The 57,057-nt window shown below is 70.1% G+C and carries 50 protein-coding genes and 1 pseudogene (1 of these 51 only partly in view); 31 read left to right on the top strand and 20 right to left on the bottom strand.

The features are described from left to right. Nucleotides 1-102, top strand: partial view of a hypothetical protein gene (locus tag WU80_RS05920; protein WP_055401153.1) — the end only. It extends 597 nt beyond the left edge of the window; only the last 102 of its 699 coding nucleotides appear in the window; its start codon lies off the left edge, out of view; it ends in the stop codon at nucleotides 100-102. A gap of 18 nt (nucleotides 103-120) precedes the next feature. Continuing rightward, a complete protein-coding gene (locus WU80_RS05915; RefSeq protein ID WP_055401151.1) occupies nucleotides 121-795 on the top strand; it encodes a YoaK family protein in 675 nt (224 codons plus the stop codon). Here the strand turns inward: WU80_RS05915 and WU80_RS05910 are convergent. The 4 genes from WU80_RS05910 to WU80_RS05895 all read right to left on the bottom strand — a co-directional run bounded on the left by WU80_RS05910 (nucleotide 788) and on the right by WU80_RS05895 (nucleotide 4,968). Next, nucleotides 788-1,897, bottom strand: coding sequence for a phosphodiester glycosidase family protein (locus WU80_RS05910; RefSeq protein WP_156349469.1), 1,110 nt, complete (start codon nucleotides 1,895-1,897; stop codon nucleotides 788-790). The two genes, WU80_RS05915 and WU80_RS05910, sit on opposite strands and share 8 nt — an antisense overlap. A gap of 79 nt (nucleotides 1,898-1,976) precedes the next feature. Beyond that, on the bottom strand, nucleotides 1,977-3,362 hold the full coding sequence (locus tag WU80_RS05905; RefSeq protein WP_055401146.1) for a YhgE/Pip domain-containing protein: 1,386 nt from the start codon (nucleotides 3,360-3,362) through the stop codon (nucleotides 1,977-1,979). A 26-nt stretch (nucleotides 3,363-3,388) separates the two neighbouring features. Then, nucleotides 3,389-4,123, bottom strand: coding sequence for a pirin-like bicupin family protein (locus tag WU80_RS05900; RefSeq protein WP_055401144.1), 735 nt, complete (start codon nucleotides 4,121-4,123; stop codon nucleotides 3,389-3,391). Nucleotides 4,124-4,143: 20 nt separating this feature from the next. Then, complete coding sequence (locus WU80_RS05895) at nucleotides 4,144-4,968, bottom strand: MarR family transcriptional regulator (RefSeq protein ID WP_055401175.1); 825 nt, start codon at nucleotides 4,966-4,968, stop codon at nucleotides 4,144-4,146. A gap of 108 nt (nucleotides 4,969-5,076) precedes the next feature. Here WU80_RS05895 and WU80_RS05890 point away from each other — a divergent pair, with 108 nt between their 5' ends. Next, nucleotides 5,077-6,219, top strand: a complete 1,143-nt coding sequence (locus tag WU80_RS05890) for a dihydrodipicolinate reductase (RefSeq protein WP_082459765.1) — start codon at nucleotides 5,077-5,079, stop codon at nucleotides 6,217-6,219. Here the strand turns inward: WU80_RS05890 and WU80_RS05885 are convergent. Next, a complete protein-coding gene (locus WU80_RS05885; RefSeq protein WP_055401140.1) occupies nucleotides 6,216-7,628 on the bottom strand; it encodes an alpha/beta hydrolase domain-containing protein in 1,413 nt (470 codons plus the stop codon). The two genes, WU80_RS05890 and WU80_RS05885, sit on opposite strands and share 4 nt — an antisense overlap. Beyond that, entirely contained in the window at nucleotides 7,625-8,623 is a 999-nt protein-coding gene (locus tag WU80_RS05880; protein ID WP_055401137.1) for a sigma-70 family RNA polymerase sigma factor, read from the bottom strand. The genes WU80_RS05885 and WU80_RS05880 overlap by 4 nt, the downstream gene beginning before the upstream one ends. A gap of 82 nt (nucleotides 8,624-8,705) precedes the next feature. On the opposite strand from WU80_RS05880, the gene WU80_RS05875 reads away from it, so the two are divergent. From WU80_RS05875 to WU80_RS05860, 5 genes and pseudogenes are all read left to right on the top strand, one after another. After that, on the top strand, nucleotides 8,706-9,539 hold the full coding sequence (locus tag WU80_RS05875; RefSeq protein WP_055401135.1) for an alpha/beta hydrolase: 834 nt from the start codon (nucleotides 8,706-8,708) through the stop codon (nucleotides 9,537-9,539). Nucleotides 9,540-9,578: 39 nt separating this feature from the next. After that, nucleotides 9,579-9,707, top strand: a pseudogene (locus WU80_RS26610) (hypothetical protein); the annotation flags it as partial. Continuing rightward, complete coding sequence (locus WU80_RS05870; RefSeq protein ID WP_055401133.1) at nucleotides 9,700-10,449, top strand: DUF2786 domain-containing protein; 750 nt, start codon at nucleotides 9,700-9,702, stop codon at nucleotides 10,447-10,449. The pseudogene WU80_RS26610 and the gene WU80_RS05870, both read left to right, overlap by 8 nt. After that, on the top strand, nucleotides 10,446-10,943 hold the full coding sequence (locus WU80_RS05865; protein ID WP_055401132.1) for a TIGR04338 family metallohydrolase: 498 nt from the start codon (nucleotides 10,446-10,448) through the stop codon (nucleotides 10,941-10,943). Before WU80_RS05870 ends, WU80_RS05865 begins: the two co-directional genes overlap by 4 nt. Beyond that, nucleotides 10,940-13,066, top strand: a complete 2,127-nt coding sequence (locus WU80_RS05860) for a glycoside hydrolase family 3 protein (protein WP_055401130.1) — start codon at nucleotides 10,940-10,942, stop codon at nucleotides 13,064-13,066. Before WU80_RS05865 ends, WU80_RS05860 begins: the two co-directional genes overlap by 4 nt. A gap of 127 nt (nucleotides 13,067-13,193) precedes the next feature. Here the strand turns inward: WU80_RS05860 and mymT are convergent, their stop codons facing one another. Further along, entirely contained in the window at nucleotides 13,194-13,340 is a 147-nt protein-coding gene (gene mymT, locus WU80_RS05855; RefSeq protein WP_055401173.1) for a metallothionein MymT, read from the bottom strand. A 129-nt stretch (nucleotides 13,341-13,469) separates the two neighbouring features. Here mymT and WU80_RS05850 point away from each other — a divergent pair, with 129 nt between their 5' ends. After that, nucleotides 13,470-14,126, top strand: coding sequence for an O-methyltransferase (locus tag WU80_RS05850; protein WP_055401128.1), 657 nt, complete (start codon nucleotides 13,470-13,472; stop codon nucleotides 14,124-14,126). Here WU80_RS05850 and WU80_RS05845 read toward each other — a convergent pair. Continuing rightward, nucleotides 14,123-15,106, bottom strand: coding sequence for a nitronate monooxygenase (locus tag WU80_RS05845; protein ID WP_055401125.1), 984 nt, complete (start codon nucleotides 15,104-15,106; stop codon nucleotides 14,123-14,125). The genes WU80_RS05850 and WU80_RS05845 overlap by 4 nt on opposite strands. Nucleotides 15,107-15,264: 158 nt before the next feature. Between WU80_RS05845 and WU80_RS05840 the strand changes: the two genes are divergently transcribed. Next, nucleotides 15,265-15,705 carry an SPW repeat protein gene (locus WU80_RS05840; RefSeq protein ID WP_055401123.1) on the top strand — a complete coding sequence of 147 codons (441 nt, stop codon included), beginning with the start codon at nucleotides 15,265-15,267 and terminating at the stop codon, nucleotides 15,703-15,705. 37 nt (nucleotides 15,706-15,742) lie between these two features. Here the strand turns inward: WU80_RS05840 and ilvD are convergent, their stop codons facing one another. Then, on the bottom strand, nucleotides 15,743-17,458 hold the full coding sequence (gene ilvD, locus WU80_RS05835) for a dihydroxy-acid dehydratase (protein WP_055401121.1): 1,716 nt from the start codon (nucleotides 17,456-17,458) through the stop codon (nucleotides 15,743-15,745). A 69-nt stretch (nucleotides 17,459-17,527) separates the two neighbouring features. Between ilvD and WU80_RS05830 the strand changes: the two genes are divergently transcribed. From WU80_RS05830 to WU80_RS05810, 5 genes are all read left to right on the top strand, one after another. Next, a complete protein-coding gene (locus tag WU80_RS05830) occupies nucleotides 17,528-17,818 on the top strand; it encodes a metal-sensitive transcriptional regulator (protein ID WP_055401119.1) in 291 nt (96 codons plus the stop codon). 134 nt (nucleotides 17,819-17,952) lie between these two features. Next, on the top strand, nucleotides 17,953-19,185 hold the full coding sequence (locus WU80_RS05825) for an MFS transporter (RefSeq protein WP_055401117.1): 1,233 nt from the start codon (nucleotides 17,953-17,955) through the stop codon (nucleotides 19,183-19,185). Between the two features lie 119 nt (nucleotides 19,186-19,304). After that, nucleotides 19,305-20,315, top strand: coding sequence for a L,D-transpeptidase family protein (locus WU80_RS05820; RefSeq protein WP_055401115.1), 1,011 nt, complete (start codon nucleotides 19,305-19,307; stop codon nucleotides 20,313-20,315). Nucleotides 20,316-20,483: 168 nt separating this feature from the next. After that, on the top strand, nucleotides 20,484-21,059 hold the full coding sequence (locus tag WU80_RS05815; RefSeq protein WP_156349468.1) for a TetR/AcrR family transcriptional regulator: 576 nt from the start codon (nucleotides 20,484-20,486) through the stop codon (nucleotides 21,057-21,059). A 2-nt stretch (nucleotides 21,060-21,061) separates the two neighbouring features. Continuing rightward, on the top strand, nucleotides 21,062-23,308 hold the full coding sequence (locus WU80_RS05810; protein WP_055401111.1) for a molybdopterin-dependent oxidoreductase: 2,247 nt from the start codon (nucleotides 21,062-21,064) through the stop codon (nucleotides 23,306-23,308). On the opposite strand, the gene WU80_RS05805 is transcribed toward WU80_RS05810, so the two are convergent. Then, complete coding sequence (locus tag WU80_RS05805; RefSeq protein ID WP_055401109.1) at nucleotides 23,292-25,277, bottom strand: M13 family metallopeptidase; 1,986 nt, start codon at nucleotides 25,275-25,277, stop codon at nucleotides 23,292-23,294. The genes WU80_RS05810 and WU80_RS05805 overlap by 17 nt on opposite strands. Before the next feature lie 41 nt (nucleotides 25,278-25,318). Between WU80_RS05805 and WU80_RS05800 the strand changes: the two genes are divergently transcribed. Next, entirely contained in the window at nucleotides 25,319-25,960 is a 642-nt protein-coding gene (locus tag WU80_RS05800; RefSeq protein ID WP_055401107.1) for a hypothetical protein, read from the top strand. After that, the gene (locus WU80_RS05795) at nucleotides 25,957-26,640 is read left to right on the top strand and encodes a hypothetical protein (protein ID WP_055401105.1); all 684 of its coding nucleotides are present in this window, start codon (nucleotides 25,957-25,959) and stop codon (nucleotides 26,638-26,640) included. Before WU80_RS05800 ends, WU80_RS05795 begins: the two co-directional genes overlap by 4 nt. On the opposite strand, the gene WU80_RS05790 is transcribed toward WU80_RS05795, so the two are convergent. Together WU80_RS05790 and WU80_RS05785 are read right to left on the bottom strand one after the other, a co-directional pair. Next, nucleotides 26,641-27,165, bottom strand: coding sequence for a hypothetical protein (locus tag WU80_RS05790; RefSeq protein WP_055401102.1), 525 nt, complete (start codon nucleotides 27,163-27,165; stop codon nucleotides 26,641-26,643). Then, nucleotides 27,162-30,209, bottom strand: coding sequence for an efflux RND transporter permease subunit (locus WU80_RS05785; RefSeq protein ID WP_055401171.1), 3,048 nt, complete (start codon nucleotides 30,207-30,209; stop codon nucleotides 27,162-27,164). The genes WU80_RS05790 and WU80_RS05785 overlap by 4 nt, the downstream gene beginning before the upstream one ends. Before the next feature lie 323 nt (nucleotides 30,210-30,532). Between WU80_RS05785 and WU80_RS05780 the strand changes: the two genes are divergently transcribed. Further along, nucleotides 30,533-31,060, top strand: a complete 528-nt coding sequence (locus tag WU80_RS05780) for a hemophore (protein WP_055401100.1) — start codon at nucleotides 30,533-30,535, stop codon at nucleotides 31,058-31,060. On the opposite strand, the gene WU80_RS05775 is transcribed toward WU80_RS05780, so the two are convergent. Then, nucleotides 31,057-32,226 (bottom strand): TIGR00374 family protein, encoded by a 1,170-nt coding sequence (locus WU80_RS05775; RefSeq protein WP_055401098.1) that lies wholly within the window; start codon nucleotides 32,224-32,226, stop codon nucleotides 31,057-31,059. The two genes, WU80_RS05780 and WU80_RS05775, sit on opposite strands and share 4 nt — an antisense overlap. Before the next feature lie 168 nt (nucleotides 32,227-32,394). Here WU80_RS05775 and WU80_RS05770 point away from each other — a divergent pair, with 168 nt between their 5' ends. Next, complete coding sequence (locus tag WU80_RS05770) at nucleotides 32,395-33,531, top strand: AI-2E family transporter (protein ID WP_055401095.1); 1,137 nt, start codon at nucleotides 32,395-32,397, stop codon at nucleotides 33,529-33,531. A 12-nt stretch (nucleotides 33,532-33,543) separates the two neighbouring features. Here WU80_RS05770 and WU80_RS05765 read toward each other — a convergent pair whose 3' ends face one another. The 3 genes from WU80_RS05765 to trmB all read right to left on the bottom strand — a co-directional run bounded on the left by WU80_RS05765 (nucleotide 33,544) and on the right by trmB (nucleotide 37,975). Further along, on the bottom strand, nucleotides 33,544-36,420 hold the full coding sequence (locus WU80_RS05765) for an MMPL family transporter (protein WP_055401093.1): 2,877 nt from the start codon (nucleotides 36,418-36,420) through the stop codon (nucleotides 33,544-33,546). A 61-nt stretch (nucleotides 36,421-36,481) separates the two neighbouring features. Continuing rightward, a complete protein-coding gene (locus WU80_RS05760) occupies nucleotides 36,482-37,186 on the bottom strand; it encodes an NYN domain-containing protein (protein WP_055401169.1) in 705 nt (234 codons plus the stop codon). A 9-nt stretch (nucleotides 37,187-37,195) separates the two neighbouring features. Further along, nucleotides 37,196-37,975, bottom strand: coding sequence for a tRNA (guanosine(46)-N7)-methyltransferase TrmB (gene trmB, locus WU80_RS05755; RefSeq protein WP_197281142.1), 780 nt, complete (start codon nucleotides 37,973-37,975; stop codon nucleotides 37,196-37,198). 171 nt (nucleotides 37,976-38,146) lie between these two features. Between trmB and WU80_RS05750 the strand changes: the two genes are divergently transcribed. From WU80_RS05750 to WU80_RS05740, 3 genes are all read left to right on the top strand, one after another. After that, nucleotides 38,147-39,211 (top strand): hypothetical protein, encoded by a 1,065-nt coding sequence (locus WU80_RS05750; protein WP_055401088.1) that lies wholly within the window; start codon nucleotides 38,147-38,149, stop codon nucleotides 39,209-39,211. Then, nucleotides 39,208-40,785 (top strand): hypothetical protein, encoded by a 1,578-nt coding sequence (locus tag WU80_RS05745; RefSeq protein ID WP_055401167.1) that lies wholly within the window; start codon nucleotides 39,208-39,210, stop codon nucleotides 40,783-40,785. The genes WU80_RS05750 and WU80_RS05745 overlap by 4 nt, the downstream gene beginning before the upstream one ends. Before the next feature lie 147 nt (nucleotides 40,786-40,932). After that, the gene (locus tag WU80_RS05740) at nucleotides 40,933-42,762 is read left to right on the top strand and encodes a phosphoenolpyruvate carboxykinase (GTP) (protein WP_055401086.1); all 1,830 of its coding nucleotides are present in this window, start codon (nucleotides 40,933-40,935) and stop codon (nucleotides 42,760-42,762) included. 13 nt (nucleotides 42,763-42,775) lie between these two features. Here WU80_RS05740 and WU80_RS05735 read toward each other — a convergent pair whose 3' ends face one another. Then, entirely contained in the window at nucleotides 42,776-43,864 is a 1,089-nt protein-coding gene (locus tag WU80_RS05735; RefSeq protein ID WP_055401084.1) for a sensor domain-containing diguanylate cyclase, read from the bottom strand. 151 nt (nucleotides 43,865-44,015) lie between these two features. On the opposite strand from WU80_RS05735, the gene fadD4 reads away from it, so the two are divergent. Then, complete coding sequence (fadD4, locus tag WU80_RS05730; RefSeq protein WP_055401081.1) at nucleotides 44,016-45,533, top strand: fatty-acid--CoA ligase FadD4; 1,518 nt, start codon at nucleotides 44,016-44,018, stop codon at nucleotides 45,531-45,533. A gap of 47 nt (nucleotides 45,534-45,580) precedes the next feature. Then, on the top strand, nucleotides 45,581-46,477 hold the full coding sequence (locus WU80_RS05725) for an enoyl-CoA hydratase/isomerase family protein (RefSeq protein WP_055401165.1): 897 nt from the start codon (nucleotides 45,581-45,583) through the stop codon (nucleotides 46,475-46,477). Between the two features lie 7 nt (nucleotides 46,478-46,484). On the opposite strand, the gene WU80_RS05720 is transcribed toward WU80_RS05725, so the two are convergent. Both WU80_RS05720 and WU80_RS05715 read right to left on the bottom strand, forming a co-directional pair. Then, nucleotides 46,485-46,928 carry a CD225/dispanin family protein gene (locus tag WU80_RS05720; RefSeq protein WP_055401079.1) on the bottom strand — a complete coding sequence of 148 codons (444 nt, stop codon included), beginning with the start codon at nucleotides 46,926-46,928 and terminating at the stop codon, nucleotides 46,485-46,487. A 116-nt stretch (nucleotides 46,929-47,044) separates the two neighbouring features. Beyond that, nucleotides 47,045-48,190, bottom strand: a complete 1,146-nt coding sequence (locus tag WU80_RS05715; RefSeq protein WP_055401162.1) for an acyl-CoA dehydrogenase family protein — start codon at nucleotides 48,188-48,190, stop codon at nucleotides 47,045-47,047. A gap of 30 nt (nucleotides 48,191-48,220) precedes the next feature. Between WU80_RS05715 and WU80_RS05710 the strand changes: the two genes are divergently transcribed. From WU80_RS05710 to WU80_RS05700, 3 genes are read left to right on the top strand one after another with little or no spacing between them, the layout of a single operon-like run. After that, on the top strand, nucleotides 48,221-49,222 hold the full coding sequence (locus WU80_RS05710) for a MaoC family dehydratase (RefSeq protein WP_231633755.1): 1,002 nt from the start codon (nucleotides 48,221-48,223) through the stop codon (nucleotides 49,220-49,222). Nucleotides 49,223-49,239: 17 nt separating this feature from the next. Further along, nucleotides 49,240-50,430, top strand: coding sequence for a CoA transferase (locus tag WU80_RS05705; RefSeq protein WP_055401076.1), 1,191 nt, complete (start codon nucleotides 49,240-49,242; stop codon nucleotides 50,428-50,430). After that, nucleotides 50,424-51,728 (top strand): amidohydrolase family protein, encoded by a 1,305-nt coding sequence (locus tag WU80_RS05700; RefSeq protein ID WP_055401074.1) that lies wholly within the window; start codon nucleotides 50,424-50,426, stop codon nucleotides 51,726-51,728. Before WU80_RS05705 ends, WU80_RS05700 begins: the two co-directional genes overlap by 7 nt. Before the next feature lie 7 nt (nucleotides 51,729-51,735). Here the strand turns inward: WU80_RS05700 and WU80_RS05695 are convergent, their stop codons facing one another. Next, nucleotides 51,736-52,635 (bottom strand): alpha/beta hydrolase, encoded by a 900-nt coding sequence (locus WU80_RS05695; RefSeq protein WP_055401072.1) that lies wholly within the window; start codon nucleotides 52,633-52,635, stop codon nucleotides 51,736-51,738. A gap of 106 nt (nucleotides 52,636-52,741) precedes the next feature. Here WU80_RS05695 and WU80_RS05690 point away from each other — a divergent pair, with 106 nt between their 5' ends. The 4 genes from WU80_RS05690 to WU80_RS05675 all read left to right on the top strand — a co-directional run. Then, the gene (locus WU80_RS05690; RefSeq protein WP_369808498.1) at nucleotides 52,742-53,527 is read left to right on the top strand and encodes an alpha/beta fold hydrolase; all 786 of its coding nucleotides are present in this window, start codon (nucleotides 52,742-52,744) and stop codon (nucleotides 53,525-53,527) included. 158 nt (nucleotides 53,528-53,685) lie between these two features. Further along, entirely contained in the window at nucleotides 53,686-54,354 is a 669-nt protein-coding gene (locus WU80_RS05685; protein WP_055401070.1) for a hypothetical protein, read from the top strand. Between the two features lie 179 nt (nucleotides 54,355-54,533). Continuing rightward, complete coding sequence (locus WU80_RS05680) at nucleotides 54,534-55,712, top strand: alpha/beta hydrolase (protein WP_055401069.1); 1,179 nt, start codon at nucleotides 54,534-54,536, stop codon at nucleotides 55,710-55,712. A gap of 44 nt (nucleotides 55,713-55,756) precedes the next feature. Next, on the top strand, nucleotides 55,757-57,057 hold a 1,301-nt coding region (locus tag WU80_RS05675), incomplete at its 3' end, for a wax ester/triacylglycerol synthase family O-acyltransferase (protein ID WP_055405736.1).

Genomic DNA, 57,057 nt, shown 5'->3' with positions numbered 1-57,057 from the left:
AAGTACCTGTCCTACCGGCTGTTCCTGAAGCGCGCGCAGAACCGCTGGCTGGTGACCAGGATGACGACCATCACGTCGCTGGATTTGACGCCGCACGTCTAGCACGGTCTGCTGCGACCCATGGCGGTTACCTCCCCGGTGTCGGAGCGATCGACGGTCGCGGCGCTGTTGTTGTTGACCTTCGCGACCGGGCTGGCGGACTCGATCAGCATCCTGGTGCTCGGCCACGTGTTCGTCGCCAACATGACCGGCAACGTGATCTTCCTGGGCTTTTGGCTGGCGCCGCGGACCAGCATCGACATGACCGCGGTCGTGGTGGCCCTGCCGACCTTCGTGTGCACCACGATCGTCAGCGGCCGCGTATCGCGGCATTTCGCCGACCGGACGCGGGACTGGATCACCACCGTATTGGCAACGGAGATCACCCTTTTGGTGACGCTGGCGATCCTGGGCGGCACGGGAGCCCTGCAGTACCACAGCAACACCAAGCTGATCATGATCGGCATCCTCGCGGTCACGTTCGGCCTGCAGCATTCGAGCGCCCGCCAGTTCGGCATCCAGGAACTGTCCACCACGGTGCTGACGTCGACGATCGTCAGCCTCGGCCTGGACAGCCGGCTCGCCGGCGGCTCGGGCGACCGTCAGGCGTTGCGCATCGGCGTCGTGTTGACGATGTGCGCCGGCGCCTTCCTGGGGGCGACGATGTCACGGTTCGTCGTCGCGCCGGTGTTCGCGGTGACGGCGGCCGTGGTGGCGGCCAGCCTGCTGATCTTCCGCTTCGGGCCGGCTAGTTGAAGGCCAGCCAGCTCGGCAGCGCCCGTTCGTGCGAATCGCAGAGCACCTGCCGGGTGTCGCAGGATCCCCGCGGCGAGCCGGCGCCGGCCCACATGCCGCCGGTGTCGCGGCGCAGCACGATGGCCGACGACCCACCGCCGTCGAGCAGGATCGCGTTGTCGCTGCCCAGGCCGCGGAACAGGTCCTGCATGTTGTCCGGCGTGTAGCTGCCGCCCTCGAAGACGTACATCTCGTCTTTCTGCCTCGAGTACGCCAAGGCCGTTCGCGCGGCGCTGGGTCCGCCGTCGCGCAGCTGCCCGGTGTTGCCGGGTGCCAGCAGCCCGATGCCGGAGACCGCGACGAAGCGTTCGTTCTTGTTCAGCAGGTCCTCGACCACCGGAGTGGCGGAGTCGTAGTCGCTCTTGGTCTTCGGCCACACCACATACGGCGCGCCGCCGGACGGCAGGATCATCGTCGTCAGGACGCTCCAGCTTTCACCGCCGCCCGAGAGGCCCTGCTTGCCGGGATAGGCGACGGTGCCCGTGACGGCCTGGTTGGCGCGGCCCTGGCCGTGGGTGTTGTCCACGAAGGCGCCCAGCGGTGAGCTGCAGCCGGTCTGGCGCCACGAGCCGGCCTTCTGCCCCCGAACGTCGAAGAAGTTGGCGTTGATGGCGACCGTCGGTTGGCCCATCCGCTGCCACGCCTGAAGCGGCGCATAGAGTTCCGACGCCTGCCAGAGTCCCTCACCGGTGCGGGCACCGGGGTTGTTCTCGCAGCGCGCCTGATCGCCCTGGTGGGTGTCGACCAGCAGGTGCGGCGAGAGCCGTCCCGCGGCGTTCTTGATGATCATCAGGTGGCCGCCGTTGTTCATCTCGTACCAGCTGCCACCGGCGTTGAGCATGGGTGCGGGGTGGCCGGGCCCGAAGTTGTAGACCAGGTAGGAGCCCTTGGTGGTGTTGATGGCGTTGGCCAGCAGGTCGCGGCCGTCGGCGGCGTGTGCGACCGGCTGGCCCGCCGTGCTGGCCAGGGCGACGCATGCGAGCACCGCGGTGCAGCCGGCCACCAGCCGGCGCAAGCTGGCGCGTCGGGTCAGCACGATCGCCCTTTCCGTCCTGAGCGGGATGCAACCTAAACATCATCTGTCACATCCGTCACACCGTCAATTTCTATAACGGCCTCATGACGGTCGGGCGGCGTTCGAATTACGTTTCGTCGCTTGCGCTTTCGGGCTCGGCCGCCTCGGCCTGCCCGTGCCTGCCGCCCTGGCGCGCCTTGTGCTGCGCCTGGTGTTCCATGGCGATCGCCATCTCGACCGCCCCGGGGATGCGGTGGAAACCCTTGCGGTCGTACAGGTGGGTGACGATGCCGCCCAGCAGCAGCCCGATGACCAGGCCCAGCGTCGTCATCAGGAGCGCCTGCGATATCCCGGTATCGGCGTGCGCCTTGAAGTACAGCAGCGAGCGGGTGCCCAGGAAGACCTGGTGCATGGGCTCGAATTCGGCCAGCCAGCGGAAGAAGGGCGGTGTCGCCTCCAGCGGCACGGTGGCCCCGGCCGAGGGCAACCCGAGGATCACGAAGATCAGCATGCTGACCAGCAGCCCGCCCGTGCCCAGCACCGAGAGCAACGAACTGGACGTGATCCCCACCGCGGCGATCGCGAAGGCGCCGAACGCCCAGAGTTGCCAGCCGAGGTCGATCGGCATGCCGAGCCCGTGCGCGATCGCCAGGTAGACCGCGGACGTGAGCAGCCCCAGCAGGACCATGATGGCCCACTTGAGCAGCAGCGTCTGGAAGCGCGAGATTCGCACCTGCTCGGCGAAGCGATACACCGGCCCGAATTCGGCCGGAACGTAGCCAAGCAACGCGTCGACGAGGGTGCTGACCACGATGCTGCCGGTGAACCCCGCAAGCAGGAGCAGCAGCGCGTAGTAGAAGGCCGACAGCCCGTTGCCGGTGCCGTTGGGCAGCGGGCTGTACACCGTCGACTCGATCTCGATCGGCGTGGAAAGCCCCTCCTCCGCGGCCCCGGCGAGCGGGGCGCCGCCGGTCTGCGCCTTGACCTGTGCCAGAAGCCGTTCGCCCACTTCACCATTCGCCTGGCCCATCGCCATGTTGAGCGTCTGGGCGGCGATGCTGGAGCCGAGCGTGCCGGCCCGCGGGTTGGTCGAAATGGTGATCACGGGCCGTTCGGCGGGTCCGGGCTGCACCGCGCTGGCGCCCAGATCGCGCAGCTTCGACGAGAAGCTCGGCGGTATCAGCACCGAGCCGTACACATGGCCCGTGTCGAGCTGATGCTTGGCGGCGTCGCGTGTGAGCACGCGGACGTCGAACTGGTTCTTGTCCAGGCCGTTGACCAATCGACCGGTCAGTTCCGCGCCCGCAGGCCCCGCATCCTCGTTCACCACGGCGATGGGGAAGTGCCGCAGGTTGGTCATCGGGTTCAAGATGCCGCCGAGATAGAGCGCGCACAACGCCGACATCAGGGCCAGCGTGATGATCAGGGGCGCCGCCCAGAACCGCACGGTCCGGACCGCCTTGATGTTCCGGTTCGGGTTGGGCGCCGCGTGCTGCGGCCGCGATTGAGACATGCCGGCTCCTGTCTGTCACGCACACTCTATGGGCTTGCGCCGCCCAGTTTCGCGTGCATCTCCCAGACCAACAGCTCCGACGACTCGGTCGCCGTGACCCGCGCGCCGCCGCCGTCGGCGAAGCGGACGGCATCGCCCTCGCGCAGCGCGCCGGCGCCCTCGCACTCGACCTCGCCCCGGGTGACGAATAGGTGCAGCAAGGGCGCGTCCGGCAGGCCGACCGCGTCGCCGGCTCCCAACCGCGCGGCGTGCAGCGCGGCCTTGCGGTTGTGCAGGGCGATCGCCCCGTCGCGGTCGGCGATCCCCGAGGCGATCGTCACCAGCGTGCCGTCCAGCGCCTTGGCGTCGATCTGGTGCTGTTGGTAGCCCGGGCTGATGCCGGTCTCGTCGGGCACCACCCACATCTGTACGAAATGCACTGGCTCCGTGGACGAGTCGTTCTTCTCGGAGTGCAGGATCCCGCTGCCCGCCGACATGCGCTGGGCCAGGCCCGGATAGATCACGCCGCGATTGCCGATGGAGTCCTGATGCGCCAGTTGACCGCGCAGCACCCACGTGACGATTTCCATGTCGCGGTGCGGGTGGGTGTCGAAACCGGTTCCGGGCGCCACGATGTCGTCGTTGTTCACCAGCAGCAGTCCGTGGTGGGTGTTGAGAGGATCGTAGTGGTCGCCGAACGAGAACGAGTGCCGCGACGTCAGCCACGGCGTCCTGGTGACGGCCCGCGTCGCCGCACGCCGGACTTCCGCGTGGGCAGACATGCGTTCAGCCTAATCGGGGGTCAGGCCACCGTCGCGGCGAGCAGCCCCTGCGCGTGCCGAAGCGCGGCGTCGAGCTCCGGTAGGGTCAGCGCGTCCGAGCGCCCGAGGTGGATCTCGATCTGGTACTCGGGCTGGCCGTCCGGCCCGAAGATGGGCAGCACCACGAATTCAGCTGCGGCCAAACCGGTTTCGAGCTCAGCGGTGACCGACTGCAGCGTGACCATCGTCATCAGGGTGGTGAGCTGGCGGGTGACGCGCGCCGTGGGCTCCAGGGAGGCCAGCACCTCCGCCAGCCGGTTGTGCAGCGACTGGTGCGTGTCGTCGAACCGCCACGCGCCGTACCCGCGCTCGCGGATGTCGGCGAGCACCCGCTGGTGCTCCGCGATTTCCGCCCGGGTCAGCCGCGGGATCACCCCGTGCAGCCAGGCCCGGACGAAATCGTCGTCGCGCCAGGCCATCGCGACCAATCCGAACGGCGGGTCGATGGGGAAGCGCTGACCGACGGCGCGGCCGCCGTCGGTTCCGTGGCCGACCGCGTCGACGGTGGTCAGGTGCCGGCCGCCGATCTGCGACATCGAGCACCCCGCGCCGAGCGTCTCGTGCAGGAATTGCAGCGCATCGCGCCCCCGGTCCAGCAGCGGGAACTGCACCCGCAGCCCGTGTACCAGCCCGAACAGCCCGCTGCCCAACACGTAGCGGCGATCTTCGCGGCGGGACACCCAGGCGCGCCCCTCGAGCTCGGCGAGCACCAGGGCGCAGGTGGAGGTGCTGATCGCGCAGCGCTTCGCCAGCTCGGCCGAGGTCAGTCCCGCACGGGAATCCGCAAGGGCGGCAAGCACATCCATCACGCGACCGGTGGGTGGCGATTTGCCGGTTGACGTATCGATATCCAGCTCCCTACGATCCGTCCAAATTATAACAATCTACGTCCTAATATTAGGAGACGATAAGCCGTGATCAAGGTGGGAGTGTGGGGGCCGGGTTCGATGGGGGTGATCGCCCTGCGCGGCATCATCGACCACCCGGAATTGCAGCTGGTCGATCTGGTGGTGCACAGCGACGCCAAGGCGGGGCGTGACGCGGGTGAGCTGTGCGGCATCGCGCCGGTCGGGGTGGCGGCCACCCAGGACGCGGCGGCGCTGCTCGCCGGGGACGCCGACGCGGTGGTGTACGCCGCCGGGGCCAACCTGCGGCCGCTGGAGGCCGTCGAGGACATGGCCGCCATCCTGCGGGCCGGCAAGAACGTGGTGTCGTGCTCGGTGGTGCCGCTGGTGTTTCCCGACGGCTTGGGCCCGGCGGGTGCGACGCTCACCGACCCGCTGCGCCGGGCCGCGCTCGACGGCGGTGCGTCGTTCTTCACCACGGGCATAGACTCCGGATTCGCCAATGACGTTCTGCCGCTGGCGCTTACCGGGGTATCGCGGGTCATCGACTCGGTGCGGGTGACCGAGATGTTCAACTACGCCACCTACCCGGACCGGGCCGCGGTCTACGAGATCCTCGGGTTCGGCAAGCCGCCGGAATACCAGGCGTTCGCCGCCCAGCCGGGAATGTTCACGTTCGGGTGGGGACCCGTGCTGCATCAGCTGGCCGCGGGCCTCGGCGTGGTGATCGACGACATCGAGGAAACCAACGAGCGGCTGCCCGCCGCGGAGTCGTTCGACACTCCGACCGGTCACATCGCCGCCGGGACGATCGCGGCCATGCGCTCCACACTGACCGGATACGTCGCCAGCAAGCCGACTTTCGTCCTCGACCACGTCACCCGCATGCGCGACGACATCGCGCCCGACTGGCCGCAGCCGAACATCTCGATCCCGCCCAAGGACCTGGGTTACGGGCCGGCCTCCGGCCGCGGCCTCTATCGGGTGGAGATCGAGGGATCGCCAAGCGTGCGGTGCGAATTCGAGATGGCCGAGGACCACGACCACGACCTGGGCGCGCGCATCGCGGGCGCCTCGCGAATGGTCAACGCGATCCCGGCGGTGTGCGCGGCGCCGCCGGGGCTGCTCTGCGCGCTGGACCTGCCGCTGATCCCGGGCAGGGGCCTGGTCCGCCCGGTGCCGGGTCCGCCGCCGGACAGTCGCCTGTTCTAGGGCCGGCCGTCGGGGTACGTCGCGGCGGCGAGTTCCAGGATCTCGGCCCGGTCGGCCGGCAGGATGAAGCCCGATTTGATCGACGCGTCGAGCCCGGCGGTGAAGCGCTCCAGATACTCGGCGGCGCCGCCCGGATACAGCCGGTCCAGCGTGGCGGTGTCGAAGGGTTCGCCGGACCCGAAGATCGCGGCCATGATGCTCTCGTCCGCGGTGACGCCCGACGTCCGGGCGATCGGTACGTCGACCCAGGGCGTCCGGATGCCGCCCCGGGCAAGGCCGTTGGCGTCCAGCAGCAACTGCACGGGTTCGGTCTCGCGCACGTCGATCGGCGACGCCGCCGGCGCCCGCTCGCCGGTGCGGACCCAGCCCTCGAGCGCGGCGATCGACGCCTGCACCACATAGTGGTGTTGGGGGGCGAAGTTGATGTTGTGCGAAAGTTGTTGGCCCATCAGCATCTTGGTGGGCGCGTAGGCGGCGACGATGTCGGCGATCGGCGCTGCCCCGGAGTCGATCGGCGCCACCTGGATCGTGTAGTTGTCGGCATGAGCGGCGCCGGGTATCTCCCAGACCCGTAACCGCGCGTTATCGGGTTGCCGGGCCAGGTAATAACCCAGCGGCACGTGCCCGACGAGGTCGGTCTCGGTGATGATGGTGATCAGCGGGACGCGCAGGTCCGGCCGAAACTTCACCGCCTGCTGCCAACCGCTGGACGCCTCCATGCTCTCGATCAACGACCCGCCGTCCAGCGGGGCGGCCGGCCCGAACCGTGAATGCACGAGGAAGCCGTCGTAGACCCGGGCGAGCGGGTCGACGGCGTTGACGTAGGTGGTGAGGAACATCGCCGATTGTGACTCGCCGATGCCGACGACCCGTTGGGGGCGCAGCCCGCCCAGCACGGCCCCGTCCCGGGCCAGGCCGCCGGTCTGCGAGAAGATGTCGAAGGCGAAGGCGTCGCCCGGATGCTTCAGGCTCGCGTAGCGCGCCGGGTCCTGGGTCTTGAGCGACATGTCCATCCCGAGCAGGCTCGCGCCGCCGTCGACGCCGACCTTCTGCGCCGAGACGGCGACGTAGGCGTAGCCGGAGCGGACGATTTCGCGGTGCGCCATCATCCACACGGCCGGTGCGTCGATGCCGCCGCTGACGTTGAGCCATTCGACCAGCACCGTGCCGTTGAACCGTGCCGGGTCAGTGGGCGTCAGCACCACGATGCGCGTGGTGTAATCGGCGGTGCCCGAGGGCTTTACGTCCCATCGGCCATCGGGACCCAACGGGCCTTGGGGGGCGTAGGACGAGGCCGTGCCGGTTACGAAGAACTCCTCGGCGCGGTAGCCGACGTCGCCGATGTCGAAGGCGCCCAACAGCAGCAGCGCCTTTCCCGGCACCGGCGTGACGTCGAGCGGCTCGGTCACAGCGCCTCCGGCAGCCCGAACTTCGCGAACAACCGCTCGTCGAGGAACGCCACCACGTGCGACACCCCGTCGTCGCGCACGTCGAGCACGTGCAACTGGAAGGGCACGTGCCGATCACCGGCACGCATGTACATGGCCGCGCCCGGCTGGCCGTTGGCGAGCACCGGCACCAGGCGCATGTCGCCGGCGGACTCGGCGGGGCAGTGCTGATGGATGAGGGTGACGATGTCGCGCGCACCCCGGTACCAGCCGGTGTAGGGCGGCATCTCCCAGATCGCCTCGGCGGTGAACAGCTCCACCAGCCGGTCGATGTCGTAGCTCTCGAAGGCGGCGATGTAACGGTCCAGCAGGTCCTGCACCTCCGGCGAATCCGGCGGCGTCAGGCGTTCGCTGGAGCTGGGACCGATGGCGTCCAGCTGCGAGCGGGCCCGCTGCAGCAGGCTGTTGACCGCGGTCGTGGTGGTGCCGATCGCTTCGGCCACCTCGGCGGCCTTCCACTGCAGCACGTCGCGCAGCAGCAGCACCGCCCGCTGCCGGGGTGAAAGGTGTTGCAGCGCGGCCACAAACGCCAGCCGGATCGACTCACGCGACCCGACGATGACCGACGGGTCGGCCGGGTCGTTCGTCAGGTCCGGGATGGGCTCCAGCCAGGGCACCTCGCGGAGCTCCGCCAGCTCGGCGGTCGGGTCGGAGCTGGGGGCGCCCAGGCCGGTCGGCAACGGCCGGCGCTGCCGGCCCTCCAGCGCGCTCAGGCAGGTGTTGGTGGCGATGCGGTGCAGCCACGTCCGCATCGACGACTTGCCCTCGAAGCGGTCGTAGGCCTTCCACGCCCGCAGCAACGTTTCCTGAACCAGATCCTCCGCGTCGTGCAGCGACCCGGTCATCCGGTAGCAATGGGCGAGCAATTCGCGACGGTACGGCTCGGCGTGCGCCGAGAAGTCCCCGCCGACCTCGCCAAGATCGGAGTTTGCGGTGTTTTGTGCGAGTAGCCCCACGATGACAGAGCCTACGACAGTGTCTGGCGGGGCGACCTGCGCCGGGAGCCATTACGCTGCCCGTAATGACTAGGACCGTGCAGTGAACCGATCCGAACGGAACTTCGACGGATTCGGTGGCGTGCGCATCGTTTACGACGTCTGGACGCCGGACACCGCGCCGCGGGCGGTGGTGGTGCTGTCGCACGGTCTGGGCGAATACGCCCGCCGGTACGACCACGTCGCGCAATGTTTCGGCGCGGCGGGCCTGGCCACCTACGCGCTGGACCATCGCGGGCACGGCCGTTCCGGCGGCAAGCGGGTCCTGGTGCGCGACATCTCCGAGTACACCGCCGACTTCGACAGCCTGGTCCGGATCGCGACCCGCGAGCATCCCGGCCTGAAGTGCATCGTGCTGGGGCACAGCATGGGCGGTGGCATCGTGTTCGCGTACGGCGTCGAACGCCCCGACAACTACGACCTGATGGTCCTGTCCGGGCCCGCGGTGGCGGCCCAGGAGCAGGTGTCACCGCTGATGGTGCTGGCCGCCCGGGTGCTCGGCGCCCTCGTGCCGGGCCTGCCGGTGCAGGAGCTGGACGTCGACGCCATCTCCCGGGACCCCGCGGTGGTGGCGGCCTACAAGAGCGACCCGCTCGTCTACCACGGGAAGGTTCCGGCCGGCATCGGCCGGGCCCTCCTGCAGGTCGGGGAGACCATGCCGCAACGCGCGGCGGCGCTGACCGCGCCGCTGCTGGTGGTGCACGGCTCCGAGGACCGGCTGATCCCGGTCGCGGGCAGCCGGCGCCTGGTCGAGTGCGTGGGCTCCACCGACGTCGAGTTGAAGGTCTACCCCGGGCTTTACCACGAGGTGTTCAACGAGCCGGAGCGCGACCAGGTGCTGGGCGACGTGGTCTCGTGGATCACCGCGCGGCTCTGAGGCCCGGTGTCGGATCGCTCCCGTAGGTTGGCGCATATGCGCGCCGACGACGATGCAGTGGGGGTACCGCCCGCTTGCGGGGGACGGAGCGATGAGGAGGAGTGGCGCATATGCGCGCCGACGACGATGCAGAGCGGAGCGATGAGGAGGAGTGGCGCATATGAGTGACGACAAGATGCTGGCCCGCATCGCGGCACTGTTGCGTCAGGCCGAAGGCACCGACAACCCGCACGAAGCGGACGCGTTCATGAGCGCCGCGCAGCGGTTGGCCGCGGCGGCCTCGATCGACCTGGCGGTGGCGCGGTCGCACTCTGCCAACCGTTCGGCGGCGCAGGCGCCCACCCAGCGGACCATCACGATCGGCAACGCGGGCACCAAGGGGCTGCGGACGTATGTGCAGCTGTTCGTGTTGATCGCCATGGCCAACGACGTGCGCTGTGACGTGGCGTCGAATTCGACCTTCGTCTACGCCTACGGGTTCGCCGAGGACATCGACGCCACCCACGCGCTGTACGCCGGCCTGGTGGTCCAGATGGTGCGGGCGTCGGACGCCTACCTCGCGTCGGGCGCCCACCGGCCGACGCCGACCATCACCGCGCGGCTCAACTTTCAGCTGGCCTTCGGGGCGCGGGTGGGGCAGCGGCTGGCCGAGGCCCGCGAGGAGGCCCGCCGCGAGGCGACCAAGGACCGGCGCCGTCCGCCGGGCACGGCTATTGCGTTGCGGGACAAGGACCTCGAGCTGCACGACTACTACCGCAGCGCGTCGAAGGCGCGCGGCACCTATCAGGTGAGCCGGGCGACGGCCGGCTATTCGTCGGCGGCACGGCGCGCGGGGGACAGGGCCGGCCGGCGGGCGCGGCTGGGGAACAGCCCGGAGCTGCCGGGCGCTCGTACCCCGCTGGGCCGGTGAGCAAGCGGGACTCGCAGCGAGCCAAGGTTTACGCGGCCGAGGAGTTCGTCCGCACGCTGTTCGACCGTGCCGCCGAGCACGGCTCACCCGCCGTGGACTTCTTCGGCGCCCAGCTCACCCTGCCGCCGGAGGGTCGATTCGGCTCGGTTTCGGCCGCGCAGCGCTATGTTGACGAGGTGCTTGCGTTGCCGGCGGTGCGCCGGCGTTGGCCCTCCGTCGCGCCGCTGCGGGTGCGCCCGCGCCGGGCCGCCACCGCGGCGCACTACGAATCCCGCGACGGCGCAGGCGTTATCGCCGTCCCCGATCGGGACACCGCCGACTGGGCGCTGCGCGAACTGGTGGTGCTGCACGAGGTCGCGCACCACCTGTGCCAGGCCGAGCCGCCGCATGGCCCGCAGTTCGTCGCGACGTTCTGTGAGCTGGCGGAGCTGGTGATGGGTCCCGAGCTCGGGCACGTGCTGCGGGTGGTGTATGCGAAAGAGGGTGTGCGATGACGTCTTTCGGCGACGCCGACGCCCGGGCGCGCGAGCTCGAAGCGGCGCTGACCGACGACGAACGCTTCTCGCTGCTGGTCGGCGTGATGGGCGCCGGCGAGATGTGGCCGGTACGCGACGAACGCATCCCGCCGAACGTGCCGATGAGCGCGGCCTACGTCCCGGGCGTACCCCGGCTCGGCATCCCGGCGCTGCTGATGAGCGACGCCGGCCTGGGCGTGAGCAACCCCGGCTACCGCCCGGGTGACACCGCCACCGCGCTGCCCGCGAGCCTCGCCCTGGCCGCCGGCTTCGACCCGTCGCTCGCCCGCGCCGCGGGGGAGGTGATCGGCCGGGAAGCCCGCAGCCGCGGGTTCAACGTGCAGCTCGCCGGCGCGATGAACCTCGCGCGCGACCCGCGCAACGGCCGCAACTTCGAATACCTTTCGGAAGACCCGCTTTTGACCGCGACGATCGTCGCCGAGTCCATCGACGGCATCCAGCGGCAAGGCGTCATCTCGACGGTCAAGCACTTCTCGCTGAACTGCAACGAGACCAACCGGCATTGGCTGGACGCGGTGATCGATCCCGACGCGCACCGCGAATCCGACCTACTGGCCTTCGAAATGGCCATCGAGCGCGCGCAGCCGGGCGCCGTGATGACGGCCTACAACAAGGTCAACGGCGCCTACGCCGCCGCGAACGACGTCCTGATCAACCGGGTGCTCAAGGGCGCCTGGGGATATCGCGGCTGGGTGATGTCCGACTGGGGCGCGACGCCGTCCTGGGAGTGCGCGCTGGCCGGCCTCGACCAGGAATGCGGGGCGCAGATCGACGCGCTGCTGTGGCAGTCGGAGACCTTCGGCGAGCCCCTGCGGGCCGCCCATGCCGACGGCAGGCTGACCGGCGACCGGCTCTCGGACATGGTCCGCCGGATCCTGCGGTCGATGTTCGCCGTCGGCATCGACCGGTCCGACGCCGCGCCCGCGCCGGACATGGCCGCGCACAACGACGTTGCGTTGCAAGCCGCCCGGCAAGGGATCGTGCTGCTGACCAACCGCGGCATGCTGCCGCTGGCGCCGGAGTCGACCGCCCGGATCGCCGTCATCGGCGGATACGCGCACGTCGGGGTGCCGGCCGGCTTCGGCTCGAGCGCGGTCGTCCCGCCCGGCGGCTACGCCGCCGTGATACCCATCGGCGGCTCGGGGCTGGAGGCCGGGATACGCAAGCTGCACCTGTTGCCGTCGAGCCCGCTGGACGAACTGCGGAAGCAATTCCCGCACGCGCAAATCGAATTCGACCCCGGGGTAACCCCCGCGGAGGCGGTGCTGGCCGCGCGGCGCGCCGACGTCGTCATCGTGTTCGCGATCCGCGCCGAAGGCGAAGGCTTCGACATCGCCGACCTGTCGCTGCCGTGGGGCCAGGACGACCTGATCACCGCCGTGGCAGGCGCCAACCCCGACACCATTGTGGTGCTCGAAACCGGCAATCCGGTGGGGATGCCTTGGCGGGATTCGGTGCGGGCCATTGTTCAGGCGTGGTACCCGGGACAGGCCGGCGGCCAAGCCATCGCCGAAGTCCTTGCCGGCCGGGTTAATCCGTCGGGCCGGTTGCCGATCACCTTCCCGGTCGACCTGGCCCAGACGCCGCGACCGGAGCTGCCGGGCCTGGGCGCACCATGGGGGACGCCGACCACGATCGAGTACGCCGAGGGATCCGATGTCGGCTACCGGTGGTTCGCCGCCACCGGCCAAACCCCGATGTTCGCCTTCGGACATGGGTTGTCCTACAGCGCTTTTGAATACCGCGACCTGGAAGTCGGCGGCGGGCAAACGGTGACCGCCAGTTTCGCCGTCGCCAACGTCGGCGACCGCGCCGGGGCCGACGTCCCCCAGCTGTATGTGACCGGCACCCCCGACGGCCGGTGCCTGCGATTGCTGGGATTCGAGCGGGTCGAGCTCGACCCGGGCGCCACCCGCCGCGTGAGGATCGAGGCCGACCCGCGGTTGCTCGCCCGCTACGACGGCCGCGGGGGAAATTGGCGCATCGGCGCGGGCGAATACCGGGTGGCGGTCGGGACGTCGGCGGTCACGCCGCGGCTGACGGCGACGGTCGAACTCGCCGGCCGAGCCTTCGGGCGCTGATCCCGCGGGCTGCGGCCGCCGGCCGCATCGAGTGTGCGTTCACGGTTTTGGTGTGCGCTTCAAAGGCGGGGTTCACGGCGCGTCGCCGCCCTGTACGCACACTCGACGCGGGCCTAAAGCGTGCGGACTACTTGACCGGGGTCAGCGCGTCGCCGCAGGTGCAGCGGTACGGCTCACCCGAACCGGAGCAGTGGCAGGGCACCTCGATCCGGACGCGGCACCCGCAGCCCTCGTGGCCACAGGTCAGTTCGGTGCCTGCTTCGTAATTTGCCATGTCATTCACCCATTTCTTTGTCGTGGACTCTTGCGGCTGTGATCGACCACAGCGCCCACTATATACCCCCCATGGGTATATGCAACTAGTCGTGGCCGTTCCGAGACCGCCGCGACTAGCGTTGGTGGCATGACCCGGGAACCCACCCCCCAAGACGTCGACGAGTTTCTGAACGCCACCCTGGTCGGCGACGACCCGGCCCTGAGCGCCGCGCTGGAGGCCAGCGACGCGGCCGGGCTGCCGCAGATCGCGGTGTCGGCCCAGCAGGGCAAGTTTCTGGGCCTCCTGGCCGGTGCGATTCAGGCGCGGCGGATCCTCGAGATCGGCACGCTGGGCGCCTACAGCACCATCTGGCTGGCCCGCGGTGCGGGCCCGCAGGGCCGTGTGGTGACGCTGGAATACCAGCCCAGGCATGCCGAGGTTGCGCGGGCCAACCTGGAACGGGCGGGCGTGGCCGACCGGGTGGAGGTGATCGTCGGCCCGGCGCTGGACACCTTGCCGGCTCTCGACGGGGCCCCATTCGACTTGGTGTTCATCGACGCCGACAAAGAGAACTACGTCGCGTACCTCGAGTGGGCGGTCCGCCTGGCCCGCCCGGGCGCACTCATCGTGGCGGACAACGTCGTTCGGGAGGGGCGGATCCTGGAGCCGGACGGCAACGCCCAGGCGGCGGCGGTGCGGCGGACCCTGGAGCTGATGGGCGAGCACCCGCGGCTGGACACGGCCGTCATCCAAACGGTCGGGGCCAAGCGCTGGGACGGCTTCGCGCTCGCCTCGGTGCGCTAGCGCGGGCTGAGATCGGCGATCGCCCGGGCGGCGGAGGTGAGTTCGCCGATGCGAAGCGCGGTTTCGCCGGCGTAGAGCGCCGCGTGGTCGACCCAGGCGTCCGGCGTCGCGGCGAGCGGCGCGAGCGGCGTGAGCAACGGGCGGGCCGGCGACTGCAGGCGCACCAGTTTGGCGGCGTCGAAGTAGCCCAACACGGCCAGCGGGCGGCTCGCGGCGTTGATCGCCGCCGGCAAGGCCTTGGCCCGGCCGTCGTCCCGGCACCAACGCCGCGTCGCGGCGTTGGGCAGCACCCGATGGCGCAGCGGCCAGCTCAACCCGAACAGGTTGGTCTCGATTGTCTTGTCCGCGTTGGCGACTCGCCGTTGGTACTCGCGGTTGGCGTTTGCTTCGTGCGTCATCAGGAACCGCGTCCCGGCGACGACCCCGGCGGCGCCCGCCGTCAGGGCGGCGCGGGTGTCGGTGCCGGTGGCGATCCCGCCGGCGAGGAACACGGGCCGGTGGCCGGCCGCGGCCAGTGCCTGCGGCAGAAAGTCGAGCGCCGGCATGGTTCCGACGAGGTGGCCGCCTGCCTCGCGGCCCTGGGCGATCAAACCGTCAGCGCCCCAACCGATTGCGGCGCTCGCCTGCGCCGCGGTGCCGACCATCACGAAGACGAAGATGCCGGCGTCGCGGAGGTGCTCGACCAGGCCCCGCTTTTCACCGAACGCCAGCACGGCGACATCGACTCCGGCGTCGACGCAGACCGCGACGTGCGCGCGATGCACGAAGGGCATCAACAGGTTCACCGCGACCGCGCGGCCCGGCGCGCGCTCCCGCACCTCGGCGATGCAGGCGCGCAGCTGGCGCGGCGTGGCCAGGCCGAGGGTGCCCAGGCCGCCCGCTTCGGCTACCGCGGCCGCGAGCGCCGCGCCCGCCAGGCCGCCGCCCATGCCCGCCTGCGCCACCGGGACGTCGATGCGCAGACGGTCCGCGATGTCCATGTCTTACGACGCTACGCGGCCGGTCAATCGGGCCCAGCGGGCGGTGCGGACCGCCCCGGATTTCGTTGCTGGCGCGCGCGCATCGCGCGTAATCTTGACGGCAGATGGATGGGTGCAGGTAGCCCAAAAGGCTTGCTGCATAACAGAAAGGTCACAAAATGAGTACAGTCCATTCATCAATCGATCACCACCCGGATTTGTTGGCTCTGCGCGCGAGCTATGACCGCGTGGCCGAGTCGACGAGTGCGCACGTCACCTTCGGCCTGGCCTTGTTGACGGGCCTGTACGTGGCGGCGTCACCGTGGTTGGTGGGGTTCGGCGCGACGGGATCGCTGGCCACCTCCGACCTGATCGTCGGGATCGCGGCGGCGTTCTTGGCGTACGGGTTCGCCACGGCGCTCGACCGCGCCCACGGCCTGACCTGGACGATGCCGGTGCTCGGTCTGTGGGTCGTCGTCTCGCTGTGGATCCTGCCGGGAGTTGCCCTCACCGCCGGCACGATGTGGTCGAACATCGTCGCGGGAGTGCTGATGACGGTGTTGGGCCTGCACGCCACCTACTTCGGCAGGCGCACCCGCGAGGCGGCCAGCCGCGCCTAGATCTCCCCAAATCCCTTGAGGTGGACGGTGATCGGCGCTAGCCGCACACCGCGCCGATCGCCGCCGAGCTGACCAGCTTGACGTACTTGGCCAGTACGCCGGTCTTGTAGCGCGCCGGCGGAGGCGTGAAACCCGCACGCCGGGAGTCGAATTCGGCCGGATCGACGAGCACGTCGAGGACGCGGTTCGCGACGTCCAGGCGGATCCGGTCGCCGTCGCGCAGGAAGGCGATCGGCCCGGCGTCGACGGCCTCGGGTGCGATGTGGCCGACGCACAGGCCGGTCGTCCCGCCGGAGAAGCGGCCGTCGGTCAGCAACAGCACGTCCTTGCCCAGGCCGGCGCCCTTGATCGCGCCGGTGATGGCGAGCATCTCGCGCATCCCGGGGCCGCCCTTGGGGCCCTCGTAACGGATCACCACGGCGTCGCCCGCGGCGATCGTCCCGTCCTCGAGGGCGTCCAGCGCGGCACGCTCGCCGTCGAAAACCCTTGCCGTGCCCTCGAACACCTGCGAGTCGAAGCCGGCCGACTTGACCACCGCGCCCTCGGGAGCCAGCGACCCGCGCAGGATGGTGATGCCGCCGGTCGGGTGGATGGGATTGTCCAGGGCCCGCAGCACCTTGCCGTCCGGGTCGGGCGGGTCGATCGCGGCCAGGTTCTGGGCAACCGTCTGGCCCGTCACGGTCAGGCAGTCCCCGTGCAGCAGGCCCGCGTCCAGCAGCGCCTTCATCGCCACCGGCACGCCGCCGATCTGGTCGACGTGGGACATGACGTGGCGGCCGAACGGTTTCACGTCGGCCAGGTGGGGCACCTTGGACCCGATCCGGCTGAAGTCGTCGAGCGAGAGGTCGACGTCGGCCTCGTGCGCGATCGCCAGCAGGTGCAGCACGGCGTTGGTGGAGCCGCCGAAGGCCATCACCACCGCGATCGCGTTCTCGAAGGCCTCCTTGGTGAGGATGTCGCGGGCGGTGATGCCGCGGCGCAACAGCTCGACGACGGCCTGGCCGCTGCGGCGGGCGAACCCGTCGCGGCGGTAATCGGTCGCCGGCGGCGCCGCGCTGCCGGGCAACGACATGCCGAGGGCCTCCGCGGCGCTGGCCATCGTGTTGGCGGTGTACATGCCGCCGCACGCGCCCTCGCTGGGACAGATCGCGCGCTCGATGGCGTCGACGTCCTCGCGGGACATCAACCCCCGCGCGCAGGCGCCCACCGCCTCGAACGCGTCGATGATGGTGACCTCGCGTTCGGTGCCGTCGGACAGCTTGGCCCGCCCGGGCAGGATGGATCCCGCGTAGAGGAACACCGCCGCCAGGTCCAGGCGGGCGGCGGCCATCAGCATCCCGGGCAGGGACTTGTCGCAGCCGGCCAGCAGCACCGAGCCGTCCAGGCGTTCGGCCTGCATCACGGTCTCGACGCTGTCCGCGATGACCTCGCGCGAGACCAGCGAGAAGTGCATCCCCTCGTGGCCCATCGAGATGCCGTCGGAAACCGAGATCGTCCCGAACTCCAGCGGGTAACCGCCTGCCGCGAACACGCCTTCCTTGACCGCCTTGGCGAGCCGGTCCAGCGAAAGGTTGCAGGGGGTGATCTCGTTCCACGACGATGCCACCCCGATCTGCGGCTTGGCGAAGTCCTCGTCACCCATGCCTACCGCCCGCAACATGCCGCGGGCCGCGGCCTTCTCCAGGCCGTCGGTGACGTCACGACTGCGGGGTTTGATGTCGACCGTCGAAGTCGAATCGCTGGTGGGGGCCATCGCTCAAGTATGCGGGACCGCCATGACCAACCGAACGCGGGATACCCCGATGGGGTATAAGCTGGTGGGGTGACGACGGCACACGGATATTCGCAGGACAAGGACAACTACGCCAAGCGGCTGCGGCGCATCGAGGGCCAGGTGCGCGGGATCGCGCGGATGATCGAAGACGACAAGTACTGCATCGACGTGCTCACCCAGATCAGCGCCGTCAACAGCGCGCTGCGGTCGGTCGCCCTGAATTTGCTCGACGAGCACCTCAATCACTGCGTCACCCGGGCCGTGGCCGAGGGCGGTGACGACGCCGACCAGAAGCTCGCCGAGGCGTCCGCCGCGATCGCGCGCCTGGTTCGTTCCTGATCGGTGATCAAGTTGAGACCCGGCTTCCGGCCCTGACAAGGGGGGAGCCGTAGTTGCGGTCCGTACGGTAAGGCAGTGTGATCGCATTAGGCGCGACAACCCAAGAACTGGGTAGCCCGGCCGACACCGACTCCATGACTGCCGAAACCGCAACCGCCGCGCGAACGTGGACGCCACGGATCGCGGCGCAGCTGGCTGTGCTGGCCGCGGCGGCCTTCACCTACGTCACCGCCGAGATCCTGCCCGTCGGCGCGCTGCCGGCGATCGCCCGCAACCTGCACGTCAGCCTGGTCCTGGTGGGCACGCTGCTGTCCTGGTACGCGCTGGTGGCGGCCCTGACCACGATCCCGCTGGTGCGCTGGACCGCGCACCTGCCCCGCCGGCGGGTGCTGGTGGTGAGCCTGACCTGCCTGACCGTGTCGCAGCTGATCTCGGCGCTGGCGCCCAACTTCGCGGTGCTGGCCGCCGGGCGGGTGCTCTGCGCGATCACCCACGGGCTGCTGTGGTCGGTCATCGCCCCGATCGCGACGCGGCTGGTGCCGCCGAGCCACGCCGGCCGCGCGACGATGTCGATCTACGTCGGAACCAGCCTGGCGCTGGTCCTGGGTAGCCCGCTGACTGCGGCGATGAGCCTGATGTGGGGCTGGCGGGTGGCGGTGGTCTGCGTGACCATGGCGGCCGCCCTCGTGACGGTGGCCGCCCGGGTGCTGCTGCCGGAGATGGTCCTGACCGCCGACCAGCTCATGTGCGTGGGCCCGCGGGCCCGCCACCACCGCAACCGCCGGCTGATCGTCGTCAGCGTCATCACCATGGTCGGCGTGACCGGGCATTTCGTCTCCTACACCTACATCGTGGAGATCATCCGCGAGGTCGTCGGCGTGCGCGGCCCGAACCTGGCCTGGGTGCTGGCCGCCTACGGCGCCGCGGGAGTGATCGCCGTCGGCCTGGTGGCGCGGCCGCTGGACCGCCGGCCGAAGGGGGCCATCATCGGTTGCATGGCCGGGTTGACGGCGGCGTTCGTCGTGCTGACCGCGCTGGCGGTCGGCGGCCGGCCCGCCGCGGCGGCGGCCCTGATCGGGACGGCCGCGATCGTGCTCTGGGGGGCGATGGCCACCGCCGTCTCGCCGATGATGCAGTCCGCGGCGATGCGCAGCGGGGCCGACGATCCCGACGGGGCGTCGGGCCTCTACGTGACGGCCTTCCAGGTGGGCATCATGGCGGGCGCGCTGGTGGGTGGGCTGCTGTACGAGCGCAGCGTGGTACTCATGCTGGCCGCGTCGGCCGGGTTGATGGCGGTCGCGCTGGTGGGCGCGGCGGCCAACCGTCGGGCGCTGGACGTTGCGCCGACAAGCTCACGGGATTCATAGCGGGCCAGCTCAGGCGGCGTAAATGCCCGCTTGAACGGCCGCCGCGCGGGTCCGAGTTTGTTAGCTGGCGTGCCCCCTATGCCACACTGTGTCAGGAACTCGAGCGTGGAGGGATGCATATGTCGGGCTGGACGCGCGGGCGGCTGTTGGCCGCCCTGAACGCCGCCGGATTGGCTTCTGTCGTGGGTTTGTCCCTGGTGTTGAGCGCGGCTCCGGCGCTGGCGGATCCGGACCCGGCCCCGGCTGACCCGGGCGTCGTGGCCGCCCCGCCCGGGCCGCCCGCCCCGCCGCCCGACCCCATCGCGCCGCCGCCCGCGGCCGACCCGCTGGCGCCCCCGCCGCCCCCGTGGATGCCCCCGGCGGCACAGCCGGCGGCGGCCTCGGCCGACGGGCAGAACCCCGCACCGTTCACCGGAACGGCGCCGTTCGGCGCGCCGTCGTTCGTCCCCAAGGGCGGTTCGACCGTGGGCGTGGGCCAGCCGATCATCATCAACTTCCCCGGAACGGTCGAGAACGCCGACGCGGCGATCGCCGCCGTGCACGTCTCGTCGGTGCCGCCGGTCCCGGGCAAGTTCTACTGGATGACCCCGACGCAGTTGCGCTGGCGGCCCATCAATTTCTGGCCCGCGCACACCGCGGTCACCGTCGACGCCGGTGGGACCGTGTCCACCTTCCAGACCGGTGACACGCTGATCGCCACGGCCGACGACGCGACCCATCAGCTGACCATCACCCGCAACGGCACCGTGGAGAAGACCTTCCCGATGTCGATGGGCATGACGTCGGGCAACCACCAGACCCCCAACGGCACCTATTACGTGCAGGACAAGAAGGCGTCGGTGGTGATGGACTCCTCGACCTACGGGGTGCCGGTGAATTCGACCTACGGCTACAAGGTCACGGTGGAGGACGCGGTTCGCTTCGACAACGTCGGCGACTACGTGCACAGCGCGCCGTGGTCGGTGGACGACCAGGGCAAGCGCGACGTCAGCCACGGGTGCATCAACATCAGCCCCGCCAACGCGAGGTGGTTCTTCGACAACTTCGGTCCGGGTGACCCGATCGTCGTGAAGAACTCCAGCGGTGGCTCGTACAAGAAGAACGACGGCTCCGCCGACTGGATGAACTAAGCCCTTAGCCCAGCAGTCCCCCGCAAGCGGGAGGTGCCCCCAGCAAAATCGCCCATTCCGATCCGGAATTGGGCGATTTTGCGTCTGCTCGCCGATGGAGGCGGGGGGCTTCCGCGGGCCTAGGATTATGTATAGCATCATACATAAGGTCTGACCCGAGGAGCGGCGATGCGCAGTCCACGCGAGCGGATGGTGGTCTCCGCCGCGCTGTTGATCAGGGAGCGGGGCGCGCACGCCACCGCGATCTCCGACGTCCTGGAACACAGCGGCGCGCCGCGCGGGTCGGCCTACCACTATTTCCCGGGCGGGCGAACCCAATTGCTCTGCGAGGCGGTCGATTACGCGGGCGAGCATGTCGCGGCGATCATCGCCGAAGCCGAGAACGGGCCGGCGCTGCTGGACACCCTGATCGACAAGTATCGCCGGCAGCTGCTCGACAGCGACTATCGCGCGGGCTGCCCCGTGGTCGCGGTTTCGGTGGAGGCGGGGGAGGAAGAGCGCATGGCGCCGGTCGTCGAGCGCGCCGCGTCGGTATTCGACCGCTGGACCGACCTGATCGCGCAGCGCTTCATCGCCGACGGGGTGGCACCCGAGCGGGCCGCCGACCTGGCGGTGCTGGCCACCACCGCACTCGAGGGCGCGATCGTGCTGGCCCGCGTGCGCCGCGACCTCACCCCCCTCGACGTCGTGCACCGCCAGCTACACCGCCTGCTGTCGGCCGAGGCGACCAGGAAGGACGTCTGACAATGACCGGTGAATGGAAATCCACGGCCTGCATCCTCTGCGAATGCAACTGCGGCATCGTCGTGCAGGTCGAGGACCGGCGGCTGGCCCGCATCCGGGGCGACAAGGCGCACCCCGCGTCGCAGGGCTACACCTGCAACAAGGCGCTGCGGCTGGATCACTATCAGAACAGCGGCGCTCGGCTGACCTCGCCGCTGCGCCGGCGCGCGGACGGCAGCTTCGAGGAGATCGACTGGGACACCGCGATTGTCGAGATCGCCGAGGGGTTCAAGCGGATCCGGGACAGCTACGGCGGGGACAAGATCTTCTACTACGGCGGCGGCGGCCAGGGCAATCACCTGGGCGGGGCCTACAGCGGCGCCTTCCTGAAGGCCCTGGGGTCGCGCTATCGGTCAAATGCCCTGGCGCAGGAGAAGACCGGCGAGGCCTGGATCGACGGGCAGCTGTACGGCGGTCACACGCGAGGCGAATTCGAGCACGCCGAGGTGTCGGTGTTCGTCGGTAAGAACCCGTGGATGTCGCAGAGCTTCCCCCGCGCCCGGGTGGTGCTCAACGAGATCGCCAAGGACCCGGCCCGCTCGATGATCGTCATCGACCCCGTCGTCACCGACACCGCCAAGATGTCCGACTTCCATCTGCGGGTGCGGCCCGGCACCGACGCGTGGTGCCTGGCCGCGCTGGCGGCCGTCCTGGTCCAGGAAAACCTCTGTGACGAAACGTTTCTCGCCGAGCACGTGCGCGGCGCCGACGCCGTCCGGGCCGCGCTGCGCGAGGTGCCCGTGTCCGACTACGCGCAACGGTGCGGGGTCGACGAGGAGTTGTTGCGGGCGGCGGCCCGCCGCATCGGCGCGGCGGCCAGCGTCTCGGTGTTCGAGGACCTCGGGGTGCAACAGGCGCCCAACAGCACGCTCTGCTCGTATCTGAACAAGCTGCTGTGGATCTTCACCGGCAACTTCGCGAAAAAGGGCGGCCAGCACCTGCATTCGGCGTTCGGGCCGCTGTTCGGCCAGTTCTCCGGCCGCACGCCGGTCACCGGCGCCCCGATCATCGCCGGGTTGGTGCCCAGCAACGTCGTGCCCGAGGAGATCCTCACCGACCACCCGGACCGATTCCGGGCCATGATCGTGGAGAGCAGCAATCCCGCGCACTCGCTGGCCAACTCGGCGGCCTGCCGGGAGGCCTTCAAAGCGCTCGAACTGATGGTCGTCATCGACGTCGCGATGACCGAGACCGCCCGCCTGGCGCACTATGTCCTGCCCGCGGCCTCCCAGTTCGAGAAACCGGAGGCGACGTTCTTCAATCTGGAGTTCCCGCACAACGCCTTTCAGCTGCGCCGGCCGTTGCTCGAGCCGCTGCCCGGAACGCTGCCCGAGCCGGAGATCTGGGCCCGGCTGGTGCGGGCGCTGGGCGTCGTCGAAGACGCGGACCTGCGGCCGCTGGCCGAGGCGGCCCAGCGCGGCCGGCAGGCGTACACCGAAGCGTTCCTGGCCGCCACCGCGACCAACCCGACGGTCGCTAAGCTGCTGCCCTACGTCCTCTACGAGACCCTCGGGCCCACCCTGCCGGACGGCCTGCGCGGCGCGGCCGCCCTGTGGGGGCTCGCCCAGAAGGCCGCGCTCACCTATCCCGAGGCCGTGCGCCGCGCCGGCCACGCCGACGGCAATGCCCTGTTCGACGCGATCCTCGACAGCCCGTCCGGGGTGACGTTCACCGCGCACAACTACGAGGACGACTTCGCGCTGATCAGCCATGCCGATCACAAGATCGCGCTGGAGATCCCGGAGATGCTCGACGAATTGGGTGCATTGGCCGCGGCGCCGCCGCAGCTGACCACGCCGGAATTCCCGATCGTGCTGTCGGTGGGGGAGCGCCGCGCCTACACCGCCAACGACATCTTCCGCGACCCGTCGTGGCGCAAGCGCGACGCGGACGGGGCGCTGCGCGTCAGCGTCGAGGACGCCCAAACGCTGGGCCTGGTCGACGGGTGCCGCGTCCGGATCAGCACCGCGGCCGGCAGCGCCGAGGCCACCGTCGAGATCACCGAGTCCATGCTGGCCGGGCACGCGGCCCTGCCCAACGGTTTTGGGCTGGACTACGTCGACGGCGACGGGCACACCGTGGTTCCCGGCGTCGCGCCGAACGCGCTCACCTCGACCGACTGGCGCGACCCCTACGCCGGCACGCCGTGGCACAAGCACGTGCCGGCCCGGATCGAGCCGGTGCCGGCCGCCGTCAGTTCCAGATCCTGACCCGGCGCTGCTTCTCGAGGAACAGCGCGTCGCTCTCGCCCACGTCGAACGCGTCGTAGAACGCGTCCATGTTGCGGACGACGCCGTTGCAGCGGAACTCCGGCGGTGAGTGCGGATCGGTCGCCAGCCGCCGGATCGCTTCGGCCGCACGGGATTTGGTGCGCCACACCTGCGCCCAGCCGTAGAACACGCGCTGCACTCCGGTCAGCCCGTCGATGACGGGCGCGGGCCGGCCCTGTAGCGACAGCTGGTAGGCCAGCAGGGCGATCGACAACCCACCCAGGTCGCCGATGTTCTCCCCGACGGTGAACGCGCCGTTGACGTGGTGGCCCCCGCCCAACCCGCGCGGCGTGTAGGCGTCGTATTGCTCGATGAGAGCCTTGGTGCGGGAACCGAATTCGGCGCGATCGGCGTCGGTCCACCAGTCCACCAGGTTGCCGTCGCCGTCGTACTTGGCGCCCTGGTCGTCGAAGCCGTGCCCGATCTCGTGCCCGATCACCGAGCCGATCCCGCCGTAGTTGGCGGCGTCGTCGGCGTCCGGGTCGAAGAACGGGGGCTGCAAAATTGCCGCGGGAAAGACGATTTCGTTCATCCCCGGGTTGTAGTAGGCGTTGACCGTCTGGGGCGTCATGAACCACTCGTCCCTGTCGACCGGGCCGCCCAGCTTGGCCAGCTCGCGGTCGTGGTTGACCGCGTAGCCGCGCCGGAAGTTGCCGTAGAGGTCGTCGCGGTCGATCACCAGCGCGGAGTAGTCGCGCCACTTCGCCGGGTAGCCGACCTTGGCGACGAATTTGTCCAGCTTCGCCAGGGCGCGCTCCCGGGTCTGCGGGGTCATCCAGTCCAGTTCGTGGATGGACTGCCGGTAGGCCGCCTTCAGGTTGTCCACCAGGGCGTCGATGCGGGCCTTGGCGTCCGGCGGGAAATGCCGCTGCACGTAGAGCTTTCCGACGGCGTCGCCCATCAGGCTCTCCACCAGCGACACCGCCCGCTTCCAGCGCTCGCGGATCTGCTCGGCGCCGGTGAGCAGGCGGCCGTAGAAGTCGAAGTCCGCGGCGACCAGGTCGTCGGTCAGCCAGGACGCGCGGGCGCGGATCAACCGCCAGCGGGCCCAGCTCTTCCACACCTCGAGGTCCTCGTTGCGCCACAGCTCGGCGAACGCGCGCAGGTAATCCGGTTGGCGCACAATCACTTCGGCGAGTCCCTCGGGGCCGGCGCCCAGGGCGGTGGCCCAGGCGGCCCAATCGAACCCCAGCGATTCGTCGCGCAGTTGGGCGAACGTGCGCAGGTTGTAGCTGAGGTCGGCGTCGCGGCGCTTGACCACGTCCCAGTGCGCCTCGGCCAGCCTGGCCTCCAGCGCGACGATGCGCTCCGCGTCCCGAGTGTGATCGGCCGAGTCACCGCCGAACACCAGGGCGAACATCCGCGCGATGTGACCCGGGTACGCCTCCAGCACCTCGGCGTGCCGCTCCTCGCGGTAGTAGGACTCGTCGGGCAGTCCGAGGCCGGATTGGGTGAGGTGCACCAGGTAACGGGCGGAGTTCTTGGCGTCGGTGTCGATGTAGGCCGCCACGCCGCCGCCCACCCCGGTGCGCTGCAGCGCGCCCACGGCGGTCGCCAACGCGTCCGCGTCGGCGGCGTCGTCGATGGTGGCCAGCTCGTCGCGCAGCGGTTGCAGGCCGCGCCGCTCGACGGCCTCCTCGTCGAGGAAGCTGGCGTAGAGGTCGCCGATGCGTTGCTGATCGGTGCCGGGGGCGGCGCCGGTCTGGCTCGCCTCGATGATCAGGTCGCGCACCTGCTCCTCGGCGCGGTCGTAGAGCTGACGGAACGCCCCGTCGGTGGCCCGGTCCGCCGGGATGTCGTATTCGGCCAGCCAGCGGCCGTTGACGTGACCGAACAGGTCGTCCTGGGGGCGGGTGTTGGCGTCGACGTGGCTCAGGTCGATGCCCGAGCGAATGGCCTCTACAGTCACCCCGCCATCCTTCCATCTTTCCCGGGTGCGACGATCGGGCCATGTCAGACGGCGAGCGAACCGAAGCAGCGACGAAAGAGGTGGACGTCGAAGATCCCGACGAAGCCGTCGACGAGGAATCCGCCGACGGCCCGATGTTCTCCCCGTACGGCATCGCGTCGGCCGTCCTGGGGGTGCTGTCGGTGGCGGCGGTGGTGTTCGCATTCGTCCTGTGGTCCGGGCACCGCGACGACATGGCCGAACGCCGCTACCTCACCCAGGTCATGCAGACCGCGGCCGACTGGACGGGGGTGCTGATCAACATGAACAGCGGCAACGTCGATTCCAGCCTGCAACGGCTGCACGACGGGACGGTCGGCGAACTCAACACCGACTTCGACGCGGCCATGCAGCCCTACCGGCAGGTGGTGGAAAAGCTGCAGTCCAAGAGCGCCGGGCGGATCGAGGCGGTGGCCGTCGAGACGGTCCACCGCGACCTGGACACCCAGCCCGGTACGTCCCGGCCGGTGGTGACCACGAAGCTGCCGCCGTTTGCCAGCCGCCTGGACTCGGTGATGCTGGTCGCGACGTCGGTCAGTGAGAACGCCGGCGCCAAACCGCAGACGGTGCACTGGAATCTGCGCCTCGACGTGTGCGACGTGGAGGGCAAGCTGATGATCTCGGGGCTGGAGTCGATCCGATGAGAAACGTCTGGCGCCTCGTCGCCTTCGACATCCTGGCCCCGCTGGCGGCCATTGCGGCGTTGTTGGCGATCGGGCTGGTGCTGGGCTGGCCGCTGTGGTGGGTGTCGGTGTGCTCGGTGCTCGTCCTGCTGATCGTCGAGGGCGTCGGGGTGAATTTCTGGCTGTTGCGGCGCGATTCGGTCAGCGTCGGCACCGACGACGACGCGCCGGGCCTGCGCCTGGCCGTCGTCTTCCTGTGCACGGCGGCGCTGGTGGCCGCGGTGGTCACCGGTTACACGCATTGGACGCGGTCGGACCGCGAATTCAAGGACGACTCGCGTGACGTGGTCCGCGTCGCCACGGGGATGGCGGAGGCGATGGCGTCGTTCACCCCGGGCGCCCCGGACAGCTCCATCGACCGGGCCACGGCGTTGATCGTCCCGGAGCACGCGGCCGCCTTCAAGGAGCAGTACACGAAGTCCAGCTCCGAGCTGGCCCAGCACAACGTCACCGCGCAGGCCGCCACGCTGGCGGCCGGGGTCGAGGCGCTCGGGCCGGCGGCGGCGAGCGTGGCGGTGATCCTGCGGGTCACCCAGAACGCGCCGGGGCAACCGCCCAACCAATCGGCGCCCGCGCTGCGGGTCGCGCTGACCAAGCACGGCGACGCCTGGCTGGTCTCGGACGTGCTGCCGATCAGGTGATCAGTTGGACTCCGCCGAACGCGTCGACTTCACCTTGACGAACCGGTCCGAGAGGCGGCGCATCCGGATCATCAACGCCGCCGACGGGCTGGTGCTGCCGTCCAGGTAGGTGGCGAGTTCCTCGGCGCTCGCCCCGATGCGGGAGGCGAATTCCTGTTGCGCCAGGCCGGATCGGTCGATGAGCAGCCGCACATGCCGGGCCACCTCGGCGCGCTCGTTGGCCTCCAGGTGGGTGCGGGCGCGTTCGAGCACCTCCCACAGCGCCTTGGAGATGCCGTAGGGGCGGGTGCCGTCGAGCACCTCCTCGACCTGGCGGGCGGTGCGCCCGTACGGATCGCGCTTCAGCGCGGCGGCGATGCGCTTCCAGGTGGCGATGTCGCCGCCCTGCAGGGCGGCGCGAATGGCCGAGGTCGGCCAGAACTCCACCGGCTGGTCGGGGTCGGGGGCGGGCGCGCCGTCGCGGCCGCGCGGCTCGGCGGCCGGCCGGTGGGGCGGTGCGGGGCGTCGGTCAGGTGCCAACGTCACCTCGCCTCCTCCAGCATCGCCACGGCCACCGACAGGCAGCGCTGCCTGATCTCTTCCCAGTCCGAGCGGGCGTCGTCCTCGGACCCCTGCTCGTCGTCGAAATCGCAGGGATCGGGATCAGCGAGTCGACGGACCAGCTGGCTGGCGATCCACTGCCGCCTGGGCGACTGACAACAGTAGTACCTGTCCATGCCCGCCAGCACCACGGCGGCGGTCTCGGGCTCCAACGTTTCAACCATATCCGCAAAGTCGGCGTAATCGCGGCGGCTGTTACGGCACATGATGAGGTAGCCCTTCAGGCGCAGCGTCTCGGCGCCGGTCGGGACCAGCAGCCGGTCGCCGGTGGGCAGCTGCACGTGGGTGGTTTCCACCGGGCTGCGACGCTCGTAGAGCGGCCGGTCGGCGCTGCCGTTCTCGCTCTCCAGCGCGTCGATGGCCACCGACAGCCGCCCCCGCCACAACGTGACCGGGTGCACGGGCCGGTCCGCGCCGACGATGGCCTTGGCGATGCCGTTGCGCGAGGTCAGCCCCCCGACCAGCTTCTTGGCCCCGGCGGCGCCGTTGGTGTGCCCGTTGGTGCCGGTCCTGCGGTCGGCGGTGCCCACCACGGCGCCCGCCTTCTCGTCGTCGATGTTGACCTGATGGGGGATCTGACCGGGGTCGCGGCCGCGGTCCGGATCGGCCCCGGCCGCCGCGGCGCCCTGCCGCTCCTTGCCGTTGCGCCCACACCCGGTGAACGCCAGCGGATCGGTCACGCAGATGGCGTCGGGGGCCAAGTGCTTGAGCTTGGCGGCCGACTTGAGCACCATCCGCAGGTCGGCGTTGGGCGCCGTCAGGGCCGAGATGTCGTCGGGGATGACCACGACGTCGGCCAGGTCTACCGCGGGCAACGGCCGGTCGAAGTCGACCGACGGCAGAATCCGGGACAGCCACCCGGGGATCCACCAGTTCCACTGGGCAAACATCGCCATCAACGCCGGGACCAGCACCAGCCGCACGACGGTGGCGTCCACCGCGATCGCCACCGCGCAGGCGACGCCGATCTCGGCGACCAGCGGCATGCCCGCGAACGCGAAGCCGACGAAGACCGCGATCATGATCAGGGCCGCGCTGGTGATGGTGCGGGCGCTGGTGCTCACGCCGTACGCGACCGCGTCGCGGGTGTTGCCGGAGTGCAGGAAGCGTTCCCGGATGCGGGTCAGCAGGAAGATCTCGTAGTCCATCGACAACCCGAAGGTCATCGCGAGCACCAGCGGCGGGACGGTGCTGTCGATCGAGCTGATCTGGGCGAAGCCGAGGTCCTTCAGCCAGCCCCACTGGAACACCATCACCAGGCTGCCGTACGCGGCCGCGACCGACAGCAAGGTCATCAGCACGCCCTTGAGCGCCAGGAACACCGAGTGCACGGAGACCAGCAGCATCACGAACGCGATCAGCGCGACGATGGCCAGCACCAACGGCTCGGTCTGGGAGACCTGGTCGTCGAAGTCCTTGATCAGGGCGGTCGGGCCGCCGACGTCCACTCGCGCGGTTCCCCGGTCGGGCACCTTGGGCAGCTGCGCGCGCATCCACCCGACGGTCTCGCGCGCCCGCATGTCCTCGGGGTCCACCGACAGCACCGCCGACAGCAGGGCGCTGCCGTTGTCCTCGGCGAACTGCGGCGGGGCCACCGAGACGATGTTGGGCGCCTGCGTCATCCGCTGCCGGATCGCGCCGATGGTCTGGCCGTGTTCGGGCGAGGCCGCGCCGCCGTCGGGGAACGTGATCAGCACCCGAACCGGGCCCAGGGCGCCGGGGCCGAGGGCCTCGGCCGCCGCGCCCACCCCGGCGCGGATTTCGTGCGACGAGTCGAACTGGCGCAGCAGGCTGTTGCCCAGCACCATCGACGAAGCCGGGGCGGCCATCACGAGCAGCACCAGCGAGGCCGCCAGCGCCGACATCCACGGCCGCCGCATCACCCAGCCGATCCAGCGGTTCCAGAACCGGGATTGGGCGCCGTCGGGCCGGCGGGACCAGTGCAGAAACGCCGACCTCTTGGCGGCCGACCGGCCGAACGTCGCCAGCGCCGCCGGGGTCAACGTGGTCGACGTCAGCATCGCGACCGCGACGGCCAGGATCGCCCCCGTCGCCATCGACTTCAACGCCGGGGTATTGATCACGTAGATCCCGGTGAGCGAGGCGACGACCGTCATTCCGGACAGCACCACCGCCAGCCCCGAGGTCGCCATCGCCGCGTCGACGGCGTCCTGCGGCTCGCGGCCGGACCGCAGCTCCTCGCGGAACCGCATCAGGATGAACAGCGAATAGTCGACGGCGAGCGCGATCCCGAACATCGACACCGTCGACGTCACGAACACCGACATGGTCGTGTAGGACGACAGCAGGTAGACCAGGCCCATGGTGACCACGACCGTGCAGACGCCGAGCGCGAGCGGTATCGCCGCGGCGGCCAGCGAGCCGAACACGGCCAGCAACACGATGAGGATCACCGGCAGGTTCCAGCGCTCGGCGGCGGCGATGTCGTGCTTGGTGTTCTGCGCCGCGGCCGCGGACAGGGCGCCCTGCCCGATGACGTAGAGCCGCACCCGGCCGTCCGCGGTCTGGCCGGGCTGGTCGCCGTTGACGCCGACCTTCTTGCGCAGCTGCTTGGCGACGTCGCTGGTGTTGCGGGAGTCCAGCCGCAGCGACAACACGTACGGCCGGTCGGGTTGCGGCGGCCGCTGGGTGGGGTTGGGCACCTCCGAGACGCCGGGCAGCTCGGCGGCGGTGCTCCGCAGCAGCGCGACGGCGTCGTTGATGTCGGCGTAGCTGGCATCCGGCCGCGGGGCCGCCACCAGCGCCAGCGAGGACGAGCCCTGGTCGTGGTAGAGCTCCTCGAGCTGGTCGTGGACGAGCAGCGACTGCGAACCGGCCACCTCGAAACCGCCGCCGGTCAGATTCCCCGACTGCGTCAGGGCCAGGTAGACCGCCGGAACCAAAGCCAGCAACCAGCCTGTGAAGACCAACCAGCGGTACTTACGCAGGCTGCGGCTGAGGCGCATCATCAACTGCTGGATTTCTTCACTCCCCTCGCGCAACGCGTGCAGGCGAGGATACCGCAGCGGCCTGTGGATGATGTCGGCTTCGTGGTTCCTGAGCTGCAGCGACGGGGTTGTTGTCAAGACGCCGCCAACTCGTTGTGAAGCGGTTACCGGGCGGGAGTTTCCTCACACGCGATCCCGCGGGCTGGCAGGGCCGCGACCGACGATGGCAGGATGTCGGATGGCCCGCGGGGCCATGGGGAACTCCGCGATCGATGGGCCGTCCATTGCAGCCGTTCGCACACGTCGGCGCTGCGCGCGATGCCGCGAACACCTAAGGAGTTTCCATGACGAGAGCCACCGCGACCGGGCGGCGCAGGATCCTCGCCGGGCTGATCGCCGCCGTCGTGCCGGGCGCCGCCCTGGCCGTCCTGGCGGGGGCTCCGGCGACGGGCGCCAACGATCCGTGCGCGGCCAGTGAAATCGCCCGGACGATTGGTTCCGTCTCCAAATCGATGGGCGACTACCTGGACGCGCATCCGGAGACCAACCAGACCATGACCTCGATGCTGCAGCAGCAGGCCGGCCCGCAATCGATGACCGGCCTGAAGTCCTACTTCGAGGCCAACCCGAAGGTCGCCGGCGACATGACCTCGATCGCCCAGCCGTTGACCAACCTCTCGCTGCAGTGCAAGCTGCCGATCTCGCCCACCCAGGCGATGGGCATGATGCAGCAGGCGCAGGGCGCGGCCGGTGGCCTGCCGGGTAACGCGGCGGGGGCGCTGCCGCTGGCCGGCCCGCCGGCGGCCCCGGCGCCGGTCCCCCCGGCGGCCAACCCGCTGTCGGGGCCGCCGCGGGGCAACACCGCGGGCTAGTTCCCGGCTTCGGGGCTGCGGTCCGGCGGTAACGGGCCCTGCAGGGCGGTCTCGGTCGGATCGTTGGCGGCCGGGACCTGCGGCGCCGGCGGCTCGAGTTCCGGCGCGGCCTCCTCATCGTCCGGGACGGTGACGTTCTCGGTGCGGAACACGAAGAAGAACACCACCCAGCCGATCGCCGAGATGAACAGCCAGCTGATCAGCCGGTAGATCAGCATGGCCGAGATCGCGTTGGGCAACGACATGCCGCTGGACACCAGGCCCGGCACCAGCACCGCTTCGACCACCAGCAACCCGCCCGGCATCAGCGGGATGGTGCCGACCGCACGGGCGGCCGCGTACGCCACCGTCAGCCCGGCGACCGACGCGTGGTCGCCGGCGGCGTAGGCCGCGAAGCCGAGGCAGGCCACATCGGCGATCCAGTTGAACATCGACCAACCGAAGGCGGTGCCCAGGTCGCGCCGGCTCAGGCTCACCGATTCGAGCTGCATCAGGGTCTCGCGCCACCTCGCCAGGCCGGTGTCGGCGGGCCGGCCACGCACGGAGTTCACCCACGACAGCAACCGGCAACCGATCCCGTCGATCAGCTCCGGCCGCGACGCGACCGCCTGGGCGAGGATCAGCAACGCGACGAAGCCGCCGAGGGTGAACAGCAACGAGAACGGGTTGTTCTTGGCGCCGAGGAAGAACGCGCCGCCCAGGCCCAGCAGCGCCAGCCCGACGGCCTGCAGGACACCCGCCATCACCAGCTGCCAGGACGCCACCACCGTGGAGGCGCCCCAAATCCGTTGCTGCCGAAACAAAAACGTCGCCGAGAGCACCGGCCCGCCCGGCAGCGTGGTGCTCAACGAGTTGGCCGCATAGAAGGCTGCCTCCGACCGCAGTTGCTTGACGTGCACCCCGGCCGATCGGAGCAGGGTGCGCTGGATTTGCGCGAAGCTGTGCATCGACGCGGCGGATGCGACGACGGATGCCAGCAGCCACCACCAGTTCGCCTCGTACAGGCTCGTCCACGCCTTGGCCAGCTGACGCCAGCCCAGGGCGACCTCCACGGCAAGCACGATCGCGACGATCCCGAGGATCACCCAGCGCACCCACCAGTACTTCCCGCGCGGGGTCTCTTCGCGCGGGAAGTCGAGATTGCGGGCCGGTGCGTCGTGCGGCACGTGATTTAGGGTAACGGTGCAGGTGGCGCGGGGATCGTCGCGCGGGGCCGACCGTGTCTGGGAAGTTCCGGGGTCGTAACCGGATCGTGGCGGCATGGCCGCGCCCGGGCGGCGCGCGGTGGAGTCCGCGCACGTTTGGCGCCGCCGCCCGCCGGATAGGCTCACGCCATGCCAGCAAACACCGACGACGCTTCGGTCGAACCCATTGTCCGCAAGACCGCAGCCTGGGCCTGGCGTTTGCTGGTGATCCTCGCCGCGTTGGTCGCCCTGCTGTGGGTGGTGAAGAAGCTCGAGGTCATCGTCGTCCCGGTACTGGTGGCGCTGCTGCTCAGCGCGTTGCTGCTGCCGGTGGTCGACTGGCTGGATCGACGCGGCCTGCCCCGCGGCGGCGCGGTGACGCTGGTGCTGTTCGGCGGCTTCGCGCTCCTTGGCGGCATTCTGGCGTTCGTCGTCAACCAGTTCGTCGACGGTTTGCCGGGCCTGACCGAACAGGTGACCCACAGCATCGAATCCACCCGGCGCTGGCTCATCCACGGGCCGGCGCACCTGCGCCGCGAACAGATCGACAACGCGGGCAACGCCGCGATCGAGGCGCTGCGCAACAACCAGGCGAAGCTGGAAAGCGGCGCCCTGTCCACGGCGGCCACCATCACCGAACTGGTCACCGCGGCGGTGCTGGTGCTGTTCACGCTGATCTTCTTCCTCTATGGCGGGCGCAACATCTGGGCCTACGTCTCGAGGATCGTTCCGGCCGACGTCCGCGACCGGGTGAGCGAGGCGGGCCGCGCCGGCTACGGGTCGCTGACCGGCTACGTGCGGGCCACCTTCCTGGTGGCGCTCACCGACGCGGCCGGCGTAGGCACGGGCCTGGCGATCATGGGCATACCCCTGGCGCTGCCGCTGGCCTCGCTGGTGTTCCTGGGCGCCTTCATCCCGTTGATCGGTGCGTTGGTGTCCGGCCTGCTCGCCGTGGTGGTCGCCCTGCTGGCCAAAGGCGTTGTCTACGCGCTGATCACGCTCGGTCTGCTGATCGCCGTGAACCAGCTCGAGGCCCACGTGCTGCAACCGCTGGTGATGGGCCGCGCGGTGTCGATTCACCCGCTCGCGGTGGTGCTGGCGATCTCCACCGGCGGCGTGCTCGCCGGCATCGTCGGCGCGCTGCTCGCCGTCCCGACAGTGGCGTTCCTCAACAACGCGATCCAGGTGCTGACCGCCCCGGACCCGGCCGCCGAATCCGAGAAGCAGGCCGAGGAGGCCGACGAGGGCACGATCTTGCAGGCGGAACCGGACAAACCGGAAACCTAGCCGGACCGGGATCTACAGCCGTCCCTCGCGCCGCAGCAGGTCCTGGGCGGACACGCCGCCGCCGGAGCGCCGGCGCTGGCGCGCGTCGCCGTTGTCGCCCTGTGGGTGCGAGGTGAGCTTCTCGGTGGCCGGTTCGGAGTCGTTGCCCTCCGACCGTGCGGACGGGAACGCGGTGGTCGGTTCGGCGTCGCCGGCGTCAGATCGATTGCCGGGCACCGGGATTGCGCGGGTCTGGCCGCCGGATGGCGGCGGCGGTGGCGCCGCGGGGCCCGGGGTGACAGGCCGCGCGGGCGCCGGCGGCGCCGGGTTGGCGGGGCCGGCGTTGGGCACCGAAAGCCGCGTCGTCTTGGCCTCCGTCGGCGGCCGGGTCTGCGACCGCGCGGCGTCGGGCGCCTGCGCCGGGGCGCGCATCGCCGCGCCCGCGGGCACTTCCTGACCGGGTTTCGGCTCGGCCGGGCCCGGGCGCGTCGCGCGCGACGGCTCGAGGGCCGCGGGGTGGGTGGGATCGTGCGGTGCGCGCGGCGCGGCCGCGGCCAGGCTGGCCGACACCGGCGGGCGGGCGGGGCGCCCGTTGAGGGTCGGCCGCTTGCGCTCGTCGGGCAGGTCGATCTCGCCCAGCCCGATCCGGTTCTGCAGCCGCCTGGCCCAGCGCGGGGCCCACCAGCAGTCGTCGCCGAGCAGTTTCATCACCGACGGCACCAGGAACATCCGGACCACGGTGGCGTCCAGCAGCAGCGCCGCCATCAGCCCGAACGCCAGGTATTTCATCAGCACCAGGTCGGAGAACACGAACGAGCTGGCCACGACGGCGAGCACCAGGGCGGCGGCCGTGATCAGGCGCCCGGTTGTCGCGGTGCCGATCCGGATGGCCTCGGCGGTCGACATGCCGCGCTCGCGCGCCTCGACCATGCGCGACACCAGGAACACCTCGTAGTCGGTGGCCAGGCCGAAGCCCACCGCGACCACCAGCGCGATCACCACCACCATCAGCGGGGTGGGCGTGAAGTTGAGTACGCCGGACAAATGGCCGTCGACGAAGATCCACGTCAGGATGCCCATCGTCGACCCCAGCGTCAGCGCGCTCATGAGCACCGCCTTGACCGGCAACACCACCGACCCGAACGCCAGGAACATCAGCAGCAGCGTGGCGCCCAGCAGCAGCACCAGCATCAGCGGGGCCTTGTCGAACAGGCTGTGGATGCTGTCCTGCTCCAGGGCGGGGGTGCCGCCGACATAGAGGTTGAAGCCCTTCGGCGGATTTATCGCCCGGAGTTCGCTGATCTTCTTGGCGGCGTCGTTCTTATTGACCAGGCCGTTCTGGATCACGCGCACCGAGCCGTCCTTGGGCACCGTCGTGCCGTTCGGTCCGGCGACGCAGGGGTTGCCGGCAATGGTCGGGCACGGCCGCTCCTCCCAGGTCTTGTCGGTGAACCCGCCGATCGAGGAAATCCTGTTGCGGATGTCGGCGACCTGCTGGTCGGTGACCTTGCTGTGATTGGTGCTCTGGATCACCATCGTCAGCTGTTCGGTGCGGTAGCCGGGGAAGAGCTTGTCGAAGTGTTCCTGCGCCTGACGCACGGGATTGGTCGGTGGCAGGTACTTTTCGCTCATGCCGCCGAACGACAGGTTGCTCAGCGGGATGACCAGCAAAATCATGGCGACGGCGATCGGGATGGCGAACGCCAGCGGCCGCTTCATCACCCAGTTGACGAGCTTGCCCCAGAACCCGGCCTCGACCTCTTCGCGGGTCTTGGTCTTCTGCAGCCGATCGGCCAGCCAGTTCAGGTAGGCCCGCGACCACTTCCAGTTCCGCAGGAAGGGCACCCGGAATGCGGTCCGCACGCCCAGCGCGTCGACGTGGCGGCCGAGGATGCCCAGGCAGGCCGGCAGGAACGTGATCGACAGCAACGCGGCGAGCCCCACGGCGGCGAAGATCGCGTAGGTCAGCGAGTGCACGAAGCCCTGCGGCAGCACCAGCAGGCTGGCGCTCGACGCGATGATCAGGACCGCCGAGAACGTCACGGTGCGCCCGGCCGTCATCACGGTGCGCCGCACGGCGGTCTCGGTGTCGTAACCCTCCGCGATCTCTTCTCGGAACCGGCTCACCACGAAGAGCCCGTAGTCGATCGCGATACCCAGGCCGATCAGCGACACCACCGGCTGGGCGAAATAGTGCACCGGCCCGAAAACGGCGACCAGCCGCAGAATGCCCAGTGAGCCCGCGATGCTGAGCCCACCCACGATCGCCGGCATGCCCGCGGCGACCGCACCGCCGAACACCAGGAACAAGACCACCGCCACCATCGGGACCGCGAGGACCTCCATGCGGCGCTGGTCGGTGGCGATGGTGCCGGTCAGGGCGTTGGCGATCGGCTCCAGCCCGGCCAGCGCCACCGTTCCGCCGTCGAGCTTCTGCAGGTCGGGCGCGATGGCCTTGTAATTGTTGAGGATGCTGTCGTCGTCGTCACCCTTGAGCGGGATGGAGACGAAGGTGTGCTTGCGGTCCTCGCTCACCATCCCCTTGATCAACGGGTTGGTGCTATCGGGCGCGGCCAGCCAGCCGGCCCAGCCGACGACCTGGTCGGCGTGGTCGGTCTTGAACTTGTTGAGCTGCGCGACGATCTTGTCCCGCCAGGCCGGGTCGTCCACCGTTTTGCCCTCGGGGGCGGTGAAGGTGGCGACGATGTGGCTGGTGCGGTCGCGGCCGTAGGTCTGGTCGCCCAGCACCGAGGCCTTCACGGATTGGCTGCCCTCGTCGTAGAAGCCGCTCTGTGTGACATGCTTGCCGAGGCTCATCCCGAAAACGCCGCCCAGCAGGCACAGAGCTACCGTGACCCCGATCACGATGTACCGGTACCGGTACACAGTTCGACCCCACCAGGCGAACACGCAAGCTCCTTACTGGATCGTTGACGACCCGCACGGTACGTTTCGGTTTTTCAAGCCAGTGTCACACACGCGCGGTCAACAGAGCGGACAGCGGCCGGAACGGCTGCAGCCATGCTCCCTGGTCAGGCAGCGAATCCAGGCCGATTCGCGGCAACGGCTCCCGGAACACACCGCTGATGTCTTCCAGGTCGACAAAGTCCAAGGTATCCGACGCTAGCGCCCAACTCGCATGTTCGCGAAATCCGATGACCTGGACGGTGACTCCGGTGCGGGCGATTTCCTCCAGCGGTTGACGAAATGCCTGTCCGTCGGCCGACGCCACCACCAGCGCCGCCAGCCCCTGGCTGCGCCGCAGCTCGATGTGGGCGAGCATGTCGCGGTCGACGTCGCTGTCCTCGTCGATCTTCGGCTTGGCGAATACCGCGAACCCCACGTTGCGCAGCGCGTCCACCCACGGGCGGACGACGTCGGCGCTGCCCGGCGCGATGTTGGTGAACACGGTGGCCTCGGGTTCGACCACGACGCCCGGCCGGCCGGCGCTGACCTCGGCCGTGCGCGCCAACAGCCAGCGGCCCAGCGCGTCGAACCGCGGGCGCTCCAGCGCGGTGGGGCGTCGACCCAGGATCGAGCCGAGCCCCATGTCGAGGTTGGGCGCGTCCCACACCAGCAACACCCGCCCGCCCGGCGGGGAGAAGCCGCCCAGCGCGTCGTCGGACAACACCGCCACCGGCTGTTCTGCCACGGTCTTTTCTTCCGCCAGGCTCATGGTCATCGCCTACTCATGTCGTAGCCAGATGAATTCGGTGACGGCGCTGCCCGCATCGTGGGCTTTCGTCTCGTATTTGGTGGTCGGCCGCACCACCGAGATCGGCAACCCGCCTGCGTCGTCGACGCGCGACAGCCGCGGCTCGGCATCGCCGACGGCGCCGATGTGCTCGGCGTAGCCGGCATGGTCCGTCGCGGCATGGAGGACACCACCAGGGAGTAACCGGTCGGCGATCAGGCCAATCGTGCCGGGCTGCAGAAACCGGCGCTTGTGGTGCCGGGCCTTCGGCCAGGGGTCGGGGAAGAAGACGCGCACCCCGGTGAGGGAGCGGGACGGGATCAGCCGCTGCAGCACGTCGACCGCGTTGCCGCGGATCAACCGGACGTTGCCGACCCCCTCGCGGTCGATCGCGCAGAGCAGTTGCGCCAGCCCCCGCTTGTAGATCTCCACCGCGATCACATCTATACCGGGCTCATCCTTGGCCATCGCCAACGTCGAAGTGCCGCTGCCGCAACCGATCTCGAGCACCAGCGGCGCCTGCCGGCCGAACCATGCGCGGGTGTCCAGCGGCGACGGGTCATCGCTTTCGCCGCCCCCCAGGGACAGACCGAGCTCCGGCCACCGCCGTTCCCACGTCTGCCGCTGGGCGTCGGACAGGGCCGACCGTCGGGAGCGAAACGTCGATGCCGGAAGATAGCGCTGGTCGCGGCGGTCGTCCGATTGCTCCTCCGGCGCGACCCGACACATTCCCACCCCGGGTTGCGCATGCATTTGTCCATCGTGACCCATAACCGAGTGATGTAGCCGCCCCTGGTCCAGATTGATACCCAACAGTTGCCTTCAGCTGGTAACAGTCAGACGGTGGCTCGCATCAAAGTGACGCAAGTGCCACGATTCGGTGGAACTCCGATCGGCCCCCGGGTCGGAACCGTCGCACCGCACGCAGGACATGAGAGGACCATGAGGGGACAAGGACACCGGGATTTCGTCGACGAGCTGGCGCGATTCGCCGCCGGTCACGCCGACCCACGGGTGACGGCCATCGCCGAGCGGACCGCCGCTCCGCTGCGCGTGCACGTCCGGGGACGCCGCGGCGTGGGTTGCGCCACGGTGGCCCGGGCGCTGGACCGCGTCGGAGCGGCCGCGGGGATCTCGGTGACCACCGCCGATGACGCCGACCTCGTCGTCTACGTGACCACCGAGGTGGTCAAGCCCGAAGACATCGACGCGATCGCCGCCGCGCAACGCCCGGTGCTTGCGGTGCTGAACAAGGCGGACCTGGCCGGGCCGCTCTCCCGCGGCGACGGGCCCATCGCCGCGGCGCGGACCCGTTGCGCCGAGCTCGCCGAGGTCGCCGGCGCGCCCATGGTTCCGCTGGCCGCGCTGCTCGCCGTCGCCGCGCTCGACGGCCTGGACGCCCCGCTGTGGGCGGCGCTGCGGACGCTGGCCGCGCATCCCGGCGCCGCCGCCCTCGACGGTTCGTTCGCCGGGTTCCTGTCCGCGGACAACCCCGTGCCGGCCGAGATGCGGCTGCGCCTGCTGGCCACCCTGGATCTGTTCGGCATCGCGCTCGGCGTCGCCGCGGTCCGGCAGGGCCGGACGCCCGCGCAGGTGCGGGCGCTGCTGCGCCGGACGAGCGGGGTCGACGCCGTGCTGTCCCGCCTCTCGATCGCCGGCGCCGAGACGCGCTACCAGCGGGTGCTCGAGGCCGTCGCCGATCTGGAGGCGCTCGCGGTGGGCGACGAGACCATCAGCGGGTTCCTGTCCCGCGACGAGACGGTGCTCGCCCGCATGGCGGCCGCCGTCGACCTGGCCGCGGCGGCCGGGCTGGACCGGGACAACGCGGGACCGGCGGATTGGGACGGCGACCCGTCCGCGCACCTGCCGCGCGCGGTGCGCTGGCAGCGGTACAGCCGCGCGGCGGCGAGCGACCTGCACCGCGCCTGCGGGGCGGACATCGCCAGGGGATCGATGCGGCTGTGGTCGCAGACCTGCGGTTCGCTGGCCCGGGGGGACTGGCGGTGAGCGGCGAGACGCACGACGATCCGGTGGCCCAGGTCGACGCGCTGGTGGCGGACATCGGACCGGAGCTGGACGCCCCGGCCATCCACCGCCGCGACGTGGTGCTGGTGACCGGGCCGTGGATGGCCGGGGTCAGTGCGGTGGCCGCGGCGCTGGCCGAACGGCTGCCGGAGCACAAGTTCGTCGAGTCCGCGGAACTGGGGCCCGGTGACGTGCCGATGGCGGTGGTGTTCGTCGTATCCGCGGCGGCCCATCTGACGCCGTCGGACTGCGCGCTGCTGGACGCCGCCGTCGCGCAGACCGATGCCGTGGTCGGCGTGGTGTCCAAGATCGACGTGCACCGGGGGTGGCGCGACGTCGTCGCCGCGAACCGCGAGACGCTGGCCGCGCACGCGCCGCGCTACGGCGAAGTGCCCTGGGTGGGCGCGGCCGCACTGCCCGACCTGGGCGAGCCGAACGTCGACGACCTGGTGGCGGCGCTCTCGGCGCGGCTGGCCGACCCCGAGCTCGCGCGCCGAAACAGGCTGCGCGCCTGGGAGTTCCGGCTCAACACGGTCGCGCAGCGGTTCGACCGCGATGCCGACGGCGCCGGGCGGCGGGCACGGGTCGACGCGTTGCGCGCCGAGCGCAGCACGGCCCTGCGGCAGCGGCGCGAGGCCAAGACCGAGCGCACCATCACGCTGCGCGGCCAGATCCAGCAGGCCCGCGTTCAGCTGTCCCACTTCGCGCGCAACCGCAGCTCGTCGGTGCGCAGCGAACTGCAGGAAGACGCCGCCGGGCTGTCCCGGCGCGCCATGGCGAACTTCGAGGCGCACGCGCGCGGGCGGCTGGACGAGGTGGTCGCCGAAGTGAACGACGGCACCGCCACCCACCTCACCGACGTGGCGCAGGTGGTGGGGGTCGCGACGACGCTGCCGCCGCTCGAGCAGCTGCCGACGGTCGACGTCCCGCCGCCCCCGCTGAAATCGCGGCGGCACGAGACCTGGCTGATGCTGCTGCTGGGCGCCGGGTTCGGCCTGGGCGTGGCGCTGACCCTGAGCCGGCTGCTGAGCGGGCTGGCCGCGCGCCTCAATCCCGCCCTTTCCGTCGCCGCGGCCGTGGCCTGCGTGGCGATCGGGCTGGCGGTCACCCTGCTGGTGGTCAACCTCCGCAGCCTGCTGCGCGACCGGGCGGTCCTGGACCGCTGGGCGGGCGACGTGACCTCCACGCTGCGGTCGGTGGCCGAGGAGCTGGTGGCCACCCGGGTGCTGGTGGCCGAGTCGGTGCTGAGCAAGGCGGTGCTGGCCCAGGACGAGGTGGAGAACGCGGAGGTGAGCGACCAGGTCAGCGCCATCGACCGGGAGCTGCGCGCGCACGCCATGGCCGCCTCGCGGGCCGCCGCGGCGCGGGACCGGGAGATGCCCACGGTGCGGGCCGCCCTGGACGCGGTGCGTGCGGAACTCGGCGAATCGGGTATACCTGCGTCTGATGTGCCCGCTTCGGACGTGAAAAAGGACGCGACGAGCGAGGCGACGGAAAAACCGGCTTCTTTCAGCGGGGATGGCGATTCCGGGGGATCTTCTGAATCGTTGTTGTGAGAAGGCTTATACCTGCCCGAGACTTCCCCGACAAGTTGCTCACGATAACCTGTAGTTAACGCCACCATGTCCACCGTTGTGTGGGCGACCGCATACGCGATGGCTGTAACGAGAAGCCCGAGACGCAGAAGAATTCAGGAGACTTCGATGACCTCAGCGACCATTCCCGGTTTGGACAACGCGCCCACGAAACATCAGGGGCTGCTGTCGTGGGTACAGGAGGTCGCCGAGCTCACCCAGCCGGAGCGCGTGGTGTTCACCGACGGCTCGGCCGAAGAGTTCGACCGGTTGGCCGGTCAGCTGGTCGAGGCGGGCACCTTCACCAAGCTGAACGAGAAGAAGCACCCCAACTCCTACCTGGCGCTGTCCGACCCGTCCGACGTGGCGCGGGTGGAGTCGCGGACCTTCATCTGCTCCGAGCGCGAGATCGACGCCGGTCCCACCAACAACTGGATGGACCCGGCCGAGATGCGGTCCCTGATGACCGACCTGTACCGCGGCTGCATGCGGGGCCGCACCATGTACGTGGTGCCGTTCTGCATGGGCCCGCTCGGCGCCGACGACCCCAAGCTGGGCGTGGAGATCACCGACTCCGAGTACGTCGTGGTGTCGATGCGCACGATGACCCGGATGGGCAAGGCCGCGCTGGAGAAGATCGGCGACGACGGGTTCTTCGTCAAGGCACTGCATTCGGTGGGCGCCCCGCTCGAGCCGGGCCAGAAGGACGTCCCGTGGCCGTGCAACGACACCAAATACATCACCCACTTCCCGGAGACCCGCGAGATCTGGAGCTACGGCTCGGGCTACGGCGGTAACGCGCTGCTGGGCAAGAAGTGCTACTCGCTGCGCATCGCGTCGGCGATGGCCCACGACGAGGGCTGGCTGGCCGAGCACATGCTGATCCTCAAGCTGATCTCCCCGGAGAACAAGGCGTACTACTTCGCCGCCGCGTTCCCGTCGGCGTGCGGCAAGACCAACCTCGCGATGCTGCAGCCGACCATCCCCGGTTGGCGCGCCGAGACCCTGGGCGACGACATCGCCTGGATGCGCTTCGGCAAGGACGGCCGGCTGTACGCGGTCAACCCGGAGTTCGGCTTCTTCGGGGTGGCGCCGGGCACCAACTGGAAGTCCAACCCCAACGCGATGCGCACCATCGCCGCGGGCAACACCGTCTTCACCAACGTCGCGCTGACCGATGACGACGAGGTGTGGTGGGAAGGCCTCGAGGGCGAGCCGGATCACCTGATCGACTGGAAGGGTCAGGACTGGTACATCCGCGAGACGGAAACCAAAGCCGCCCACCCGAATTCGCGGTACTGCACCCCGATGTCGCAGTGCCCCATCCTGGCGCCGGAGTGGGACGACCCGCAGGGCGTGCCGATCTCGGGGATCCTGTTCGGCGCCCGGCGCAAGACCACGGTGCCGCTGGTGACGCAGGCCCGCGACTGGCAGCACGGCGTGTTCATGGGCGCCACCATGGGCAGCGAGCAGACCGCCGCCGCCGAGGGCAAGGTCGGCACGGTGCGCCGCGACCCGATGGCCATGCTGCCGTTCCTGGGCTACCACGTGGGTGACTACTTCCAGCACTGGCTGGACCTCGGCAAGAACTCCGACGAGTCGAAGATGCCGAAGGTGTTCTTCGTCAACTGGTTCCGCCGCGGCGAGAAGGGCGAGTTCCTGTGGCCCGGCTTCGGCGAGAACAGCCGGGTGCTGAAGTGGATCGTCGACCGCATCGAGCACAAGGCCGGCGGCCAGGACACCCCGATCGGCATCGTGCCGAGCGCCGAGGACCTCGACCTGGACGGCCTCGATGTGGCCGCCGAGGACGTCGCGAAGGCGCTGGCGGTCAACACCGCCGAGTGGCGCGAAGAGCTGCCCCTGATCGAGGAGTGGTTCGAGTTCGTCGGCGAGAAGCTGCCGACCGGCGTCAAGGACGAGTTCGAGGCGCTCAAGCAGCGGCTCGCCGACGCCGATTAGCTTGCGCTAGAGCTCATCCCGCGCGCCGTGAGTGCGGGCTCGACCTCTTCTCGGCGTACATCAGTTCGTCGGCCTGGGCCAGCAACTCGTCCACGCTCGCGTGTTCGGCGACGGGCGCCTGCACCAGGCCGATGCTGGCCGAAAGTCGGTAGGGCCGCTCGCTTTTCGCGTTGAAGGAGCGAAAGGCCCGGGTGAGGCGCTCCTTGACCGCTTCGGTGCCGCCGTCATTCTCGGTGACCATGACGCAGAATTCGTCGCCGCCCAGGCGCGCGACGATGTCGGACTCGCGGCGCACGCCGAGCAGCACCCGGGCGACATCCTTGATCAGGGCGTCGCCAACGTCGTGCCCCTGTTCGTCGTTGACCCGCTTGAGCCCGTCGACGTCGAGGAACGCGAGCACGCAGTTGTGGCCGAGGTGGTGGGCGCCGCGCAGCTTCTGCTCGGCCAGCAGGTAGAAGCCGCGACGGTTGTTGAGCCCGGTCAGTTCGTCGGTGACGGACAGCCGGCTGATCTCCTCGTTGGCTCTCTGAAGCTCCGCGGTGCGGTCGCGCACCCGCTCCTCGAGTTCGGAGTAGACCTGGACGTTTTCCATCGCGATCGACGTCGAGTCCGCGAGGGCCTGCAGCAGGCGAACCTCCTGCTCGGACGGCGGATGCCGGTGCGCCCAGTAGTTGCCGATGGCCCCGATCGGGTCGAGCTTGCGGATCGGGACCATCACCAGGCTCTTGACGAACGTCGCGCGGTAGATGCCCTGCGGGATGCGCGAATCCCGGAAGATGTCCGGGATGATCGCCGCTTCCCGATGCCGCATCGCCCAACCGCTGATGCAGATCTCGATCGGGAAGCGGCTGCCCTTCCACAGCGGCGCGATGGCGTCCTCGTCGGCGTAGTAGCAGGTGTCGTTGTCGCGCAGCACGAACGTGGCCCCGTCGCAGCCGGTGAGCTCGCGCGCCGAGGTCCGCACGATGCGCTGGATCTCCGGAAGGCTGCGCGCCAGCGACAGTTCCTGGACCGCCTGCAGCAGGCGCTCCATGCCGTCGACATAGTCGTACACGCCGAATTGGCCGGTGGGGGAACAGCACGCGGCGGGCACCGTGTCCATGTGCACCTCCGAACCCGTCGCGCCAGCAAACCGGCGGCGTAGGGGCAATGTACCGTACCGGCGAACGCGCCGGGGGCGGCGAATCCGCCGATGACCGGGATTTCAGCAACCACTTGACACCCGTCAAGTTTTTCGGCGGTACAGTCTGCGCATGCAGATTCGTGAGTATCTCGGGACGGGCAAGCCCGCGATCATTCTTCACCCGTCCGGCACCGTCATCACCTTCGACGAGCTGGAGGCGCGGGCCAACCGGCTGGCGCACTACTTCCGGCGGGCCGGCCTCACCGAGGGTGACGTGGTCGCGATCCTCATGGAGAACAACGAGCACATCCACGCGGTCATGTGGGCCGCGCGCCGCAGCGGTCTGTACTACGTGCCGATCAACACCCACCTGACGGCGGCCGAGGCCGCCTACATCGTCGACAACAGCGCCGCCAAGGCGATCATCGGGTCGGCCGCGCTGCGCAAAACCTGCGAGAACCTGGCCGAGCACTTGCCGGGCGGCCTGCCCGAACTGTTGCTGATCGCTGACGACGACCTCGACGGTTGGCAGCGCTACCCCGAATGCGTTGCGGGCGAGCCGGACACGCCGATCGACGACGAGCTCGAGGGCGACCTGCTGCAGTATTCGTCGGGCACCACCGGCCGGCCCAAGGGCATCAAACGCGAATTGCCGCACGTGCCGCCGGCGGAGGCGCCCGGCATGATGTCCGCACTCGTCGGCTTCTGGATGACGCCCGACTCGATCTACCTGAGCCCCGCGCCGCTGTATCACACCGCGCCGTCGGTGTGGTCGATGAGCGCGCAGGCGGGCGGCATCACGACCGTGGTGCTGGAGAAGTTCGACCCCGAGGGCTGCCTGCAGGCCATCCAGCGCTACCGCGTCACGCACGGCCAGTTCGTCCCGGCAATGTTCACCCGGATGCTGAAACTGCCCGAGGCGGTGCGCAATTCGTATGACCTGTCCAGCCTGCAGCGGGTGATGCACGCGGCGGCGCCCTGTCCGGTCGAGATCAAGAAACAGATGATGGACTGGTGGGGCCCGATCATCGACGAGTACTACGCCTCCTCGGAAGCCCACGGGTCGACGCTGATCATGGCCGAGGACTGGCTGGCGCATCCGGGTTCGGTGGGCAAACCCATGGCAGGCGCCGTGCACATCCTCGACGAGAACGGCGACGAGCTGCCGCCGGGGCAGGCGGGCGAGATCTACTTCGAGGGCGGAATGTCGTTCGAATACCTCAATGACGAGACGAAAACCGCCGCCTCCCGCTCCAGGCACGGGTGGGCAACCGTCGGCGACATCGGCTACCTCGACGACGAGGGCTACCTGTACCTCACCGACCGGCGCCACCACATGATCATCTCCGGCGGGGTGAACATCTACCCGCAGGAAGCCGAGAACCTCTTGGTGACTCACCCGAAGGTCTTGGACGCGGCGGTATTCGGCGTGCCCGACGACGAGATGGGGCAGCGGGTCGTGGCGGCCGTGCAGACCGTCGACCCCGCGGACGCCACGGACAGGTTCGCCGACGAGCTGGTGTCGTGGCTGCGGGATCGCCTGGCGCACTACAAGTGTCCGCGCTCCATCGCGTTCGAGGCGCAGCTTCCGCGCACCGACACCGGCAAGCTCTACAAGAACGGGCTGATCGAGAAGTACTCGGTGTGACACTGCGGATCGTCGACCTGGCGGAGCCGGCGCCGACCGGCGACGTCATGCCCGCGGGGGTGGTCGTCGCCGTGGGGCAAGTCGCGGGCGCCCCCGAATTCTGGCTCCAGAACGCGACATTCACGCTGACCGAGGAGGGCGACTGCGCGGACCGCCGGGTGATCGTCGTCGACTCGGTGCCCGACGCACTGGCCGCGCTCACCGAGCGCTGCGGGCGGTGGCCGCGGGCAAGCGCCGTGTGCGACGACGTCTTACGAGCGATCGATCCCGCCGGCCCGGCGCTGCCCGCCGTCCTGACCGAATCGTTGGCCTACTCGACCTTGCAGGCGGGTCCCGAGTTCGCGCGCTGGTTGGGCGAACGCGGCCCGGCCGAAGTGCCCGACATCGCCGATCCGGTGCGGGCGGAGCGCGACGGTGACACGCTGCGCATCGCGTTCAACCGGCCGCAGCGCCACAACGCCTTCTCCACCGACACCCGGGCCGCGCTGCTGGAGGCGCTGACCGTCGCGCAGCTGGACCCCTCGGTGACCGGGATCGTGTTGAGCGGCAACGGGCCGTCGTTTTGCAGCGGCGGGGACCTCGCCGAATTCGGCACCTTCGCCGACCCGGCGAGCGCGCACCTGGCCCGCACCCGGCACAGCCCCGCGCTGGCCCTCGACGCGCTCACCGCCCGGCTCGGCCGCGCCTGCAGGGCCGAGGTGCACGGCCGCGTGCTGGGCAGCGGGCTGGAGATGGCGGCGTTCTGCGGCCGGGTCGCCGCGCGGGCCGACGCGGTGTTCGGGCTACCCGAACTGCAACTCGGCCTGATCCCGGGCGCCGGCGGGACGCTGAGCGTCACCCGCCGGATCGGCCGGTGGCGCACCGCCTATCTCGTGCTGTCCGGCCGCACCATCGACGCGCAGACCGCGCTGGCCTGGGGCCTGGTCGACACCATCTGCGCCTAAAGCGTTGTCAGAAGCCCGAATACGTGGTGGTCGTGGTCGACGGCAGGTTGGAGACGGCGATCACGCCGATCGCCACATACAGGATGATCATGATCACCGCGAACACGACGCCGACGATGGCGCCGATGATGGCCCACTTCTTGGCGCTGTCGGCCGCCGCCTGGGCCTCGGCGTACCGCCCCTGGGACCACAGCCCGGAGACCTTGGTGGAGTACACGATCGAGACGATGCCGAACGGCAGGCAGCACAGCACGGTGCACAGGATGGCCCAGACGAGGTAGTTGTCCGGCTCGGCCTGGCCGGGCCAACCCGCTTGCGGGGCCGGGTAACCCGGTTGCGGCGCGGGATAACCCGGTTGCGGCGCCTGCCAGCCCGGCTGCTGGCCCTGCCATTCGGGCGGCTGACCCTGAAACTCCGGCGAGCCCTCGTATGGCCCTGGGGGATAACTCATGGCAGCCGACTTTCTTTCGACGCAGTAGCTTTTACCCGCCCGCCGCTTTGCTGGCGGATAAGTCAGGCAAGGATACAGCACACGTCGTCGTCAAGCCCGCACATTCGGACTCGCGCTCAGATGCCGCCCCGCGCCACGAGTTGCCCGGCGATCACGTTGCGCTGAATCTCGTTGGTGCCTTCGCCGACGATCATCAGGGGCGCGTCGCGGAAGTACCGCTCCACGTCGTATTCGCATGAGTAGCCGTACCCGCCGTGAATCCGCACCGCGTTCAGCGCGATCTCCATCGCCACTTCGGAGGCGAAGAGTTTGGCCATGCCGGCCTCCATGTCGCAGCGTTCACCGCTGTCGTAGCGCTCGGCGGCGTAGCGGGTGAGCTGCCGCGCCGCGGTCAGCTTGGTCGCCATGTCGGCCAGGTAGTTGCCGACCGACTGGTGCTTCCAGATGGGCCTTCCGAAGCTTTCCCGTTGCTGCGCATACGCGAGCGCGTCCTCGAGCGCCGCCGTACCCACGCCCAGGGCGCGGGCGGCCACCTGGATGCGGCCGGTCTCGAGGCCCTTCATCATTTGCGAAAAGCCTTCGCCCAGCTCGCCTCCCAGGACCGCGGACTCGGGCGCACAGAAGTCGTCGAAGGACAGCTCGCAGGACTCGACCCCCTTGTAGCCCAGCTTGGGCAGGTCCCGCGACACCGTCAGGCCGGGCCCGTGCTGGACGAGCACGATCGAGATGCCGCGATGGCGCGGGGTGGCTTGCGGATCGGTCTTGCACAGCAACGCGATCAGCCCCGACCGCCGCGCGTTGCTGATCCACGTCTTGGACCCGTTGATGCGCAAGCCCCCGGAGCCGTCAGGCACAGCGGTGGTCGTCATGTTCTGCAGGTCCGAACCGCCGCCCGGCTCCGTCAACGCCATGGTGGCCCGCAGCTCGCCGGTCGCCATCGCCGGCAGGTGGGCCCGCTTCTGCTCGTCGGTGCCGAACAGCGTCAGCAGCTTGGCCACCACGGTGTGTCCGCCCATCGCGCCGGCCAGGCTCATCCAGCCGCGGGCCAGCTCCTCGGTGACCCGCACGTAGCACGGCATCGACACCGGCGACCCGCCGTATTCCTCGGGGACGGCCAGGCCGAAAATGCCGATCCGCTTCATCTGCTCGATCCACGCCTCGGGATAGGTGTTGGCGTGCTCGACGTCGCGGACGGTCGGCTTCACGTCGCGGTCGATGAACGCCCGCACCGTGGCGACCAGCATCTCTTCTTCGTCGTTCAGCTCACTTCTCACATGTGCCATATTGGCCCCGTGACCTATGCGCGTGTACGGGAGGGCGGGCCCTACTTCGACGACCTTTCGGTCGGTCAGGTCTTCGACTGGGCGCCCGCGGCGACGCTGTCGTCGGGATTGGCCGCCGCCCACCAGGCGATCGTGGGCGATCGGCTGCGGCTCGCGCTGGACGCCAACCTGTGCGCGGCCGTCACCGGCCTGCCCGCCCCGCTCGCGCATCCGGCGCTGGTGTGCGACGTGGCGATCGGGCAGTCGACGCTGGCCACCCAGCGGGTCAAGGCCAACCTGTTCTATCGCGGGCTGGTGTTCCACCGGTTCCCGGTGATCGGCGATTCCCTCTATACCCGCACGGAAGTGGTTGGGCTGCGCCCCAATTCGCCGAAGCCCGGCCGGGCGCCGACCGGACTGGCGGCGCTGCGGATGACCACCGTCGACCAGGACGACCGGTTGGTGCTCGACTTCTACCGATGCGGCATGCTGCCCGCCGGCCCCGGCTGGCGGCCCGCGGCCGACGCCGCGCCGCCCGACGACCTGTCCGCCATCGGCACCGACGCGCCCGGCCCCGCGGCCGACCCGACCGCGACATGGGACGGCGCGGCGTTCCGCGACAAGGTGCCCGGTCCGCATTTCGATTCCAGTCTGGCCGGCGCGGTGCTGCACAGCACCGGCGACGTCGTCAGCAACGCGCCGGAGCTCGCCCGGCTGACCCTGAATATCGCCGCGACACACCATGATTCGCGCGTCGCGGGCGGCCGACTGGTGTACGGCGGCCATACCATCGGGCTGGCCCTCGCGCAGGCGAGCAGGCTGCTGCCCAATTTGGTGACGGTGCTGGGCTGGCAATCCTGCGACCACACCGGCCCGGTGCACGAGGGCGACACGTTGTACAGCGAGCTGCATGTCGAAACCGCCGAGCCGACCGCCCACGGGGGCGTGCTCGGGCTGCGGTCGCTCGTCTACGCCGTCGGCGAACCGGATCGCGCGGTGTTGGACTGGCGATTCAGCGCGCTGCAGTTCTGAGGAGACCCGCGAGCACAATGGGGGGCGTGAGCTCGGCCGCGTCGATGTGGGGCAGTAGCGGGCTGGCCTACCTGACCGGCCTGCCGGACGGGCCGCCCGACTTCTCCCGCGCCGGCGTGCTGACCCGCGCCCGGCGGGTGGCCGCGGCCGCCGGCGAGCGCCTGGGCATCACCGTCGACGCCGCCGGACTACTGGCCGGGCGGGCCGCATTGCTGGGCCTCACCCGCGGCGGCCGGGTGTCCGCCGGCGGTGCCACCCGATTGCTGGTCGCCGCGGACGGCTGGTGCGCGATCACGCTGTCGCGCCCCGACGACGCCGCGGCCGTCCCCGCGCTGGTGCAAACCGATGACGTGCCCGACGACCCCTGGCCGACGCTGCGGCACTGGGCCGCAACCCAACCGCGCTCGGCGATCGTCGAGCGCGCGGCCCTGCTCGATATCCCCGCGGCGGCCCTGGGCGAAGCGGCGGCCGCGTCGCCGCGGACGCGACCCTTGGGCGTCCGCGGGTCGGCCCGCGACGCCGGCGGCCTGCTGATCGCCGACCTGTCGTCCATGTGGGCGGGCCCGCTGTGCGGACAGCTGCTGGCGCGCGCCGGAGCGACCGTCGTCAAGGTCGAGAGCCCGGCGCGCCCGGACGGCACCCGGGCGGGCAACCCGGCGTTCTTCGACTGGATGAACGGTGAAAAGCTCTCGTACTGCCTGGATTTCGATGCTGACGCCGACGAGTTGCGCGCGTTGCTCGCCGCGGCCGACGTCGTGATCGAGGGCTCGCGCCTCGCGGCGCTGACCCGCCGGGGGCTGGGGCCGGACCAGACCGAGCCGCGGGCGGGGCGAATCTGGTTGCGCATCAAAGGCCATGAGGACGGCCGGCCCGCGTTCGGCGACGACGCCGCGGTGGCCGGCGGGCTGGTCGGCGCCGCTGCCGACGGGCCGGTGTTCTGCGGCGACGCCATCGCCGATCCGCTGACGGGGCTGGACGCCACCCGGGCGGTCGCCGAATCGCTGGGCCGCGGCGGCGGCGAACTGATCGAGATCTCGATGGCCGCCGTCGCCGCCGGCTACGCGGCGGTGCCCATGCAAGCGTCGGTCGCGAACCGGCCGGCGCCGCCCCCACCGGTCCCGCCGGCGTCCCGGCCGGCGGCCCGGCTGGGTGCCGACAACGACGCCGTGCGCCGTTTGATATCCGAACGGGCCTGTAGCCCATGCTGATTCGGCGCGCCACCCTGCTGGACGGGACGACCACCGACATCAGGGTCGGCGACCGGATCGACGAAATGGGTGAGACCCTGGTGGCCGAGCACGGCGAGAGCGTGCTCTACGCCGGCGGGGGACTCGTCCTGCCCGGCCTGCACGACCACCACGTGCACGTGCGCTCGGCCGCCTCCGCGCTGGATTCGTTCTTCGTCGGCCCACCCGGGGTCAGCACCAAAACCCAACTGACCCAACTGTTGTCGAATGCCACGCCGGGACCCGACGGGTGGATCCGCGCCGTCGGCTATCACGAATCAGTGGCCGGTGACCTGGACCGCGCCGCCCTCGACGCGATGGTTCGGCGCGTCCCGGTGCGCATCCAGCATCGCAGCGGTGCGCTGTGGATCCTCAACTCCGAGGCGCTGGGCCGCGTCGGGCTGGCCGACCATCCCGATGGGCGCCTGCGCAGCGCGGACCACGGCTGGTCGGACCTTTTGCAGCGGCGCGAGAGCGACCTGGCCGAACTCGGCCGGCGCATCACCGCGACCGGTGTCACCGGCGTCACCGACGCCACCCCCGATCTCGACGCCGATGACATGGTGTCGCTGATGGTGGCGCACCGGCGCGGCGAGTTTCGGCCGCGGCCAAGCTTCCTGTCCCCGGGCAAGAAGATCCTGCACGACGACCGCCTCGACCTGGACGGCCTGGCGGACTGGATCGCCGGGCACCACCGGGAGGACCGGCCGGTCGCCGTGCACTGCGTGACCGCCGCCCAACTGGTCGTCACCATCGCGGCACTGCGGGCGGCCGGCGGCCATCCGCGGGACCGCATCGAGCACGCGGCCGTGGTGCCCGACGACAACGTGGCCGACCTGGCCGAGCTCGGCGTCACGGTGGTGACCCAGCCCAATTTCGTCGCCGAGCGTGGCGATCACTACCTCGCAGACGTTCCCGCCGCCGAGCATCCCGCGCTTTGGCGGGTCGCCTCCCTGGCGAAAGCGGCAGTGCCGGTGGCCTTTTCCACCGACATGCCGTTCGGTCACGGCGACCCCTGGACGGCCATGCGCGCCGCCGTCCACCGCACCACCCCCGGCGGTGCGGTGCTCAATGCGAACGAATGTGTTTCCGCCCGAACTGCTTTGACGATGTTTCTGGGCCGGCCGGACCGGCCGGCCCAGCCGCGCACGGTCGCGGTCGGTGAGCCGGCGGACCTCTGCGTGCTGAGCGAGCCCCCGGACACCGCGCTGGCCGCGCTCGACGCCGGCATGGTGGCGGCCACCGTCATCGGCGGCGAGCTCGTTTACTTCGCGATGTGACCCGCGATCACGCCGCGAGGGCGAGCGCCGCGCGCAGACTGCCGCACTGGCTGTCGAAAAACCGCTGCGACACTTGCGCTTTAGGCACGACGAGGTCGAAGCCGTGGAAGGCGCCCGGAACGGTCTCGACCTGGCACGGCACCCCGGCGGCGGTCAGGCGTTCGGCGTAGGCCAGGTCCTCGTCGTGGAACAGGTCATGCGTGCCGACCCCGATCCAGGCCGGCGGCAGGCCGCTCAGGTCTTCGCGACGCCCCGGCACCGCCACCCGCGGGTCGGCGTCGCCGAGGTACGCCGACCAACCGAACTCGTTGCTGCGGTTGTCCCACAGCCGGTAGTTCGGACTGCGGCCGGTGGCCGAGCTGCGGTCGTCGAGCATGGGATAGGTCAGCAGCTGGAACGCGGGGCTGACCTCGGCACGGTCTCGTGCCAGCAGGGCCAGCGCCGCCGCCAGCCCGCCGCCGGCGCTCGCGCCGCCGATCGCCACCCGGTAGCGGTCCACGGACGGCAGCCCGGCCAGCCAGGTCAACGCCGAATAGCAGTCCTCCAGCGGGGCGGGGTACGGATGCTCCGGTGCCAGGCGGTATTCCACCGACGCGACAATGATGCCCAGGCGCCGGCTGAACTTGCTGCAGAGCCGGTCGTCCTGCTTGGCCGTGCCGATCACGTAGCCGCCGCCGTGGATCCACAGCAGCGCCGGGGACGGCTCGGCCAGGCCCGCCGGCCGGAAGAGCCGGACGCCCGCCCCCGAACCCAGGGTGATCACCTCGACGTCGCGGGCGGGCCTGCCCAGGCGTTCGCGCAACGCCATGCTGGCCCGCATGATCGGCAGGGTCCGGCGACCGACCAGGCGGCGGGGGGCGAAACGGGCGATCCGCTGCAGGTCGGGATGAACTTCGGTGTGCGGCACCGCATCAGTATCCCCGACGCCTCACGGGCGAAACCTGGTATCAGTGATACCGGGAGGCAACGTGAGCGGAAACGCCCCGCGGCTGAATCCGCGGTTCGTCGACACCGTGCTCGGCAAGATCCGCGTGCAGGTCACCCTCGGCGCCGGCGCCGCCGTGCTGCTGTGGCCCAGCCTGCTGATGACCGGGGACCTGTGGGCCGGCCAGGCCGCGCGCTTCGGCGAGGCCCACCGCTTGGTGCTCATCGACCCACCCGGCCACGGCGGCAGCGAGCCCCTCGGGTCGGGCTTCACCTTCGCCGACTGCGCCCGCTGCGTCGTCGACCTGTTGGACGGGCTCGGCATCGACCGCGCCCACTTCGTCGGCAATTCGTGGGGCGGCATGATCGGCGCCACGTTCGCGGCCCACTATCCCGACCGCGTGCACCGCGCAGTCCTGATGAACTGCACGGCGTCGAAAGCCGGTGCCGTTCAGAAGGCGAAGTACGCGGCCATGCTGCGCGGGGCGGCGCTGCTGGGCGGGATCCGGCCGCCCCTGACGCGGTCGGCGCTGCGCGCCTTCGTCGGCCCGACGACGCTGCGCACCCGGCCCGACGTGGTCGAGGCCGTGCGCGCGAACCTGCGGGCGGTCAACATCGAATCGGCGCGGTGGGCGGTCCGCAGCGTGGTACCCGCCCGGCCCGACCAGCACGCCCTGCTGCGAACGATCACGGTGCCCGTCCTGGTGGTCGCCGGTGCGGAGGACGCCACCTTCCCGGTCGCGGAGACCCGGGCCATGGCCGAGTCGATCCCCGGCGCGGCTTTCCGCGTGCTCGACGGGATCGCACACCTGGCGGCGCTCGAGGACCCCGCCCGGGTGAATGACGTGCTGGACGCCTTCCTGTTCGACAGTTGATCCGTGAGAACCCTTGGATTAACCGGTCGAAGATCGGGGTATCGGAGCAATGCTGACGAGCGTGTGTCAGCGTGCAGCTGTTGCTAGTTCGTCGTCGCAACGTCCCTCGCCGGGACCGAGCGCGGGCCGCCCGGTTGGGCAGGACGCGAGGGACGTGAATGCTGGGTCATCTTTACGATCGGGCACTCGGCGGCGAGCGATGTTGGATCCGCCACGACGACGGCGAGCTTCGGCCGCTGCCGGCGCACCGCTGGTTGGGCGTGCGATGTCCGGATGACGTGTGTCCCGGTGATGGATCTGGTGACGCCTTCGACGAAGACTTCGACGAAGCCGTCACGCAGATGTGCACCGGGCCGACCATTGAATTGGGTTGCGGGCCGGGCCGGTTGGTGGCCCGGCTGATTCAGCGGGGGATACCGGCCCTGGGCATCGACCGCTCGGTGGCCGCGATCCGGCTGGCGGGCCGCGGCGGCGCACCGGTCCTGCTGGGCGACGTGTTCGACCCGCTGCCCGCGATGGGGCTCTGGCAGACGGTGCTGCTGGTTGACGGCAACGTCGGCCTCGGCGGAGACCCGCGCCGCATCCTGGGGCGGGCGACCGAGCTGTTGGCGCGGGGCGGGCGCTGCGTGGCCGAGTTCGATGCCGAGGACATCGGCGTCCGTTCGCGCTGGGTGCGGCTGGAGTCGGCGCGCGAGGTCGGGCCCTGGTTCCGCTGGGCGTCGGTCGGCGTGGACAGCGCCGCCGGGCTCGCCGCGCAGGTCGGCCTGACGCTGACCGGTTGCCGGCTGATCGGCGGCCGGGTGATCGCGTGCCTGGCCGCCAGATGAGCGTGTCGCGACGGGTCTCGGACAGCAAACGCTGCCAAGGTTTTGAACAGGTCGACTTGTCACAGAGCAATTGCGCGCGGGACGTTTATGCAACGCCGCGCGTGCCGTCGGCTCAAACGTCAGTTTCGAAGTTGGGGCCGGGGGTACGCTGCCCTCACACGACGGCAAGGAGGCCGAGTATGAGTTCGTGCGCGAAATGGTTGCTGCGGGCCCGTCCCGGCGACTACGCGCTGGCCTTGAGCGTCGCAAGCGCTTCGCTGCCGGTGGTCGGTAAGCACCTCGAGCCCCTGGGCGGACTCACCGCTATGGGCATTTGGGGCGCCCGGCACGCGAACGACTTCCTTTCCGGGCGCAAGGAGCAGCGGCCGTCGGACGGCGACGCCGCCCGGCCCCAGGACGGGGCGAGCCTGCAGGACGTGTCCGTCGCGGCCCTGCGCGGCATCGTGTCCGCCGCGGACCTCGAATTGGAGTGGCCGGCCGCGCTGCGCACGCCACCGATCTGGGACGGGTTGCGCCAGCGCCGCTACCTGCACCGTCGCGCGGTCCACTATGGCGACCACCCCGCGCAGGTGCTCGACGTCTGGCGCCGCAAGGACCTGCCAGCGCAGCCCGCGCCGGTGCTGATCTTCGTGCCCGGCGGCGCCTGGGTGCACGGCAGGTGCATGGGGCAGGGCTCCGCCCTGATGTCGCGGCTGGCCGAGCAGGGCTGGGTCTGCCTTGCGATCGACTACCGCGTCGCCCCGCATCACCGCTGGCCGCGCCACATCGTCGACGTCAAGACGGCGATCGCGTGGGCGCGGGCAAACGTCGACAAGTTCGGCGGTGACCGCAATTTCGTCGCGGTGGCGGGCTGTTCGGCCGGCGGCCACCTGTCCGCGCTGGCCGGGCTCACCCCCGACGACGCGCAGTACCACGCGAAGCTGCCCGAAGGCGCCAACACCTCGGTGGATGCCGTGGTCGGCATCTACGGCCGCTACGACTGGGAGGACCGCTCGACTCCCGAGCGGGACCGGTTCGTCGACTTCCTCGAGCGGGTGGTCGTCCGCAAGCGGATGGACCGTCACCCGGAGTTGTTCCGCGACGCGTCGCCGATGGCGCGCGTGCACCGAAACGCCCCGCCGTTCTTGGTGATTCACGGCAGCCGGGACAGCGTCATCCCGGTCGAGCAGGCGCGCAGCTTCGTCGACCGGATGCGCGCGGTCTCCCACTCGATGGTCGGCTACCTGGAGCTGCCCGGCGCGGGCCACGGGTACGACCTCATCGACGGGGAGCGGGCGGGCGCCGCGGCGCACGCGGCGTCGCTGTTCCTCAACCAGGTGTATCGCACCAAGACGAACGCGGCCAAAGAGGTTATCTGAACTGCCGCCGCTGAGTATGGTCCCTCTATGGGTAAGGGGCAGGGGTGAAACGGCTCAGCGGGTGGGACGCGGTTCTGCTGTACAGCGAAACGCCGAACGTGCACATGCACACCATCAAAGCCGCTGTGGTCGAGCTGGATCCCGATCGGCATGACTTCGACATCGACACGTTCCGCGAGGTCATCCGCGGCCGGCTGAACAAGCTCGAGCCGTTCTGCTACCAGCTGGTCGAAATACCGTTCCAGCTACACCATCCGATGTGGCGGGAGAACTGCGAGTTGGACCTCTCCTACCACATCCGGCCGCTGCGGCTGCCCGCGCCGGGCGGGCGGCGCGAGCTGGACGAGGCCATCGGGCGCATCGCGAGCACGCCGTTGGACCGCAGCCGCCCGCTGTGGGAGATGTACTTCGTCGAGGGCCTCGCCAACAACCGCATCGCGGTGGTCGGCAAGATCCACCACGCGCTCGCCGACGGCGTCGCGTCGGCCAACCTGCTGGCCCGCGGCATGGACCTGCAGCCGGGGCCGGAGGGCGGCCCGTACGTGTGCGATCCGCCGCCCACCACCCGGCAGCTGATGAGTTCTGCGTTCGCCGATCACCTCCGCCACGTCGGACGGATCCCCGGGACCATCCGCTACACCGCCCAGGGGCTCGGCCGGGTCCGGCGCAGCTCCCGCAAGCTGTCCCCGGAGCTGAGCCGGCCGTTCGAGCCGCCACCGAGTTTCATCAACCACAAGATCACCCCCGAGCGCAGGTTCGCCACCGCCACCCTGGCGCTGGCCGACGTCAAGGAGACCGGCAAGCGGCTGGGCGCGACGATCAACGACATGGTGCTCGCCATGTCGGCCGGGGCGCTGCGGACGCTGCTGCTGCGCTACGACGGCCAGGCCGAACCCCTCCTGGCGTCGGTGCCGATGAGTTTCGACTTCTCGCCCGACCGGATCTCCGGGAACCGCTTCACCGGCGTGCTGGTAGGCCTGCCCACCGATTCCGACGATCCGCTGGAGCGGGTGCGGTGCAGCCACGAGAACGCCATCGCCGCCAAGGAGAGCAACCAGCTGATGGGGCCGGAGCTGGTCAGCCGCTGGGCGGCCTACATGCCGCCCGCCCCCACCCAGGCGTTCTTCCGGTGGGCCTCCGGCCGGGACGGGCACAACAAGATCCTCAACCTGAACATCTCCAACGTGCCCGGGCCGCGACAGCGCGGCCGGGTGGGCGGCGCGCTGGTCACCGAGATCTACTCGGTGGGTCCGTTGACCGCCGGCAGCGGGCTGAACATCACCGTGTGGAGCTACGTCGATCAGCTCAACATCTCCGTGCTGTCCGACCTGTCTCTTATACACAT

The organism is Mycobacterium sp. UM_11 (genome assembly GCF_001414075.1).
In the GTDB taxonomy this organism is placed as follows: domain Bacteria; phylum Actinomycetota; class Actinomycetes; order Mycobacteriales; family Mycobacteriaceae; genus Mycobacterium.
This window is presented reverse-complemented; position numbering and strand designations above follow the sequence as displayed.

Bases quoted from the DNA above. Each gene is read 5' to 3' on its own strand.
- WU80_RS05915 (WP_055401151.1), top strand. From the start codon at position 121: ATGGCGGTTACCTCCCCGGTGTCGGAGCGATCGACGGTCGCGGCGCTG.
- WU80_RS05905 (WP_055401146.1), bottom strand. From the start codon at position 3,362: ATGTCTCAATCGCGGCCGCAGCACGCGGCGCCCAACCCGAACCGGAAC.
- WU80_RS05900 (WP_055401144.1), bottom strand. From the start codon at position 4,123: ATGTCTGCCCACGCGGAAGTCCGGCGTGCGGCGACGCGGGCCGTCACC.
- WU80_RS05895 (WP_055401175.1), bottom strand. From the start codon at position 4,968: ATGGATGTGCTTGCCGCCCTTGCGGATTCCCGTGCGGGACTGACCTCG.
- WU80_RS05870 (WP_055401133.1), top strand. From the start codon at position 9,700: ATGAGTGACGACAAGATGCTGGCCCGCATCGCGGCACTGTTGCGTCAG.
- WU80_RS05860 (WP_055401130.1), top strand. From the start codon at position 10,940: ATGACGTCTTTCGGCGACGCCGACGCCCGGGCGCGCGAGCTCGAAGCG.
- mymT (WP_055401173.1), bottom strand. From the start codon at position 13,340: ATGGCAAATTACGAAGCAGGCACCGAACTGACCTGTGGCCACGAGGGC.
- WU80_RS05850 (WP_055401128.1), top strand. From the start codon at position 13,470: ATGACCCGGGAACCCACCCCCCAAGACGTCGACGAGTTTCTGAACGCC.
- WU80_RS05845 (WP_055401125.1), bottom strand. From the start codon at position 15,106: ATGGACATCGCGGACCGTCTGCGCATCGACGTCCCGGTGGCGCAGGCG.
- WU80_RS05840 (WP_055401123.1), top strand. From the start codon at position 15,265: ATGAGTACAGTCCATTCATCAATCGATCACCACCCGGATTTGTTGGCT.
- ilvD (WP_055401121.1), bottom strand. From the start codon at position 17,458: ATGGCCCCCACCAGCGATTCGACTTCGACGGTCGACATCAAACCCCGC.
- WU80_RS05825 (WP_055401117.1), top strand. From the start codon at position 17,953: ATGACTGCCGAAACCGCAACCGCCGCGCGAACGTGGACGCCACGGATC.
- WU80_RS05820 (WP_055401115.1), top strand. From the start codon at position 19,305: ATGTCGGGCTGGACGCGCGGGCGGCTGTTGGCCGCCCTGAACGCCGCC.
- WU80_RS05815 (WP_156349468.1), top strand. From the start codon at position 20,484: ATGCGCAGTCCACGCGAGCGGATGGTGGTCTCCGCCGCGCTGTTGATC.
- WU80_RS05810 (WP_055401111.1), top strand. From the start codon at position 21,062: ATGACCGGTGAATGGAAATCCACGGCCTGCATCCTCTGCGAATGCAAC.
- WU80_RS05800 (WP_055401107.1), top strand. From the start codon at position 25,319: ATGTCAGACGGCGAGCGAACCGAAGCAGCGACGAAAGAGGTGGACGTC.
- WU80_RS05795 (WP_055401105.1), top strand. From the start codon at position 25,957: ATGAGAAACGTCTGGCGCCTCGTCGCCTTCGACATCCTGGCCCCGCTG.
- WU80_RS05785 (WP_055401171.1), bottom strand. From the start codon at position 30,209: ATGATGCGCCTCAGCCGCAGCCTGCGTAAGTACCGCTGGTTGGTCTTC.
- WU80_RS05780 (WP_055401100.1), top strand. From the start codon at position 30,533: ATGACGAGAGCCACCGCGACCGGGCGGCGCAGGATCCTCGCCGGGCTG.
- WU80_RS05770 (WP_055401095.1), top strand. From the start codon at position 32,395: ATGCCAGCAAACACCGACGACGCTTCGGTCGAACCCATTGTCCGCAAG.
- WU80_RS05760 (WP_055401169.1), bottom strand. From the start codon at position 37,186: ATGAGCCTGGCGGAAGAAAAGACCGTGGCAGAACAGCCGGTGGCGGTG.
- trmB (WP_197281142.1), bottom strand. From the start codon at position 37,975: ATGGGTCACGATGGACAAATGCATGCGCAACCCGGGGTGGGAATGTGT.
- WU80_RS05750 (WP_055401088.1), top strand. From the start codon at position 38,147: ATGAGGGGACAAGGACACCGGGATTTCGTCGACGAGCTGGCGCGATTC.
- WU80_RS05740 (WP_055401086.1), top strand. From the start codon at position 40,933: ATGACCTCAGCGACCATTCCCGGTTTGGACAACGCGCCCACGAAACAT.
- WU80_RS05735 (WP_055401084.1), bottom strand. From the start codon at position 43,864: ATGGACACGGTGCCCGCCGCGTGCTGTTCCCCCACCGGCCAATTCGGC.
- fadD4 (WP_055401081.1), top strand. From the start codon at position 44,016: ATGCAGATTCGTGAGTATCTCGGGACGGGCAAGCCCGCGATCATTCTT.
- WU80_RS05725 (WP_055401165.1), top strand. From the start codon at position 45,581: ATGCCCGCGGGGGTGGTCGTCGCCGTGGGGCAAGTCGCGGGCGCCCCC.
- WU80_RS05720 (WP_055401079.1), bottom strand. From the start codon at position 46,928: ATGAGTTATCCCCCAGGGCCATACGAGGGCTCGCCGGAGTTTCAGGGT.
- WU80_RS05705 (WP_055401076.1), top strand. From the start codon at position 49,240: ATGGGGGGCGTGAGCTCGGCCGCGTCGATGTGGGGCAGTAGCGGGCTG.
- WU80_RS05700 (WP_055401074.1), top strand. From the start codon at position 50,424: ATGCTGATTCGGCGCGCCACCCTGCTGGACGGGACGACCACCGACATC.
- WU80_RS05685 (WP_055401070.1), top strand. From the start codon at position 53,686: ATGCTGGGTCATCTTTACGATCGGGCACTCGGCGGCGAGCGATGTTGG.
- WU80_RS05680 (WP_055401069.1), top strand. From the start codon at position 54,534: ATGAGTTCGTGCGCGAAATGGTTGCTGCGGGCCCGTCCCGGCGACTAC.